General features: G+C 71.6%; 38 protein-coding genes and 1 pseudogene (1 of these 39 running past the window's edge). 15 read left to right on the forward strand and 24 right to left on the reverse strand.

Going from position 1 to position 57,671, the window contains the following annotated elements; all coding sequences use genetic code 11:
- From LZ198_RS32565 to truD, 4 genes and pseudogenes are all read right to left on the reverse strand, one after another.
- Positions 1 to 487: pseudogene (locus tag LZ198_RS32565) on the reverse strand (hypothetical protein); the annotation flags it as partial.
- A 6-nt stretch (positions 488 to 493) separates the two neighbouring features.
- Positions 494 to 997: a hypothetical protein gene (locus LZ198_RS32570; protein ID WP_253976028.1), complete on the reverse strand. Its 504-nt coding sequence runs from the start codon at positions 995 to 997 to the stop codon at positions 494 to 496.
- Positions 994 to 1,563 (reverse strand): RNA polymerase sigma factor, encoded by a 570-nt coding sequence (locus LZ198_RS32575; protein ID WP_234067274.1) that lies wholly within the window; start codon positions 1,561 to 1,563, stop codon positions 994 to 996. The genes LZ198_RS32570 and LZ198_RS32575 overlap by 4 nt, the downstream gene beginning before the upstream one ends.
- A gap of 122 nt (positions 1,564 to 1,685) precedes the next feature.
- Positions 1,686 to 3,170, reverse strand: a complete 1,485-nt coding sequence (truD, locus tag LZ198_RS32580) for a tRNA pseudouridine(13) synthase TruD (protein WP_253976029.1) — start codon at positions 3,168 to 3,170, stop codon at positions 1,686 to 1,688.
- A 222-nt stretch (positions 3,171 to 3,392) separates the two neighbouring features.
- Between truD and LZ198_RS32585 the strand changes: the two genes are divergently transcribed.
- The 3 genes from LZ198_RS32585 to LZ198_RS32595 all read left to right on the forward strand — a co-directional run bounded on the left by LZ198_RS32585 (position 3,393) and on the right by LZ198_RS32595 (position 8,656).
- Positions 3,393 to 5,054 (forward strand): adenylate/guanylate cyclase domain-containing protein, encoded by a 1,662-nt coding sequence (locus LZ198_RS32585; protein WP_253976030.1) that lies wholly within the window; start codon positions 3,393 to 3,395, stop codon positions 5,052 to 5,054.
- Complete coding sequence (locus tag LZ198_RS32590) at positions 5,051 to 7,453, forward strand: serine/threonine-protein kinase (protein ID WP_253976031.1); 2,403 nt, start codon at positions 5,051 to 5,053, stop codon at positions 7,451 to 7,453. The genes LZ198_RS32585 and LZ198_RS32590 overlap by 4 nt, the downstream gene beginning before the upstream one ends.
- 255 nt (positions 7,454 to 7,708) lie before the next feature.
- Positions 7,709 to 8,656 (forward strand): hypothetical protein, encoded by a 948-nt coding sequence (locus LZ198_RS32595; RefSeq protein WP_253976032.1) that lies wholly within the window; start codon positions 7,709 to 7,711, stop codon positions 8,654 to 8,656.
- A 17-nt stretch (positions 8,657 to 8,673) separates the two neighbouring features.
- On the opposite strand, the gene LZ198_RS32600 is transcribed toward LZ198_RS32595, so the two are convergent.
- The 3 genes from LZ198_RS32600 to LZ198_RS32610 all read right to left on the reverse strand — a co-directional run bounded on the left by LZ198_RS32600 (position 8,674) and on the right by LZ198_RS32610 (position 13,548).
- Positions 8,674 to 11,004 carry a hypothetical protein gene (locus LZ198_RS32600; RefSeq protein ID WP_253976033.1) on the reverse strand — a complete coding sequence of 777 codons (2,331 nt, stop codon included), beginning with the start codon at positions 11,002 to 11,004 and terminating at the stop codon, positions 8,674 to 8,676.
- A gap of 125 nt (positions 11,005 to 11,129) precedes the next feature.
- On the reverse strand, positions 11,130 to 12,695 hold the full coding sequence (locus tag LZ198_RS32605; RefSeq protein WP_253976034.1) for a sigma-54-dependent Fis family transcriptional regulator: 1,566 nt from the start codon (positions 12,693 to 12,695) through the stop codon (positions 11,130 to 11,132).
- A 13-nt stretch (positions 12,696 to 12,708) separates the two neighbouring features.
- Positions 12,709 to 13,548, reverse strand: a complete 840-nt coding sequence (locus tag LZ198_RS32610) for an MBL fold metallo-hydrolase (protein WP_253976035.1) — start codon at positions 13,546 to 13,548, stop codon at positions 12,709 to 12,711.
- A 290-nt stretch (positions 13,549 to 13,838) separates the two neighbouring features.
- Here LZ198_RS32610 and LZ198_RS32615 point away from each other — a divergent pair, with 290 nt between their 5' ends.
- Positions 13,839 to 14,603 carry a ParA family protein gene (locus tag LZ198_RS32615; protein WP_323383139.1) on the forward strand — a complete coding sequence of 255 codons (765 nt, stop codon included), beginning with the start codon at positions 13,839 to 13,841 and terminating at the stop codon, positions 14,601 to 14,603.
- Positions 14,604 to 14,661: 58 nt separating this feature from the next.
- Here LZ198_RS32615 and rnk read toward each other — a convergent pair whose 3' ends face one another.
- From rnk to gltB, 4 genes are all read right to left on the reverse strand, one after another.
- On the reverse strand, positions 14,662 to 15,078 hold the full coding sequence (gene rnk, locus LZ198_RS32620; protein WP_253976036.1) for a nucleoside diphosphate kinase regulator: 417 nt from the start codon (positions 15,076 to 15,078) through the stop codon (positions 14,662 to 14,664).
- A 109-nt stretch (positions 15,079 to 15,187) separates the two neighbouring features.
- Positions 15,188 to 17,992: an ELWxxDGT repeat protein gene (locus LZ198_RS32625; RefSeq protein WP_253976037.1), complete on the reverse strand. Its 2,805-nt coding sequence runs from the start codon at positions 17,990 to 17,992 to the stop codon at positions 15,188 to 15,190.
- A 192-nt stretch (positions 17,993 to 18,184) separates the two neighbouring features.
- Positions 18,185 to 19,645, reverse strand: a complete 1,461-nt coding sequence (locus LZ198_RS32630; protein WP_253976038.1) for a glutamate synthase subunit beta — start codon at positions 19,643 to 19,645, stop codon at positions 18,185 to 18,187.
- A 3-nt stretch (positions 19,646 to 19,648) separates the two neighbouring features.
- Complete coding sequence (gltB, locus tag LZ198_RS32635) at positions 19,649 to 24,217, reverse strand: glutamate synthase large subunit (protein WP_253976039.1); 4,569 nt, start codon at positions 24,215 to 24,217, stop codon at positions 19,649 to 19,651.
- 322 nt (positions 24,218 to 24,539) lie between these two features.
- Here gltB and LZ198_RS32640 point away from each other — a divergent pair, with 322 nt between their 5' ends.
- From LZ198_RS32640 to LZ198_RS32650, 3 genes are all read left to right on the forward strand, one after another.
- A complete protein-coding gene (locus LZ198_RS32640) occupies positions 24,540 to 25,028 on the forward strand; it encodes an NUDIX hydrolase (protein ID WP_253976040.1) in 489 nt (162 codons plus the stop codon).
- A gap of 137 nt (positions 25,029 to 25,165) precedes the next feature.
- Complete coding sequence (locus LZ198_RS32645; protein WP_253976041.1) at positions 25,166 to 25,342, forward strand: hypothetical protein; 177 nt, start codon at positions 25,166 to 25,168, stop codon at positions 25,340 to 25,342.
- A gap of 11 nt (positions 25,343 to 25,353) precedes the next feature.
- The gene (locus LZ198_RS32650; RefSeq protein WP_253976042.1) at positions 25,354 to 26,670 is read left to right on the forward strand and encodes a PepSY-associated TM helix domain-containing protein; all 1,317 of its coding nucleotides are present in this window, start codon (positions 25,354 to 25,356) and stop codon (positions 26,668 to 26,670) included.
- Between the two features lie 62 nt (positions 26,671 to 26,732).
- On the opposite strand, the gene LZ198_RS32655 is transcribed toward LZ198_RS32650, so the two are convergent.
- The 8 genes from LZ198_RS32655 to LZ198_RS32690 form a co-directional block, all read right to left on the reverse strand.
- Positions 26,733 to 28,484: a DEAD/DEAH box helicase gene (locus LZ198_RS32655; protein ID WP_253976043.1), complete on the reverse strand. Its 1,752-nt coding sequence runs from the start codon at positions 28,482 to 28,484 to the stop codon at positions 26,733 to 26,735.
- Positions 28,485 to 28,601: 117 nt separating this feature from the next.
- On the reverse strand, positions 28,602 to 29,447 hold the full coding sequence (locus LZ198_RS32660) for a metallophosphoesterase (RefSeq protein ID WP_253976044.1): 846 nt from the start codon (positions 29,445 to 29,447) through the stop codon (positions 28,602 to 28,604).
- 80 nt (positions 29,448 to 29,527) lie between these two features.
- Positions 29,528 to 32,284 carry a phospholipase D-like domain-containing protein gene (locus tag LZ198_RS32665; RefSeq protein ID WP_253976045.1) on the reverse strand — a complete coding sequence of 919 codons (2,757 nt, stop codon included), beginning with the start codon at positions 32,282 to 32,284 and terminating at the stop codon, positions 29,528 to 29,530.
- A gap of 15 nt (positions 32,285 to 32,299) precedes the next feature.
- A complete protein-coding gene (locus tag LZ198_RS32670) occupies positions 32,300 to 33,310 on the reverse strand; it encodes an MlaD family protein (RefSeq protein ID WP_253976046.1) in 1,011 nt (336 codons plus the stop codon).
- Positions 33,303 to 34,052: an ABC transporter ATP-binding protein gene (locus LZ198_RS32675; RefSeq protein ID WP_253976047.1), complete on the reverse strand. Its 750-nt coding sequence runs from the start codon at positions 34,050 to 34,052 to the stop codon at positions 33,303 to 33,305. Before LZ198_RS32675 ends, LZ198_RS32670 begins: the two co-directional genes overlap by 8 nt.
- Positions 34,053 to 34,057: 5 nt before the next feature.
- Positions 34,058 to 34,804: an MlaE family ABC transporter permease gene (locus LZ198_RS32680; protein WP_253976048.1), complete on the reverse strand. Its 747-nt coding sequence runs from the start codon at positions 34,802 to 34,804 to the stop codon at positions 34,058 to 34,060.
- Positions 34,801 to 35,610 carry an MlaE family ABC transporter permease gene (locus LZ198_RS32685; RefSeq protein ID WP_253976049.1) on the reverse strand — a complete coding sequence of 270 codons (810 nt, stop codon included), beginning with the start codon at positions 35,608 to 35,610 and terminating at the stop codon, positions 34,801 to 34,803. The genes LZ198_RS32680 and LZ198_RS32685 overlap by 4 nt, the downstream gene beginning before the upstream one ends.
- Positions 35,607 to 36,305, reverse strand: a complete 699-nt coding sequence (locus LZ198_RS32690) for an ABC transporter ATP-binding protein (protein ID WP_253976050.1) — start codon at positions 36,303 to 36,305, stop codon at positions 35,607 to 35,609. The genes LZ198_RS32685 and LZ198_RS32690 overlap by 4 nt, the downstream gene beginning before the upstream one ends.
- Positions 36,306 to 36,734: 429 nt before the next feature.
- On the opposite strand from LZ198_RS32690, the gene LZ198_RS32695 reads away from it, so the two are divergent.
- The 5 genes from LZ198_RS32695 (at position 36,735) to LZ198_RS32715 (ending at position 44,116) form a co-directional block, all read left to right on the forward strand.
- On the forward strand, positions 36,735 to 38,189 hold the full coding sequence (locus LZ198_RS32695; protein WP_253976051.1) for a TolC family protein: 1,455 nt from the start codon (positions 36,735 to 36,737) through the stop codon (positions 38,187 to 38,189).
- Between the two features lie 5 nt (positions 38,190 to 38,194).
- On the forward strand, positions 38,195 to 39,400 hold the full coding sequence (locus LZ198_RS32700) for an efflux RND transporter periplasmic adaptor subunit (protein ID WP_253976052.1): 1,206 nt from the start codon (positions 38,195 to 38,197) through the stop codon (positions 39,398 to 39,400).
- Positions 39,397 to 42,528 (forward strand): efflux RND transporter permease subunit, encoded by a 3,132-nt coding sequence (locus LZ198_RS32705; RefSeq protein WP_253976053.1) that lies wholly within the window; start codon positions 39,397 to 39,399, stop codon positions 42,526 to 42,528. Before LZ198_RS32700 ends, LZ198_RS32705 begins: the two co-directional genes overlap by 4 nt.
- A gap of 43 nt (positions 42,529 to 42,571) precedes the next feature.
- A complete protein-coding gene (locus LZ198_RS32710; protein ID WP_253976054.1) occupies positions 42,572 to 43,096 on the forward strand; it encodes a DUF2267 domain-containing protein in 525 nt (174 codons plus the stop codon).
- A 498-nt stretch (positions 43,097 to 43,594) separates the two neighbouring features.
- Positions 43,595 to 44,116: a hypothetical protein gene (locus tag LZ198_RS32715; protein ID WP_253976055.1), complete on the forward strand. Its 522-nt coding sequence runs from the start codon at positions 43,595 to 43,597 to the stop codon at positions 44,114 to 44,116.
- A gap of 143 nt (positions 44,117 to 44,259) precedes the next feature.
- Here the strand turns inward: LZ198_RS32715 and LZ198_RS32720 are convergent, their stop codons facing one another.
- A complete protein-coding gene (locus tag LZ198_RS32720; protein WP_253976056.1) occupies positions 44,260 to 45,954 on the reverse strand; it encodes an ABC1 kinase family protein in 1,695 nt (564 codons plus the stop codon).
- Positions 45,955 to 45,975: 21 nt separating this feature from the next.
- Positions 45,976 to 47,325, reverse strand: coding sequence for a Na+/H+ antiporter NhaA (gene nhaA / locus LZ198_RS32725; protein WP_253976057.1), 1,350 nt, complete (start codon positions 47,323 to 47,325; stop codon positions 45,976 to 45,978).
- A gap of 151 nt (positions 47,326 to 47,476) precedes the next feature.
- Here nhaA and mutS point away from each other — a divergent pair, with 151 nt between their 5' ends.
- Positions 47,477 to 50,251 (forward strand): DNA mismatch repair protein MutS, encoded by a 2,775-nt coding sequence (gene mutS / locus LZ198_RS32730; protein WP_253976058.1) that lies wholly within the window; start codon positions 47,477 to 47,479, stop codon positions 50,249 to 50,251.
- 6 nt (positions 50,252 to 50,257) lie between these two features.
- Here mutS and LZ198_RS32735 read toward each other — a convergent pair whose 3' ends face one another.
- A complete protein-coding gene (locus tag LZ198_RS32735; protein WP_253976059.1) occupies positions 50,258 to 51,817 on the reverse strand; it encodes a putative Ig domain-containing protein in 1,560 nt (519 codons plus the stop codon).
- Positions 51,818 to 52,239: 422 nt separating this feature from the next.
- On the opposite strand from LZ198_RS32735, the gene LZ198_RS32740 reads away from it, so the two are divergent.
- Positions 52,240 to 52,659 carry a hypothetical protein gene (locus LZ198_RS32740; protein ID WP_253976060.1) on the forward strand — a complete coding sequence of 140 codons (420 nt, stop codon included), beginning with the start codon at positions 52,240 to 52,242 and terminating at the stop codon, positions 52,657 to 52,659.
- Between the two features lie 32 nt (positions 52,660 to 52,691).
- On the opposite strand, the gene LZ198_RS32745 is transcribed toward LZ198_RS32740, so the two are convergent.
- Both LZ198_RS32745 and LZ198_RS32750 read right to left on the reverse strand, forming a co-directional pair.
- Positions 52,692 to 53,648, reverse strand: a complete 957-nt coding sequence (locus tag LZ198_RS32745) for a DODA-type extradiol aromatic ring-opening family dioxygenase (protein ID WP_253976061.1) — start codon at positions 53,646 to 53,648, stop codon at positions 52,692 to 52,694.
- A gap of 253 nt (positions 53,649 to 53,901) precedes the next feature.
- Complete coding sequence (locus LZ198_RS32750) at positions 53,902 to 56,397, reverse strand: carboxylesterase family protein (protein WP_253976062.1); 2,496 nt, start codon at positions 56,395 to 56,397, stop codon at positions 53,902 to 53,904.
- 148 nt (positions 56,398 to 56,545) lie between these two features.
- Between LZ198_RS32750 and LZ198_RS32755 the strand changes: the two genes are divergently transcribed.
- Positions 56,546 to 57,671: the 5' portion of a M28 family peptidase gene (locus LZ198_RS32755; protein WP_253976063.1), read on the forward strand. 1,013 nt of this gene lie beyond the right edge of the window; the window shows 1,126 of its 2,139 coding nt (coding positions 1-1,126); the start codon lies at positions 56,546 to 56,548; its stop codon lies off the right edge, out of view.

Here is a 57,671-nt window from a genome sequence, read left to right on the forward strand (position 1 = left end):
CCTCCGGTGGCGCGGGCGGCTGCGGCGCCTGGGGCGCGGCCACCGCGGCGGGCGGCGTGGGCGCCGCGACGGGTGCGGGGGTGGGCGCCGGGGCCGCGGGCGTCACCGGCGTGGCGAGCGGCAGCTGCGCCCGGCCCTCGTCGACCGCCTTCTTCTCCTCCGGCGTCATGCGGCGCAGGGTGATGATGGTGCCGTCCTGCTCCAGTCGCAGCGAGTAGGCGCGCGCCACGGTGTTGAGGGCCTGGGTGGCGGTGACGCCGCGCAGGTGGACCTCGGCGGGCACGTCCAGGTCGCCGGTGGCGACGAGGTTGAGGCCGCCCTTCTCCGCGATGGCCTTGAGCACGTCGCGCAGGCTGCCGCGGGCGGACACGTCGATGGTGGCGGGGGCGCTGGCCGCGGCCTGGGGGGCGGTGGCGGCGGGCTCGGCGAACGACAGCGGGGCGCCGAGCAGGAGCGCGGGGACGAGGAGTCGAGGGGAGATCTTCATGGTCGCTCAGGCCTCGGAGGGGGTGGGGGCGCTGCCTGCGAGCCGCTTCAGTCCGGCAAGGGAGGTGACGAGGAGGAAGGCGAGGATGGCCGCCACGGCCAGCCCCTCGGTGGACCACAGCGCGCGGGCGCCACTGAGCACGCCCTCGGCGAACAGCCGTCCCTCCACGACGAAGGACGCGACGCCCGTTCCGAGGCGGCTGAGGGCCTGGTCGTTCAACACCAGGTAGCCGAGGCCGCCCACGAGCGAGGTCATCAGGATGGCGAGCCCGGACCACACCTCGCGTCGCTGCGGTACGGGCTCGGCCGCGACGCGCGCCATGACGCTGGCGACCAGCGTGGGAGGCGGGAGGGGATCCGCCAGCCGGTACAGGTCCTTCTCCAGGAGGCGGTGGTCCTCGAGGACGGCGGCGCAGGCCTCGCACTCCGCCGCGTGGTCCAGCGCGGGCCCTTCGCCCTCTTCCAGCTCGGCGAAGAGGACCTCCAGGTCGGGACACAGGTGCGCGCTCATCGGGGGGCCTCCTCGGTGGTCATCTTCTTGCGCAGCTTCTCCCGGGCCCTGAAGAGCCGGGCCATGATGGTGCCAGGGGCGCACCCGAGGATCTGCGCGATCTCCTTCGTCGTGCGCTTCTGGACGTAGTAGAGCGCAAGGACTTCACGGTCGTCGACGGAGAGCGTGGCCATGGCCTCCTCGAGCGACTGGCGCTCCTCGCGGGCGATGGCGCCTTCCTCCTGCGACGCCTCGCCGCTGGGGAGGACCTCCTTCATGGGCTCCAGCTCCTCCGTGCGCACCTTCGTGCGGCGGCGCAGCAGGTCCAGGCAGAGGTTGCGGGTGATGGCGAGCACCCACAGGTCGAAGGGACGGGAGTCGTCGTAGCGGTGGAGGTTCTGGTAGGCGCGCAGCAGCGCCTCCTGGGAGATCTCCGCGGCCTCGGCCTCGCTCTGCAGCAGGCGCAGCGCCAGGCCGTACACCTGCCGCTGGACACTGCGGACCAGCGACTCGAAGGCGGACGGGTCACCCCGGCGGGCCGCCTGCACGTCGGCCTTCCAGGGGAGCGGGACGGCGTCGTCAGCCATCAGCATCCCGATGGCGTGGGCGAGCGTCCCGGGAGCGTCGTCGAGGGCAAGAGCGTTCACATTCCGTTCTACGGCGTGAGCCCCGGCCCATTGCGTCCAGGTGTTTCATGCCCGTGGCAACTCTATTTCTTCCGTGATTTCGCCCGCTTGGCGGCTGTCTCGGCCCGGGCGACCTCCCGGGCGGCCTTGCGCTGGCGCTGTTTTTCACGGAATCCGAGCGGCGCGGCGGGCTCCTGCTCCTTCTTGGGGACCGCCTGCTGGGCGAGCGCCTTGCCACGCGTGGGCGCGCCGGTGTCGGGCGTCTCCCGGGGGGCGGGACGGCGGCTGGGCGCCCGGGTGGGGGGGCCACGGCGGCTGGAGGGCAGGGCGGTGGCCTGTTCGGCCTCGACGAGCCTGGGCCGCTGCGAGGCGCGGATCTCCTCGGCGGTGTCCTCGGCGTACTCGAAATGGAACAGCCGCTTGACCACCAGGGTGGCGTAGGCGCCGGGGGGGAGGGTGAAGGCGACGTTGACCTTGATGTGGTCCCGGTTCAGCTCGTCGTTCTGGGTGCGGCCCACCACCAGCTTGTGGGGGAACGACAGGATGGGGCGCTCCTCGTGCTTGAAGAACAGCATGCGCCCCGCCTCGGGGATGCGCAGGTCCGCCAGTTGGAGCTTCTCGCGGCCCAGCACCCACCGCACGGCCTCCTCGACCTTCGGGTCGGAGAAGGTGCTGTCCGGGGCGAGCAGGGGGAAGGTGGCGTCGCGCAGGGTGCGCAGCACCTCCGGGCTCGCGTCGCGGTGGAACAGCAGCGTGCCCGCCTGGTACTTCATGGGGAACAGGTGCTCGCGCGGCAGCAGCAACTGGAGGTAGCGCCGGACGCCCTCGTTCCAGAGGTAGCTCTGGTAGGTGAACAGCAGCATCGCGCGGTAGTCCGCGTCGATCTGCAGGAACGCCTTCACGAAGTCCTTGGGCGCGTCGCGCAGCGCCTTGAGGACGCGGTGGTACTTCTTGGTCCCCTCGAAGGGCACGCGCGCGTCCCAGCGGCCCCAGTTGTCGCGCCAGAAGGCCTTCACCTTGGCGTCCTCGGTGCGGTCCAGCTCCGACGGCTTGGCCAGGTAGTTGTGGAGGGCCGCCTCGAAGTCGCCCCGGATGAGGTCCTTGGCGATGAAGCCCTGGCCGTGCTTCAGCGAGCCGAAGCGCTGGCTGTCGAAGTAGTTGACGACGCCCAGGCGGTTGACCTCGGCGGTGGCCACGTTGAGGGGCCCCAGGGACTCCGGCTCCAGGGACCGCACGGTGACGGAGAAGCGGTTGGAGGTGATGTTGGCCGCGGACAGGGCCTTGTTGGTGCGCCCCAGGTACTTCAGGCGCAGGTCGGGCTCCTGCATGTCTACGTCGGCGCCGTCCACCGCGATGAGCTGCTCGGTCCGGCCCTGCTTGTCCTTCAGCCCGCAGTAGCTGATGGAGCCCGGCTTGAGGCCGAACGCGTCGCGCAGGCGCGCCACGGCGTCGAAGGTGGACAGCTTCTGCTTGTCCATCAGGTAGACCCGGAAGCGCCCGCTGGGAACCTCGTCGAACCGGTAGGATTCCTTGACGCTGAAGTCTTCGGGCTTCTGTTTGATTCGCACGGGCCCCCCTTACCAGCGAGTGCCCCGGGATAGAAGCGGGGCGCATGGGGCCCATGCGAGAGGGCCCGGGGGTGGGGCGGGGAGTCCACCCCAGCCGGGGCCGGGGCCGGACCCTGACCGGCCGTGCAGGGCACCCCGGGGCGGGCGGAAAGGGGGGCGGGCGCCAGATGCTCCCCGGGCGCGACCGGCTCTGGTAGTGTCCGGGCCGGTGAGGATTTGCGCGTGAGCCAGGCACCCGCCCCATTCGCTCAAAAGTCCGGCCAGCTTCGCGGACCCCGACTGACGGGACGCTTCGCCGACGGCAGTCTCGGGGAGTTCCCCCTGGGACCGCTGACGTCGCTCGGCCGCCATCCGTCCAACACGCTGCGCCTGGTGGACCGGGAGGTCTCCAAGGAGCACGCCACCATCGAACGGGTGGGCAAGGACTTCGTCCTCAAGGACCTGGGGTCCTCCAACGGCACGTTCGTCAACGGCAAGCGGGTGAAGGAGCTGCGCCTCAAGGACGGGGATGAGATCGCCCTGGGGTCCTCGCGGCTCATCTTCCACAGCGGCGAGCCGGCGGTGAACCACGAGGCGCCCACCGCGCCCGGCGTGACGGTGGTCGCCCAGTCGGTGTCCATGCCCGCCTTCCTGGCGCAGATGGACCAGGTGCCGCAGAACTTCCGTCCGGTGGACCAGCTGACGGACGGGGAGGCGCTGCGCCGCGACTACGAGAAGCTGCGCATCGCCCACGAGTTCCACCGGCAGGTGAGCCTGCAGGGCAGCCAGACGGGGCTGTTCGACCAGATCCTCAAGGTCGCCTTCCAGCTCCTGGCGGCGGACCACGGCGTCATCCTCAAGGTGTCCGGGGACGGCGAGTTCATCCCCGCCGCGGTGCACCACCGCACGGGCAAGCCCGTCAACGTCGTGCTCTCCGACACCGTGCTCAAGCGCGTGGTGGAGACGGGCAAGGCGGTGCTGACGGCGGACGCCATCATCGACGAGCGCTTCTCCGGGGCGCAGAGCATCGTCGCGCAGGGCATCCGGTCCGCCATGGCGGTGCCGCTGATGGTGAAGACGAAGATCCAGGCGGTGCTCTTCCTGGACAGCCGGCAGCAGATCAACGCCTTCTCGGAGAAGGACCTGAACATCCTCTCCGGCATCGCCTCGCAGGCGAGCATCGCGCTGGAGAACGTGGTGCTGGGCGAGCAGATCCGCGCGGAGGCGGTGACGCGCGCGGAGCTCAGCCGCTTCCTGTCCAAGGCGGTGGCGGACGCGGTGATCTCCGGCGAGACGGAGGACCTGCGCCAGAGCCGCCTGGCCGAGGTGAGCTGCCTGTTCGCGGACATCCGCGGCTTCACCACCATCTCCGAGAACGAGTCGCCGCAGGAGGTGGTGGCGATGCTCAACACCTTCTTCTCCTCGATGGCGGACGTGGTGTTCCGCTACGAGGGGAACCTGGACAAGTTCATCGGCGACTGCGTCATGGCCGTGTGGGGCCCGCCGCTGTCGCACCCGGACGACGCGGCGCGGGCGCTGCGGGCGGCGCTGGAGATGCAGGACGCGGTGGAGGCGATCAACCGCCAGCGCGTCACGGTGGGCAAGGCGCCCATCGAGGTCGGCATCGGCATCAACACCGGCCAGGCCGTCGTCGGGTACATGGGCAGCGCGGAGCGGCACGAGTTCACCGCCATCGGCGACACGGTGAACACCGCCTCGCGCCTGTGCGGCATGGCCAAGAGCGGCGAGGTGCTGGCGTCCGAGTCGACGGTCCGCAAGGCGGGCGCCGGGTTCGACGTGGAGGAGCTGCCGGCCCTGCAGGTGAAGGGCAAGGAGAAGGCCGTGCCCACCTACCGGATCCACGGCGTGGAACACACGACCGCTGCCTCCCCGCGCCGCGCATGACGACGACGCAGGCGTGCCCCAACTGCGGGATCCAGCACGACATCCGTGTGTACGTCAGCGGTCAGCGCGTGACGTGCAAGTGTGGGATCCGCTTCGAGGTGCGCCGGCTGGATGTGCAGGGGACCCGCTCGGGCATGTCGGGCATCTCCCCGGCGGCCCGGGACGGCAACACGACCTTCGCGCCGCACCGCGCGCAGGGCGGGGCCGAGCACACGCGGGACACGGTGGTGCCCGGGGGCGGCGGGTCCCAGGTCCGGCGTGTCGAGGTGGACGTCCTCTTGCCAGGCGTCGCGGTGGGTGGTGGGGTGGGGGAAAGTGTCGAGGGGCCGACACTGGGGGACGTCACCGACGTCGTCCAGGAGGTCGGCGGTGGAATGTTCCCGGGCGGGGCCGGGCCGGGGCAGGACCGTGGAGTTTCCGTGGAATCGGGTCGTACGGGTTCGAACGGCGTGGCGCTTCCGGGCGTGCCCCTGTCGGGCGCGGCGCCGGTGGATGGGAGCGTGGGCGCGCCCGGGGCCAGCGGCGTGGCGCTGCCTTCGGCCACGCCGAGCATCGAGGAGGCCGTGGGTCGTACCGTGGTGCGCACCGGCCTGCCGACGGGGCGTGGCGACGAGGCCTCGGACCTGGATGTCCACGCGGCGAGCACCTACGTCGGGCCGAAGGTGACGTTGCCGGGGTTCGAGCTGCTGGAGCTGCTCGGTCGCGGCGGCATGGGCGAGGTGTGGCTGGGGCGGCAGGTGTCGCTGGGGCGCACGGTGGCGGTGAAGCTGCTGCCGCCGAGGCTGGCGAAGGACCCGGAGTTCGTCGCCCGCTTCGAGAAGGAGGCCACGGCGCTGGCCGCCTTGAACCACCCGCACATCGTGCAGATCATCGACCGGGGCGTGGTCGGTGAGCACTACTTCTTCGTGATGGAGTTCGTGGAGGGCCGCTCGCTGCGCGAGGCGATGGGCAACAGCGCGCTCACGCCCCAGCAGGCGCTGAAGTGGATGCTGCAGGCGGCGCGCGCCATCGAGTGCGCGCACGACAAGGACATCATCCACCGCGACCTCAAGCCGGAGAACATCCTCCTGGATGGTCGCGGGCACGTGAAGGTCGCGGACTTCGGGCTCGCGGGCATCCGCCAGGCGGACACGGCGCAGCACCTCACGGCCACGGCGGTGGCCATGGGCACGCTGAACTACATGGCCCCGGAGCAGCGGCGCGACGCGAAGAGCGTGGATGGCCGCGCGGACCTGTTCTCGCTGGGCGTGGTGCTCTACGAGGTCCTCACGGGGGAGCTGCCCCTGGGGCGCTTCAAGCTGCCGTCCCGGAAGGTGCCGGGGCTGGATCCTCGCGTGGACACGGTCGTGGAGCGGCTGCTCGAGACCGACCCGGAGGCGCGCTACGCGAACGCCGGAGAGTTCTGTCAGGCGCTCGAGGCGATGATCTCCAGCTCGTCGGGCCCCGCGTTGATGCCCTCCGGCACGACGGAGCGCCGCCCCGTCACGACGCGAGGCAACAGCCAGTTGACGCGCAAGCTGCGGCTGGGGTGGCGGCGGGTGCGCGGCGGGTTGTCGTTGGTGGGTGGGCTCGCGGTGCTCGGGCTCGCGGTGCGCTGGTTCGTGGGGCCGGTCAGCCTCCATGTCGGCCCGGTCGACAAGGGCGGGCAGGAGGCGGCGCAGGGGCCCGCGAAGCCGTGGCCGCCCAACACGTACCACGAGGTGTTCGCGTCCGCGGAGCTGGTGGCCCCCGAGCAGCCCGGAGGCGTCTCGCGCTTCGAGGTGTCGTTCAACACGAACGGCGCCGAGGAGCTCAACCTCCACAGCGGCGAGTGGAAGCTGGTGGACGGGCAGCTCCAGGCGAAGCAGGGCGGCAAGGAGACCCAGGGGCGCCGGCTGGTGCCGCGCGCGTACGTGGCCCGGCGCTACTTCGCGGCGGACGACTTCGACGCACAGGTGCTGATGGACGTGAAGCACCTGGGCAAGGAGTACGCCGAGGAGCCCGACGCCCAGCACTACGGCGAGCTGTCGTTCCGCATCAAGGACCTCCAGGTGTCGGCCTTCGCCATTCCGGACGTGGGCATGCGCCTGGCGTGGCGCTACTTCTCCGACGACGGGCAGGAAGTGGTGGGGAACAGCGCGCAGGACACGGACAGTCTCGTCGAGGACGAGATGCCGCTGCCGTCCGACGGCCCCTACACGGTGCGGTTGAAGATGAGCCGGGCGAAGGGTGGGGTGTTGGTGGAGGGCTTCCTGGGCCGCCACCGCTTCGCGCGCAAGCTGCTGCCGGGGCTGGAGAACCGGGTCGGCAAGGTGGCGCTCGGGTGCCGCAACCTCGCGTGCTCGTTCGACGACCTGAAGGTGAAGGGGCGCCTGGAAGAGCGGCCCGCGCGGAAGGTCGCCGCAGGTCAGGAGCAGTGACGGCGCGGCAGTGAGGCCCGCGGTCTCCACCGTGTGGCCGTGCGTGTGGCGCGTCTCTCCGCCACACGGTCTGGAACCCTCCTGTTTCCGACACTCGCGCGGCATGCGTCCGTGCGAGGCGCGCGGGGTGGGCTGTTCGCTGACGGACGCCGCATGGCACCGGGCGACCTTGCGCGTGTCCTTCGCGCACCCCAAGTTCCGGGCTCGTGGCCGGGATGCAGGGTTCGGGCGTGGTGGGGCCTGCCGGGGGTAGGGATGGACAACTGGCGCATGGTGCTGGCGCCCCTCTACGCGGCGTTCCTCGCGGCGCTCGTCGTGGTGGCATTCACCTACGGGAGGCGAGGGGCCGCGGTCCGCGTCCCCCGTGTCCCGTTCGTCTGGTTCGGTCTGCTGGCCCTGGGCGCGCTGCTCGTCGTGGCGCGCATCGGCGACGGCCGGGTGTGGGTCTCCTCCGCCATCCTGGAGCGCAGCCTCGGGGCCGCGCTGCTGGTCCTGGCCGCGCTCGCGGCGGTGCGTGGGACGCGGGTCCGCTCCGGCGCGGAGTTGCTGCGGGCCTCGGCGCCGCGCAGGTTGGATGACGCCGTGGCGGCGCTGCGCTCCGGCCAGGGCTCGGGTTGGGGCGTCTACCAGGGAACGTTGGACGCGGAGAACGCGCTCGTCTCGCCCGGAGGCGTCCACTGCGCGTTCTACGAGGCGGAGGTCCGAGAGGTCGCCGCGGATGGCCGCAAGGGCCCGCTGTTGTCGCGTGAGCGCGCGTTCCCTCCGGAGCTCGCCCTGCGGGGGCTGCACAGCCGGGCGACCGTGAGGTTCTCCCCGGTGTCGCTCATGGCCTCCGTGCTGCCCCGACGTTGTCGTGAGCTGCCCACGCTCGCTCGGGTGAGCCTTCGCGAGGAGGCCTCGGTGCTCGGGTCCGCTCGTGCCGGAGGGCCGGCGGAGCGGATGGACGCGGCCGAGCCTCGCGCCCTGTCCTGGGAATGCGTCGGCGCCGCCGGGGACTCGTGCTTCGTGGTGGGCGAGCTGACACGAGGAGCCGCCGCGGGCTCCTTCCTCCTCCGGGGGCGCGGTGGCGGCCCCGCGCTCCTCGTGCTCGGCGCGGAGGCGGAGGCCACGCGCGGCACGTTGGCGCGCCGCGCCTGGCGTCACTTCACGGTGGCCGCCACGCTGTCGATCCTCGCGGCGGCCATGCTGTCACGCTCGATGTGAGTCGCTCCCGCCGGGGGTTACTGCGACTTCGGGCCCCAGGCGGTGGAGAACACGAGCTGCTCCTGGCTGTCCGCGATCCGCACGGTGAAGGTCCGCTCGATGCCGCCGAGCCCGCGCGGCGTGCCCCGCGCGACCTCCGCCAGCAGCGCGCCCGCGGTGCGCAGGTGGAAGCCGGTGTTCCACAGGCTCTCCATGTCGCTGAACACCGTGCGCAGCTCCTCGCCGCTGCGGCTCTCCTCGATGGAGCGGTTGAGCCGCACCATGCCGTCGATGAACCGGCGGCACTTGCCCAGCGTGTTGCGGTTCTTCTCGGTGATGTCCGCGAAGGTGAAGTTGCCGCCGCCGCCCTGCCAGGTCTTCTCCCGGAGCAGCAGGTCGGAGGCGAGCTGCTTCACGGTCGGGTCCTTGGTGATGACCCAGGCGGCGATCTCCGCGGCGCGCGTGGGGGACAGGTCGCCGGACAGGATGCTGCCCTTGTTCAACACCTCCGTGAGGTACAGCTCCCAGATGGGCGCGTAGACGAGCTTGCGGAACTCGGCCGACACGCGCGCCGTCTGCGGACTCCAGGGCATGGCGCGCGCCAGGGCCCGCGAGAACAGCTTCACGTCGAACGTCTGGAGCCAGGGCACGAGGTCGCGGAGCATGTCGTCGGCCACCTTGAGCTCGACCTGGGTGGCGACGTCCGTCTTGCCCACGTGCGCCTCGAGCGTGCTCGTCACGGTGAGCGCGTCGTTGGCGTCGAGCACGCCCCACACGACGGCGTCATCCACCGCCTGCTGCAGCTCCTCCCGGGTGAGCTTCTTCTTCTGTCCCCACAGCAGGAAGTGCAGGCCGTAGCGGAAGTCCGACGCGGCGGGGGCCGCGGAGAAGGACTCCATGTCCGCCTGGAAGTCCACCACCCAGCGGTTGCGGTGCCCCATCCACGCGTCCTCGTACGCGCGCTGCCCGAGGAACGACTGCCGCCGCGCTCCCTCGGTGTTCTCCTGGGAGACCCACGTCTGCTTCAGCGAGTTGCGGGACTTGAGCACCTCGAACGAGCCCAGGCTGAGCGAGAAGCCCACCGTGTTCTGGAGCGTGAAGGACGCCGTGTTGAGGTAGTTCTTCAGCGTGAAGGTGCCCGCGTTGGCCGGATCCCTCAGGTGGGCGACCAGGTCCACCAGGCTGCCGCGCAGCAGCGAGCCGTGGAAGCGCAGCGCGGTGGCCTCGTCCAGCTCCACCTCCAGCAGCGACGAGGACTCGGAGATGCGCAGGTATTCGTGCTGGAAGGACGCGGCGACCTTCGTCTTCACGACCTTCTCCAGCGCGCCCTCCACCTTCTTCTTGAAGTCCTCCCACTCCTGCTTCAGGTGCTCCAGCCGCGTCAGTTGCGGATCCAACCCCAGCCGCTCCAGGACGGCGCGCAGCAGGGCCTCCTCCTCGGGCGACAGCACCTTGCGGATGGCCTTGTCGACCCACTCCTCGACCTTCGCCTCGGCCTGTCCCGTGAGCGCGGTGAGCACCTCGTGCAGCCGCTGCTTCACCGCCTCCGGTTCGGCGAACGCGACCTGGATGCCCAGCCCCGCGCCCGCGGCGGCCTCGTGGGACTTCGCCTTGCGCACCGTGAGCTGGATGCGCCCGGGGCTCGGACGGGAGAACACCAACTGGTAGTCGTCGGTGAGCGAGATGCGCGCGCGCACCAGCGCGGCGACCGACGACTTCAACTGGATGAGCTCGCTGTTGCGGACGTATGCCAGGTCCGCCAGGTTCGTGGTGAACAGGTCGGACCAACCCAGGTCCAGCCCCGTCTCCAGCATGCCGCGGACCTGCCACGCCATGGCGTCGCCGGTGCCCAGCTTGGTCAGGTCGGTGGAGAGCGCCAGGAGGCGCGGCTTCGCCAGGTCCTCTCTCGCCGCCTCGCGCATGTTGCGGCCCAGCGGATGGGCCCGATAGTCGCTGAGCGTGGCGGACAGCTCGCTCTTGCCATTGGCGGACACGAAGGACAGCGAGCCCCCACCCGCCGCCTTGATGCGTGCCGTGGCCTGGTAGCGCATCCAGCCCGTGTCGCCGCCCAGCAGCAGTTGCGGGCGCGGCGTGGTCGAAGCCTGTGGCGCCCCGGCCGGCGCGGGCTCGCCCACGACGCCGTTCTCGTCCACGTCTCCGGGCGAGTTGAAGTTGCGGACCGTGGCCTCCGCGGTGGCCTCGAACGACAGCGTGAAGTCCGCGAGGCTCAGCTTCGGCGGGAGGATGTTCTCCCGCGTGTAGCTCTCCTGGGCGACGGTGACCCGGATGTCCTGCTCCTGGAGCTTCACGTCCGGAATCTTCGAGGCGAGCTCGTCCGGCAACTTCACCAGTGCTTCGATGACCTTCATGTGGGGTCCCCCTGCACCTGCATGGATGGACCCAGCATGCTCCAGGTTGTCCCAGGAGGCACGTCCTGTCGGCTTCGGTCGACTATCCCGGGGTTGCGGGTGAGCCAGGAGCAGGTGGGGCGGGGTCAGACCTCTTCGCCCAGCCCGTACTCCTTGAGCTTGCGCGAAAGGGTGTTGCGCCCGATTTCGAGCGCACGGGCCGCGGCGGTGCGGTTGCCCTTCACCGCGTCCAGGACATGGAGGATGTGGCGCCGCTCGACCTCGGCGAGGGGCAGCAGGGCGGGCTCGCTGGGGGCGAGGCTCTTCGCCGGAGCGGCGGCGGGGCCGGGCCGGTCCAGCGTGGGCAGGGGCAGGTGCTCCTCGAGGATCTCCCCCTCGCAGAGCACCACCGCGCTCTCGATGCAGTTCTCCAACTCGCGCACGTTGCCCGGCCAGCGGTAGTGCTTGAGCCGCTCCAGGGCGGTGGGGCCGAGGCGGGGAGGGGGCAGCCGGTGACGTCGGGCCACGGTGGCGACGAAGTGGCGGGCCAGCCGCTCGATGTCCTCCGCGCCTCGCTCGCGCAGGGGCGGCAGCACCACCTCGACGACCTTGATGCGGTAGTAGAGGTCCTCGCGGAAGCGGCCCTCGGCCACCATGCGCGCCAGGTCCCGGTGCGTGGCGGCGACGATGCGCACGTCCACCTTGAGCGCCTGGGTGCCGCCCACGCGCTCGAACTCGCGGTCCTGCAGCACGCGCAGCAGCTTGCCCTGCACGGGCAGGGGCAGCTCGCCAATCTCGTCGATGAACACCGTGCCGCCGTCGGCCGCCTCGAACTTGCCGGGCACGCGGTGGTCCGCGCCGGTGAAGGCGCCGCGCTCGTGGCCGAACAGCTCGTTCTCGATGAGCGTCGCCGGCAGGGCCGCGCAGTCCACCTTGATGAAGGGCTTGTCGCGGCGCGGGCCGTTGACGTGGACGGCGCGGGCGAACAGCTCCTTGCCGCTGCCGCTCTCGCCGCGCAGCAGCACCGTGGCGTCCGTGGGGGCCGCCTTGCGCACCAGCCGGTAGATGGCCTGCAGTTGCGGGGACTCGCCGATGATGCGGTTGAAGAAGTAGCCGACCGGCGCCTGGGGCTGGTCCTTGGCGCGCTGGAGCTCCTGGTAGAGGCTGGTGCTCTGCAGGGCGGTGCTCACCTGGGAGGCGATGGCCTCCAGCCGCGCGCCGTCGTCCTCGGAGAAGTGCTCACCCCCACGTCGATTGAGCACCTGGAGCACGCCGTAGAGCACGCCGTCCGCGTCCCGCATGGGCACCGCGAGCAGGCTGTTGGTGCGGTAGCCCGTCATGCGGTCGATGTCCGCGTAGAAGCGCTGCTCGCCGCGCGGGTCGGGCATGTTGATGGGGCGGCCCTGCTCGGCCACGGTGCCCGCGACGCCCTGGCCCAGCTTCACGCGGATCTGCGACAGCTCCGGCAGGTGGGCCGCGCGGCTGAACAGCTCCCGCCGCGCGGGGTCCAACAGCCACAGCGTCCCCCGGTCCGCCTGCATCGTCGCCGCGATGCGGTCCATCAACGTCTGGAGGAAGTCGTCCAGGTCCACCTCGCGCCCGACGAGTCCGCCGAAGGGCAACAAGACCTGGGAGACGTCCGGGGAGGGGGGCATGGTGGGCAGCGGCGGGAGGACGAAGGCCGTGCTCCCACCATAGCATTCGAGGGCCATGGGGCCGCCCCTCTCACGCGCCGGCCGCGCGGCCCAGCACCAGGCGCTGGCCCTCGCGCGCGGGCTCGCAGACGGGGAACACGGAGCGGGCCTGCTCGGCCATGTCCTCCAGCACCTCGTCCGTGTGCGCCGGGTCGTGGTGGAACAGGCACAGCCGCCGCGCGCCCACCGTCTTCGCCACCCCCGCCGCGTCCATCATCGTCGAGTGGCCCCAGCCCTTCTTGGAGAGGCCGCGCACGCCCTCGTACTCGTCCGGCGTGTACTGCGCGTCCAGGCACAACACGTCCGCGCCCTCGAACAGGCGCGCGACCTCCGGCGACAGGTCCTTCATGCACACCTCCACGTCCGTGGCGTAGATGAACGAGTGGCCGTCCGCCTCCACCCGGTACGCGAGGCAGCCCTGCGGGTGCGGCACGTCGATGGGCGTCACCTTGAACGGGCCCACCTCCACGGGCCGGCTGTGCAGCGCGGAGCGGAAGTCCATGCGCGAGCGCATGATGGACAGGGGCACCGGGAAGTGCGGCGGCTGCATCTGCGCCGCCAGCTCCGTCTGGAGCGCCTGCGCGCCGTTCGCGCCGGGGCCGTACATCGTCAGCTCCGACGTCGGCAGGTACGCGGGCGTGAAGAAGGGGAAGCCCTGCACGTGATCCCAATGCAGGTGCGAGAAGAACATGGAGACCTTGTGCGGCGGGCCCTCGCGCATCATGACCTCACCCAGCGCCCGGATGCCCGTGCCCGCGTCCAGGATGAGCCGGTGGCCCTGGCTCGTCACCTCCACGCACGCGGTGTTGCCACCGATGCGCGAGCCAGAAACCGCGATGCTCCCTCGAACGCCGTAGAACCGGATATCCATGATGAGTCTCCTTTGAAATGGGAGGCATCCCCGGGACGCCTGATGCCTGCGTGCTTGAGCACGCGGGGTGCCAACCCCAACTCCCTGGAATTATTGAGGGAGGGACTGACGTTCCGCGCGGGTGCGCCAGAATGGAGCGCCCCTGGATGGGGCGCCCTGCCCAGAACGGAGCGTCCGCTCTAGCTCGGAATCCGGGTTCGAGGGCCGGGGGCCCGGGGGCGGGTCGGGCCCCGCGGCGCCCTCATCGTGGCGCGGTCGCCCGCGTGGGAGATCCGGTATAGGACGGGGCCATGGCGCTGATTGCGTTCTGCACCATCAAGGGCGGCGTGGGGAAGACGACGCTGTGCGCGCACGTCGCGGCGGCGCTGGCGGATGCCGGCAAGCGGGTGCTCCTGCTGGACATGGACCCGCAGGCGCACGCGTCGCTGGTGTTGGGGCTGGAGACGCGGGACGGCCCCTGCGTGGCGGATGCGCTGGGGCCCCGGCCCCGGCACCGGCTGGACGAGGTGGTGGTGGCCTCGCCGAAGCGGCCGGGCCTCTTCATCGCGCCGGCGTCCCCGCGCATGGCGGCGATGGAGCGCGAGCTGTTCCAGTGGGGCCACCGGCTCCAGGCCATTCCCCGGGCGTTGAAGACGTTGAGCTGGGCGCCGGACGTCATCATCGTGGACACGCCGCCGAGCATCGGCGCGTACACGGAGGCGGTGCTGGCGTTCTCCGACCTCGTGGTGGCGCCCGTCCCCACGGGGGCCTTCGCGCTCCAGGGGCTGGGGGAGATCGAGGCCGCGTGGCGCGACATCCGCGAGCAGCAGGGCGGTGAGCTGGTGGCGGTGGTGAACCTGTGGGATCGCCGCACCACGGCCACCAACGTGGCCATGGAGGAGGCGCTCAAGGACTCCACGGTGCCGGTGCTGCGGGCGCGAATCCCGCGCTCGGAGTCCATCAACCAGGCGGGGCTGGGCTACGAGGTCGTCTTCGACACGAGCCCCACCGCGCCGGGCGTCGAGGAGCTGCGCGCGCTGGCCCAGGAGCTGGCGAAGCGCGTGGGCCTGCGCTGACGTGTGTCCCGAGCGCCCGTCCGCGCAAGGCGTGACGGGCACCCAGGTGTCATGCACGTCAGAGGTGGTAGTGCCCGGAGGCCTCGGGCTGGTAGGGCACCGCGACGATGCGCAACTGCTTGGTGCGCCCGCCCGGCAGCGGCCAGGAGATGGACTGGCCCACGGACAGGCCGATGAGGGCGCTGCCGATGGGGGCGAGCACGGAGATGCGGCCGTCGTCGCTGCGCGCGTCCTTCGGGTAGACGAGCGTCACCTCGCGCTGCTCGCCCGTCTGCACGTCCTCGAAGCGGACCGTGCTGTTCATCGTCACGACGGTGGGGGGCACTGTCTCCGAGGCGACGACCTCCGCCCGGGACAGCTCCGCGTCCAGCATCTCCGCGAGCTCGGCCATCCGGCCCCCTCCATGGTGGTCGATGACCTGGCGCAGCCGCTCCAAGTCGGTTTCCGTCACGATGAGGGACTGCTCGCTGGTCATGGCAAAGGTCTCCCCTGCAAATGAAAAATGGAACGAGAATAGGCGCAACCCATCTCCAACGGCTGGCGTCGGAGCTTATTCCCGAGCGCCCCGGAACGCCTGTCCGGCCTCAGGGGGCCACGGGAGGGAGGGGCAGGACCCACCACTCCGTGCCCTGGGCGCCGTCGTCCGCGAGGAAGAAGACCTTCGCGCCCGCACGGATGAAGGCATGTGGCAGCGAGCCGAGCTGCCCGGGGGCCAGCTCCTGACGCAGCAGGGTGCCCGCCCCCACGCCCGTGGTCTCCCACAGCTCCGCGCCCGTCTCGCCGTTGTCCGCGTGAAAGAGGATGGTGTCGCCCACCGTCGTCAGCCAGCGAGGCTCGGAGGAGGCCACGCCCGCTCGCAGGTCCTTCACCAGCTCCGCGGCGCCCGTGGAGGTGCTCGCGCGCCAGAGCTCCACGCCGCGCTTCCCGTCGTTCGCGGCGAAGAGGACGCTGCCCCACAGCGGGCAGGGCCAGAGGGGGTAGGAGCCCTCGGGGCCCGGGTTGATGTCGAGGACGAGCCTCGTGCCGGGGGCCGTGCCGTCGGTGATCCACGGCTCGCGGCCCGCGGCGGGGGTCGTCGCGACGAAGACGACCTTGCCGAAGGCCACCGTGTAGCCGTCCGCCGCCGAGCCCTCCGGCCCGGGCCACAGGTCGCGCAGGAGCTGGGTGCCCGCGGCGGTGCCGTCGCTGACCCAGGGCTCCTCTCCGGAGACGCCGTCATTCGCCGTGAAGACGACGCGCGGGCCCAGGGCGGTCATCGCGGCGGGATAGGAACCGGCGATGCCGGGCCGGATGTCCTTGACGAGGAACGTGCCGGACTCGGTGCCGTCGCTGACGCCCAGCTCGTAGCCCGTCGAAGGGAAGCGGGCGATGAAGAACACGCGGTTGCCCACGGCGGTGAGCTGTCGCGGTGAGGCGCCTTCGGGACCGGGCATCAGGTCCTTGACCAGGTAGGTGCCGGCGGTCGTCCCATCGGTGCGCCACAGCTCCTCGCCGCGCGCGCTGTCGCGTCCGTTGAAGTAGGCGATGCCTCCGACGACGACGGGGGCGCCCGCGCCCTTGCCGTCCCCGGCGCCCACGTGGAGGTCCTTGACCAGGACGGTGCCGGCGGGGGTGCCATCGGTGCGCCACAGCTCGCGGCCGCGCAGGCCGTCGTTGGCGAAGAAGAGCACGCGGCCGCCGAGCGTGAAGAAGTCGGAGGGCGCGGACGAGGCGGGGCCGGGGCGGATGTCCAGCAGGAGGCTGGTGCCTTGGGAGGTGCCGTCGCTGCGCCATGGCTCGAGGCCGACGCTGCCGTTGTCGGCGTCGAAGACGAGGCGGTCCTGGAGCACGGCCCACGAGGTGGAGTCGGAGCCCAGCGGACCCGGGCGGATGTCCTGGACGAGCTGGGCGCGCTCGCCGGCGAGGGGATGACGCTCGTCCGGAGGGAAGACCCAGGAGGGGCGTCGGGTGACGAGGCGGAAGGTGTAGCCCTCGTCCCAGGCCCACAGCTCCGCGCCGAGGGCCCGCTCGTTCGCGGTGAAGAAGACGCGCCGGCCGCTGGCGGTGAACTCGCGGGCACAGGAGGAGTCGGGCCCCTCGGCGATGTCCGCGAGGCGGGACGTCCCCCGGCCCGTCCCGTTGCTCGTCCACGGCTCGTGTCCCTTTCCGGGCTCGTGGGCGGAGAAGTAGAGCCGCCCCCGGCTGGCCCGCAGGAAGCTGAGCGCGGAGCCCTCCGGGCCCGGGCGGAGGTCCTTGACGAGCAGGGTGCCTGCCTCGGTGCCGTCGCTGCGCCACAGCTCGTCGCCGTGCTCGGCGGTCCACGCGGAGAAGTAGACGCGCCCGTCCATCGCGGTGAGCTCGCGGGGATTGGCGCTGTCGAGCCCTGGCGCGATGTCGCGCACGAGGAAGGTCCCCGCGACGGTGCCGTCGCTGCGCCACAGCTCGTCGCCCTGCTCGGCGGTGCCGGTGACGAAGAAGAGCAGGGCGCCCGCGGCCGTGGCGCGCAGGGGCCCTCCGAGCACGGGGCGTCCCACGTCCGCGAGCTTCACGGTTCCCGCGGGCGTGCCATCGCTCGTCCAGAGCGCGAAGGGCGCCGGGCCCTCCTCGGTGGCGCCGTCCTGGACGTACTCCATGAAGAAGTGGAGCCGGCCATCCACGGCGGTGAGCGCGCGGGGGGAGAGGTCGACGTGGGGCAGGGTCTCGAACGTCCGGAGCAACCGGGTGCCCTCGGGGGTGCCGTCGCTGTTCCAGAGGTCGTGGTCGACGAAGAAGAAGAGCCGGTCACCGACGACCGTGAGCTCCACGGGTGACGCGGGTTCGGCGCCCGGGACGAGGTCCTTCACGAGCTGGGTGCCTTCAGTCGTGCCGTCCGTCCGCCAGAGCTCCGCGCCCGTGACGCCATCATCGGCGACGAAGTAGACGAACCCGCCCAGGACGACCAGGTCTCGCGGATGGGAGCCCGAGGCCCCCGCGCACAGGTCCCTCAACAGACGCGTCCCGGAGGGCTTCCCATCGCTGACCCACGGCTCCTCGCCATGGACGCCATCGTCCGCGACGAAGACGAGCGAGCGCCCCAGGGGCGTCAGGGAGTGGAGGGCCGAGCCTCGAGGGCCGGGGTGGATGTCCTTGACCAGGAAGGTGCCCGTGTCCGTGCCATCGCTCCGGAAGAGCTCCGTGCCGCGCGTGCGGTCGGTGGCGACGAAGACGAGGAGGCCGTCCAGGTCCGTGAGGTCTCGAGGCCCCGCACCCAGCCTGCCGCCGACGATGTCGTCCACGGGGTAGGGGGCGTCGAGCAGGTCCTCTGCGCCGCGGAGGCTTCCCGCGCGCGCGCGGGAGGGGGCCTCCGTGTCGACCCCACACGAGAGCAGCGCGACGACGAGGGGCAGCAGCCAGTGCGGGCGCGAGGCCATGGGGACGCCGTTCTGCGCGAGAAGGCGCGCGAGTGGGCGCCAAAGGTGTCCTGGCCGTCGGTCCTGCAAACCCTCCCGAACGGATGAGGGAACCAGCGAATGGACGACAGCGTGAGGGCGTCATGGCCCCGGTGCGTGAGCCGTGCCTCGCGACGGCGAGCACGGCTCACGGATCCCCGGCGACGCGGAGGCTCAGAACGGGCTGTCCGCCCCGCGCGTGGCCAGCACCGACACGCCGCCGGAGAGGTACGCGTCGATGGACTTCGCCGCCTCGCGTCCGTCCGACAGCGCCCAGACGATGAGGCTCGCGCCCCGGCTGGCGTCACCCGCGCAGAACACGCCGTCCGCGGACGTCGCGAAGCGGGTGTCCACCTGCACGGTGCCGCGCGGCGACAGCGCCACGCCCAGCTCGTCCACGAGGCCCGTCGTCTCCGGGCCGGTGAAGCCCATGGCCAGGATGAGCAGGTCGACCTCCATCGTCGTCTCCGAGCCCGGGACCTCCACCAGCCTCGGCGCGCTGCCCACGGCGCGCTGCACCTCCACCTTCACGGCGTGCAGCGCCTCGAGTCGACCGTTCGCCCCGCTCAGGTGCTTCGTCATCATCGCGAAGGCGCGCTCGCCGCCTTCCTCCTGGCTGGAGGAGGTCCGGAAGATGAACGGCCACTTCGGCCACGGGTTGTCGCCCGCGCGCAGGGGGGGCGGGGCGGGGAACAGCTCCACCTGGTGAACGCTCTTCGCGCCCTGGCGCAGCGCCGTGCCCAGGCAGTCCGAGCCCGTGTCGCCGCCACCGAGGATGACCACCCGCTTGCCCGCCGCGTCCAGTCGCGCCTGCTGCTCGCCCTGGCCTTCGACCCGCCGGTTCTGGTGCTCCAGGTACTCCATGGCCTGCACCACGCCGGAGAGCTCCCGTCCAGGGACCTCCAGCTCGCGGGCCTTGCGCGCGCCCATGGCCAGGAGGAGGGCGTCATGTCGCCCGCGCAGCTCGCGGAAGCCCAGCGCGCCGCCCACGTCCACGCCGGTGCGGAACACCACGCCCTCGGCCTCCATCAAGGCCAGGCGTCGCTCCACCACCGACTTCTCCAGCTTGAAGTCGGGGATGCCGTAGCGCAGCAGGCCGCCCGCTCGCGCGTCGCGCTCGTACACGGTGACACTGTGCCCGGCCGCGTTGAGCTGTGCCGCGGCCGCCAGGCCCGCGGGACCGGAGCCCACCACGCCCACCGTGCGGCCGGTGCGGCGCGCGGGCGGGCGGGGCTTCACCCAGCCCTCGGCGAAGGCGCGGTCGGAGATCTCCTTCTCCATCTGCTCGATGGTCACCGCGTCGCGGTCGATGGCCAGCACGCACGCGGCCTCGCACGGCGCCGGGCACAGCCGCCCCGTCATCTCCGGGAACGTGTTGGTGCGGCTGAGGACCTCGTACGCCTCGCGCCAGCGTCCTCGGAACACCGCCTCGTTGAAGTCGGGGATGAGGTTCCCCAGGGGACACCCCTGGTGGCAGAAGGGGACGCCACAGTCCATGCAGCGTCCGGCCTGGCGCTTCGCCTCGTCCGGCGCGAGCGGGAGGGCGAACTCGCGGAAGTCCCCGAGCCGCTCCTGCTTCTCGCGCTTGTGCGCGTGGACGCGGCCCCACTCCATGAATCCAGTCGGCTTGCCCATGGCTCAGCCCCTCCCGCCGACGACGTGTTGGAGCTGCGTTCCCACCGGTGCCTCGGGCGGTCGTTTCGCCGCGCGCCGCGCCTGGAGCACCCGCTTGTAGTCGGTGGGCATCACCTTCACGAACCGGGGCACCATCAGCTCCCAGTTGTCGAGCACCCGCCGCGCCAGCGCGCTGTGCGTGTGGCGCAGGTGGCGCTCCACCATTCCGTGCACGAGCCAGATCTCCGACTCGTCCACCAGCGACTCCAGCTCCACCATCTCCAGGTTGCAGCGCTGCCGGAAGGACAGCTCGCGATCCAGCACGTACGCGGTGCCGCCGCTCATGCCCGCCGCGAAGTTGCGACCGGTGGGTCCGAGCACCACCACCACGCCGCCCGTCATGTACTCGCAGCCGTGGTCGCCGACGCCCTCGACCACCGCCTGCGCGCCGCTGTTGCGGACCGCGAAGCGCTCGCCCGCGATGCCCCGCAGGTACACCTCGCCGGCCGTGGCGCCGTAGAGGGCGGTGTTGCCCACCAGCACGTTCTCCTCCGCCACGAAGCGGCTGCCCTGGTGCGGGTAGACGATGATGCGGCCTCCCGACAGGCCCTTGCCCACGTAGTCGTTGGCGTCGCCCTCCAGCTCCAGCGTGACGCCGGAGACCAGGAACGCGCCGAAGCTCTGGCCCGCGGAGCCCTTCATCCGGATGTGCAGCCGCCCATCCGGCAGGCCGCGCGCGCCGTGTCGCCTGGCGATCTCCCCGGAGAGCATGGCGCCCACCGCCCGGTGCGTGTTGCTCACCGGCCGCGTCAGCAGCATGGGCGGGCCGCCATCCAGCACCGGCGCCACGTCGCGCAGCAGCTCGTGGTCCAGGTGGTCCGAGACGTCCTTGGAGCGGGGCACCGTGCAGAAGCGCGGCTCGCTCTCCGGCGCCGCGGGCTTCGTCAGCAGCGCGGACAGGTCCACGCGCCGCGCCTTCCAGTGGTCCACGGCCGTGCGTTGCCGCAGCAGGTCCACGCGGCCGACCAGCTCCTCCAGCGTCCGCGCGCCCAGGGCCGCCATCTTCTGGCGCAGGTCCTCCGCGATGAGCAGGAAGAAGTTCACCACGTCCTCGGGCTTGCCCTGGAACTTCTCGCGCAGGCCCGCGTCCTGCGTGGCGATGCCCGCCGAGCAGGTGTTGAGGTGGCACTTGCGCAGCATCACGCACCCCACCGCCACGAGGCTCGCGGTGGCCATGCCGAACTCCTCGGCGCCCAGCAGCGCGGCCACCAGCACGTCGCGCGCGGTGCGCAGGCCTCCGTCGGCCTGGACGCGGATGCGCGAGCGCAGGCCGTTGTGCACCAGCACCTGCTGCGTCTCCGCCAGCCCCAGCTCCCAGGGCAGGCCCGCGTGGTGGATGCTGGAGATGGGCGAGGCGCCCGTGCCGCCCTCGTAGCCGGAGATGACGACGCAGCTCGCGCCCGCCTTGGCCACGCCCGCGGCGATGGTGCCCACGCCCACCTCGCTCACCAGCTTCACGCTCACCCGCGCCTTCGGGTTGGTGGACTGGAGGTCGTAGATGAGCTGCGCCAGGTCCTCGATGGAGTAGATGTCGTGGTGCGGGGGCGGGGAGATGAGCGTCACGCCCGGGGTGGACCAGCGGACCCGCGCGATGCGCTCGTCGACCTTGTGGCCCGGGAGCTGGCCGCCCTCGCCGGGCTTGGCGCCCTGGGCGACCTTGATCTGGAGCTCGTCCGCGTTGACCAGGTACTCGGTGGTGACGCCGAAGCGGGCGCTGGCCACCTGCTTGATCGCGCTGCGGCGCAGGTCGCCGTTCTCGTCCGGCTGGTAGCGCCGGGACTCCTCGCCGCCCTCGCCGCTGTTGGAGCGGCCGCCCAGGCGGTTCATCGCGATGGCCAGCGTCTCGTGGGCCTCCGCGCTGATGGACCCGAAGGACATGGCGCCCGTCACGAAGCGGCGCGCCAGGGACAGCGCGGACTCGACCTCCTCCAGGGCGACGGGACGACAGCCCTCCGTCGCGACCTCCATCAGCCCGCGCAGGTTACAGTGCTCGCGCGTCTCGTCGTCCGCCAGTCGCGAGTACTCCGCGAACTGCACCGCATCATTGCCGCGCACCGCCGCCTGCAGCTTCGCGATGGTCGCCGGGTTCCACTTGTGCCGCTCACCCTGGCGGCGCCAGCGGTACTGCCCGCCGATGGGCAACTGCCCGACCTCGGCGTCCGCCTGCGCGCCGAAGCCCCGCTCGTGGCGCTCGGAGACCTCGCGCCCCAGCTCCGGGAGGCCCACGCCCTCGACGCGCGACGAGGTGCCCGTGAAGTGCCGCTCGACCAGGCCGCGCTGAAGTCCCACCGCTTCGAACAGTTGCGCGCCCCGGTACGACTGGAGCGTGGAGATGCCCATCTTGGACATCACCTTCAGGAGGCCCTCCTCCACGGCGTGGAGGAAGTGCTCCTGCGCCTTCTCCGCGTCGACGCCCAGCTCGCCCGCGTCCGCCAGGGCGCGCAGCGTGTCCAGCGCCAGGTACGGGTTGACCGCCGCCGCGCCGTAGCTGAACAGGCAGGCGAAGTGATGCACCTCGCGCGCCTCCGCCGTCTCCAGCAGGAGGCCCACGTACATGCGGATGCCGTCGCGCACCAGGCGCTGGTGGACCGCGGACATGGCGAGCAGCGCCGGAATCGCCGCGTGCGCGGCGTCCACGCCGCGGTCACTGAGCAGCAGGATGCTGGCGCCCGCGTCCACGGCCTCCACCGCCGCGGTGCACAGCTTCTCCACGGCCGTCTCCAGCGCGCGCTCGCCGCCTTCCAGCGGATAGACGAGCGACAGGCGGTGCGTCTCGAACAGGCCCTCGCCCTGGATGGCCGCCAGCCGCGCAAGCTGTCCGTTGGTGAGGATGGGGCCGGGCAGGGACAGCCGGTGGCACTGCTCCGGCGTCTCCTCGAAGGTGTTGCTCTCCGGGCCCAGCGCGGTGGCCAGCGTCATCACCAGGGACTCGCGCAGCGGGTCGATGGGCGGGTTCGTCACCTGCGCGAAGAGCTGGTGGAAGTACGAGAAGAGGCTGGGGGCCTGGTCGCTGAGGACGGCCAGGGGCGTGTCCGTGCCCATGGAGCCCACCGGCTCCTTGCCCGTCTCCGCCATGGGCGTCAGGAGGGTGCGTACGTCCTCGGCCGTGTAGCCGAAGGCCCGTTGAAGTCGCCAGAGCTCGTCGCCGCGCAGGCGCTCGGGCGCGGGGACCACGGGCAGGTCGTCGAAAGTGAAGACGTTGCGTTGGAGCCACTTCCGGTAGGGCCAGCGCGTGCTGATGTCGCGCTTCACCTCCTCGTCCTCGAGGATGCGGCCCTCCGTCGTGTCCACCAGCAGCATGCGGCCCGGCGTCAGGCGGCCCTTGCGCCGCACCTGCGAGGGCGGCACGTCGATGACGCCCGTCTCGGACGCCAGGATGATGCGGTCATCCTCGGTGACGAGGTAGCGCGCGGGCCGCAGGCCGTTGCGGTCCAGCGTCGCGCCGATGAGCTGCCCGTCCGTGAAGGCGATGGCCGCGGGGCCGTCCCACGGCTCCAGCAGCGACGACGAGTATTCGTAGAAGGCCCGGCGCTCGTCCGACATCAGCGTGTCGCCCTCCCACGCCTCGGGGATCATCATCATCAGCGCGTGGGGCAGGGTGCGGCCGCCCAGGTAGAGCAGCTCCACCATGTTGTCGAACTGCGCCGAGTCGCTCTTGCCCGGGACGATGAAGGGCCACAACGGCTCCAGGCTCCCGCCCAGCCGCGCCGTCTGGAGCAGCCCGCGCCGCGCGGTCATCCAGTTGCGGTTGCCCCGCAGCGTGTTGATCTCCCCGTTGTGCGCGATGTAGCGGAACGGCTGCGCCAGCTCCCACGTGGGGAAGGTGTTCGTGGAGAAGCGCGAGTGCACCAGCCCCAGCGCGCTGACGAACTCCGTGTGCTGCAGATCCACGTAGAAGCGCGGCAGATCCGCGGGCAGGAGCAGGCCCTTGTAGACGATCGTCTCCGACGAGAGGCTCGCGATGTGGAAGCGGCCCTGCGGGGCGACGCCGCGCGCCTCGACGCGGTTCTCCGCCAGCTTGCGGATGCGGTACAGCTTGCGCTCGAACGCGCTCGGGACGACCCGGCGGCGGGCGACGAACAACTGGCGGATGACCGGCGCCGCCTCGCGCGCCACCGGGCCCAGGTGCTCGGGCGCCACCGGCACGTCGCGCCACCCGAGGACCCGTTGGCCCTCCTCCGCGACGACCTCCTCCAGGATGGACTCGCACGCGGCCCGGGAGGTGACCTCCGGCGGCAGGAAGACCTGCGCCACGCCGTACTGCCTGCGGGGCGGCAGCTCGAAGCCCAGCGTCGGCGCCTCGTGCTCGAAGAAGCGGTGCGGCAACTGCACGAGGATGCCCGCACCGTCACCCGTCCGAGGATCCTTCCCCGCGGCCGCCCGATGACTCAGGCGGTTGAGCAGCTCCAGGGCGTCCTCGACGATGCCTCGAGAGCGCTCACCTCGCAGGTGAGCCACGAAGCCCACACCGCAGGCGTCGTGCTCGGTCTCTGGCTCGTAAAGGCCGTACCGGCCGGGGAGGATCGCGGACATCAACTTCCCCCTTTCCCGCCTGACGCGGGTGGTCATCGCTGTGTCCCCTCAGGCTAACGCGACGCGTTGCGTGCCGTAAAGACGGTCTCTGCCGAGGGAGCGCCAGTCGGGTGGATCAGCAAGGGGCCGTCCCGGCCGTCCGCGGGGGCGAGTTCGGCGTCGCCTTGCCGTCGGAGGGCGGCCTGGGAGGGAGGGGCGGAGGCGTCCCCGGGGGCTCGCTCGGGCCGCTTTGGTCCGCGCCCGTCGCGGCGTGATTCGTTAAGAAGCGGCGCGGGCGAGGTCGCGTGTGTCGCGCGGCGTCAAGCCCTCGAGGACACCCCCCATGCCGCATACCCCCATCATCGGCACCCTCGGCTACGTGATGTCGCCGGACCGGCAGCGCGTGCTGATGATCCACCGCAACGCGCGCCCCGACGACGCGCACCTGGGCAAGTACAACGGCCTGGGCGGGAAGATGGACCGCGGCGAGGACGTGGCGGCCTGCATGCGCCGGGAGCTGCGCGAGGAGGCCGGCATCGAGGTCACCCGCATGGTGCTGCGCGGCACCCTCTCCTGGCCCGGCTTCGGCAAGCAGGGCGAGGACTGGCTCGGCTTCGTCTTCCGCATCGACGCCTTCGAGGGCACGCCGCTCGAGCGCAACCCGGAGGGCTCCCTCTCCTGGGTCCCCCTGTCGGCGCTCCCCTCGCTGCCCATGTGGGACGGGGATCGCCACTTCCTGCCGCTCGTGTTCGATGACGACGAGCGGGTGTTTCACGGAGTCATGCCGTATTCCGGAGGGCGCGCGGTGAGCTGGAGTTACACGCGTTTGTGATGGCGCGCTGTCCGCTCAGGCAATGCTGCGCGTGCGAGCGCAGGCATGTTTCATGGGGAGCGTCTCGACAGCGAATGCTTGCGCGTTGACGACGACGGCTGGGGACGGGTAGTCCTGGCGCCACCACGAGAGTGAGAATGATTATCAATTTCGAGCAACCGTCCCTGGGGGGCGCCATGGCGTCGGCGCAGCCGTCCTGGAGGGGCGCGCCGCGGAACACGCGGAGCCTCCGCTCCATCCCCGCGCTCGACGAGGTCGCCCTCGCGGCGGTCCGGGGCATCGTCGAACTTCCTGTCCAGTCCTCCCTGAAGTGAAGCCGCCCGCCATGTCCCTTCCTCTGCGCAAGCCGTTGTTCTGGATCCACCTGGTCGTCGGAATCGTCGCGGGCCTCGTCGTGGCCATCATGTCCATCACGGGCGTGGCGATCGCGTTCGAGTCCCAGGTGCTGTCGTGGGCGGAGTCCGAGGCGCGCACGGTGGCGGCCCCCCCGGGCGAGGTGAAGCGCCTGCCGGTGGAGGAGCTGCTGGCGAAGGTCCGCGCGGCGAAGCCCGACGCGCAGGTGTCCGGCGTGACGGTGTATCCGGCGCCGACGTCCGCCGTCCTGGTGAGCCTGGGCCGCACCAGCGGCGTCTACGTCAATCCCTACACGGGCGAGGTCCGCGAGGGCGGCGCGCAGGGCTGGCGCGACTTCTTCCACTTCATGGAGGAGTGGCACCGGTGGCTGGCCACCGCGGGCGACAACCGCCCCACCGGAAAGCTCATCACCGGTGTGAGCAACGTGAGCTTCCTGTTCCTGGCGCTCTCCGGGCTCTACCTCTGGTTCCCTCGCAAGTGGTCGCTCAAGCAGCTGCGGCCCATCGTCTGGTTCCGGCGCGGGCTCAAGGGCAAGGCGCGCGACTTCAACTGGCACAACGTCATCGGCTTGTGGTCGGTGCCCGTGCTCGTCGTGGTGACGGCGTCGGCCATGGTCATCTCGTTCAAGTGGGCATCGGACTTCACCTACACCGTGACGGGGAACACGCCGCCGGCGCAGCAGGGCCCCGGGGGCTCCGCGGGCGTCAAGGTGGATGCGCCCTCGTCGGAGACCCGGCGGCTGCCGCTGGAGCCGTTGTTCGCGACGGCGCAGCAGGCGATGCCGGCGTGGGAGAGCATCACGTACCGGCTTCCGAGCCCGCCGCGTGGCGCCGGGCCGAAGCCGGAGGGACAACAGGGCGAGGCGAACGGCCCGCGCGGCCAGCAGGGGGAGCGCGATGGAAAGAAGGACGCCGCACCCCAGGCTGATTCGAGCGCACAGGGGCGCGACGCCGGCAAGGTGGACGCGGTGACCCTCAGCGTCCGCGAGCGGGACGGCTGGCCGTACTTCGCGTCCACGCAGCTGTCGATGAATCCCTTCTCGGGAGAGCTTGCGAAGCGCGAGGGCTACGCGGACTTCAACAGTGGCCGCAAGCTCCGCACCTGGCTGCGCTTCCTCCACACGGGGGAGGCGCTCGGGTGGCCGGGGCAGCTCATCGCCGCCATCGCCTCACTCGGCGGCGTCTTCCTCGTCTGGACCGGCCTCGCGCTCGCCTGGAGGCGCTTCTTCCCACGCCGCCAGGCGCGAACCACAGCCTCGGAGCAGGAGGGGCCGGAGCCCGTGGCCTAGCCGACGACGGCGGCGTGGCCCACGACCTCCCGAGGAGGCCGTGGGCCGAGCCCTGACGGCGCTCAGCCCCGGTCCTTGCGGACCTGCACCTTGCGTCCGCGGATGGTCGCGGACTTCAGCGCGGCGATGACCCGGTTGGCGTCCGCCTCCGGGACCTCCACCAGCGAGAAGCTGTCGGTGATCTGGATGGCGCCGATGCGCGACGACTCCAGGCCGGCCTCGCCGGCGATCGCACCCACCAGGTCCGCGGGACGCATGCCCGCCTGACGACCGGCGCCGATCCACAGCCGGGCGATGTCCCATTCAGGCTCGGCGCCCGTGGGCCGCCGGGGCGGCCGGGCACCCGGAGGGCCCGCGCGTCCGGCCGGGGCGGCGCCCGGGCGACCCGGGCGCTCGAAGCGTCCGGCCGCCCGGTCGGGCTTGCCGCGCTTCTCCTGGGGCGGCGCCACGGTGGGGATCTCCTCCTCCTCCTTGGCGCGTCCCTCGTCCTGGGACTCCTGGTAGAGCTTCACGGCGGCCGCCGCGATGTCGAGCGGCTCGAACTCGCTGGCCAGGTCCTCCACGCTGCTGCGGAACGCGTCGAGTCCACCGGCGACCAGCGTCTCGCGCAGCGTCGCGCGCAACATCTCCTGCTTCTTCGCGCGCAGGTCCGCCACGGTGGGGACGGTGGCCACCTCGATGCGCTGGCCGGTGACGCGCTCGATGTTGCGCAACAGCCGGTGCTCGCGCGGCTCGACCAGGGTGATGGCCACGCCCTCGCGCCCCGCGCGGCCCGTGCGGCCGATGCGGTGCACGTACGCCTCCGGCGCGTTGGGCACGTCGAAGTTCACCACGTGCGACAGCCGGGGGATGTCCAGGCCGCGGGCCGCCACGTCGGTGGCCACGAGCAGGTCCGTGCCGTGGGACTTGAGCTGCTTGATGACGCGGTCGCGCTGCTCCTGCGTCATGCCGCCGTGGAGCGCGTGGGAGCGCCAGCCACGCCCGTTGAGGGACACGGCGAGGTCGTCCACCTCCGTGCGGGTGCGGCAGAAGATGATGGCGGCGGTGGGGGACTCCACGTCGAGCAGGCGGCTGAGCGTGGCGATCTTGAACGCGCGCGGGACGACGTACGCGGTCTGGCGGATGCGGGGCAGCTCACCCGGCTCCACCTTCTCCTTGGCGATGCGCACGCGCACCGGCTCGTGCATGTGCCGCTCGGCGATGCTGGCGATGCGCGGGGGGAGGGTGGCGGAGAACAGGGCCGTCTGCCGGTCCTCGGGCGTCTCGGAGAGGATGGCCTCCAGGTCGTCCGCGAAGCCCATGTCGAGCATCTCGTCCGCCTCGTCGAGGACGACGGTGCGCACGTTCTCGAGCTGGAGCGTGCCCCGGCGCAGGTGGTCCAGCGCCCGGCCGGGGGTGGCCACGACGACGTCCACGCCGCGCTTGAGCACGCGCAACTGCTGCCCGATGACCTGACCGCCGTACAGCGGCAGCACCGTGGCGCCCAGCTTCTGGCCGTAGCGGTGGATGGCCTCGGAGACCTGCATGGCCAGCTCGCGCGTGGGGACCAGCACCAGGGCGCTGGTGGCGTGCGGGCCACTCTCACCGGGCGTCAGGTGGTGGAGCAGGGGGAGGGAGAAGGCCGCCGTCTTCCCGGTGCCGGTGGCGGCGATGCCCAGCAGGTCCTTTCCCGCGAGCAGCGGCGGGAGGGAGGCGTGCTGGATGGGGGTGGGCTCCTCGTAACCGAGGGCACTGAGCGCCTCCACGAGCTGCGGCTTGAGGCCCAGGGACTCGAAGGTGGCGTCGGGGGACGCGGACGGCGGGACGGAAGTCACGGGCGGGCTTGTACCATCGGCTCCCTCCCTCGTGGCTCGAAGAATCGCCGGAGTGTCCCGCACGGAGCGTCTTTCCGGCGGGCCCCTCGCCACGCCTGCTCGCCTGGTCCCCGGTTCTCAGGGGTCGGGAACCCCCATCCAGGTCACCTCCTGGAGGAGCTTTCCGGTGACACGGAAGACGGCGAAGGCCCCGGGGCCCTCCTCGACGCTGGACAGGCAGCACACGCGGGAGCGGACATCCTCCGCGTGCTCCACCCAGCCTCGATAGGGCCGGTGCAGGTGGCCGCAGAGTACGAGCCGGGGTCTGAGCGCGTCCACGAGCAGCCGCGCGTAGGGGTTGCCCACGTCCTCGGGGCTCGGGCTGCGGCGTCGCCCCTGGAAGGCCGCCCCGTCCTTGGCCGCGATGACGCCGGAGGGCCAGTCGTGCAGGAGCAGGACGTCCGCCGAGCCCGCCTCCATCGCCCGCTCGACGTCCTCCTCGGTGAAGAACGTGAAGTCCCTGTTGGAGACGCTGCCCAGTCGGGACAGGGGTGGGCGCCGCCGCGTGAAGGCGGCCTCGTCGTGGATGCCGGACAGCCCCACCACCCGCACCCCGCCCAGGTCCAGGGCCCGCACCCGGCCCAGGTAGTGGCAGTTCGTGGTCAGCTCGAAGCCCTCGGGCGCGGTGTCGAGGTAGCCATAGGGCTCGTGGTTCCCCCCGATGAAGTACACCGGCCAGGGGAAACGGCGACGCTGCTGGTGGTACGCCGCGAAGTCGCCCAACTGCTTGTAGCGCGCGGGCGCGGACATGGTGGCGAGGTCGGCTTCGCTCCGGTGGGGCTCGAAGTCCCCGACCTGGAGGACGAAGGCCAGCTCCCGGCGGGCATGCCGCGTCCAGGCCTGGAGCTCGCGCACCATCCGGTCCATGTGCCCATGCACGTCACCGACGGCGGCGAAGTAGCGCTCTTCGGGCAGGGGGGACATGGTCGGTTCCGATGATGGCGTGGGGCGTGGGGCGCCGCCAGGGACGGTCGGCGCACGGCTCGCTGACGCGTGGAGGCGAGCTAGCCCACCAGGGACGGCCAGTTCTTCCCGACCCAGGCGCGTTGCTCGACCTCCGCCCGCCAGTCCGCGTCGCTCCGGTCGATGCGACGTGACGTGGCGAACAGGGCCTCGAGCGCGGTGAGCATTCGTCGGGCGAAGGGGGCGTCCTCCACGAGCAGCAGCGCCTCGCTCTCCCAGTAGGCCGCCGTGACGTCGAGGTTGGCGCTGCCCAGCGCCACGGTCTGGTCGTCGCTGACGAGGATCTTCGCGTGGACGTGGGGGGACACGCGCTCGAGCTCGGGCTCCCAGCCGGGCCTGGGGGGCAGGGCGAACTCGTAGGCGATGCCGCCCTCGGCGATGACGGCGTCGAGCCGGCTGCGCACGTAGCGGTCCGCCACCTCGCGGATGGTGCCGCCGGGGAAGTAGGTCCGCGCCTGGCCGTGGTGGGGACGCACGCTCCCGAAGAGCACCTCCACGCGCACGCCCCGGTGGAGCGCGTCGACGAGCGCGTTCTGGAGCTCGAGCAGCAGCGGGAAGGTGTTCACGAGCACCAGCCGCGCGCGCGCCTGCCGGATGAGGGCCAGTTGGGTGTCGAGCGTGTGGGTGTCCCGCAGTCCGTCGTGCAGCGACAGCCGCGCGCGGAGTGTTCCTCGCGGCGTCGGCGCCGGGAGGTCGAAGGGCTCACCTCCGGCGCGGGTCCACTCGGCGAGGAACGACTGCTCCAGCGTGGCGACGAGGGGGCCCTCCACGCGGGCGCCACAGTCGAGCCACGGGATGTCCCGGTAGTGGGAGTCGCGACGGAGGCCCACCTCGTCGAAGCTGGTGTAGTAGGGCGCGCCCAGGTTGCGCCCGGTCACGACCGCCTGCGCCGAGTCGATGATGACGAGCTTGCGGTGGTTGCGCTGCTTCAGCTCCGCGAGGCTGGGGCCGCCGATGAGGGGCGCGATGGCGCGCACGTCGACCCCCGGCGCCCTCGCGAGCGAGACGAGCGCGGGGTTCAGGTCTCCGAACGAGTCGTGCCCGCTGTAGAGCGCATCCGCGAGGAAGCGGACGCGCACCCCGCGCGCCGCCGCGCGCTTCATCGCGTCCGTGATTCGCGCGGTGACGGGGTCGTCCTCGACGATGTAGCACTGCCAATGGATGGTGGCGCGGGCCGCGTCGATGGCCGCGACCACCGCCTCCCGGGCGAGCGCGTTGTCGAGCTCGAAGTCGACGCCGTGGCCCTCCAGGCTCGGGGTGCAGCCCGCGAAGCGGAGCACGCGCGCCGCCGGGTCCGGCTCCTCGGGGACCGGGAGCGGCTCCAGCCGGGTGTCTCGTGGGAGGTCGAGCACCTCCCGAGGGGTCAGCGTGCGGATGAAGGGGTGGATGGGCTTCTGCTCGTCCTGGGTGACGACCGCGCAGATGCCGACGCCCGCCGCCGCGAGCCGGGTGGCCACGCGCAGCAGCCGCAGTCCATCCACCTGTCGTGGCACGTCCTCCGCGCGCGCGTCGTCGAGCCAGGCCGAGGCGTCGAGCAGGTGGGGCCAGGACAGGGACGGGAGCCGCTCTCTCAGTCGTTCCCGATGCGACTCGAGGGACTCCGTGTCGCGCATCCGGACGAAGACGGGATGGAACGCCTCGCCGGCCAGGGCGTGCGCCGCTTCGAGCGGCTCCTCCTCCAGGGCGCTGTCGATGAGGACCAGCGGCTTTTCGGGCCGGAGGACATAGCAGGGGGCGAGCGCCCCGGACGCCATGGGGCCGGTGAACGAGACGGCCAATGCCTGCGCCCCGTGGGCATCCGCCAGGCACTCCGAGGGCAGGATGGCGATGCCGCGCGCATGGGGTTGCTCTCCCAGGCTCACGCCTTCCGCGAACATCGTCAGGGTGCCCATGTCCGGGACGGAGACGTGGGACAGGAAGCCCACCTGCTCCACCGCGAAGCGTGGCGCGAGCGAGGGCGCGACGACGGAGTCCGAGACGACGAGCCGCTCCTCGAAGAAGGCCGTGCCGGACTGGGTCCGGGGCAGGAGCAGGATGGGGACGCGCGCCTCCTGGAGCGCCCTCGCTCCGAAGACCCCCATCATCAGCGCGGACACGTCCGCCACCGCGTCCAGCGGCGCGACGAGCAGGTCCGCGCCACAACGGAGCGCGGCGGTGTCGAACGCCTCCGCGCTCCCTCCGAGGGGAGACTCCGCGAGCGACTCGACCTGGAGGACCTGGGGGATGCCCAGCGCCCGCGCGAGCGCCGGGAAGTCGTGGGCATCGTCGGGCGCGGCGCCCGTCGTGAGCGCGACGAGCTCCGAGGGCAGGGCACACTTCGACAGGAACGACGCGACCGAGCCCAGCCCCCGTCCGTCGGGAGCGACCGCGATCGCCATGCGCGACGGCGCGGACGGCGCGCGCTCGAAGGCCCGACCGATGGAGAGCACCGGCAGGCGCTCGCGCAACGCGAGCCCGAGCATCGCGCCCACGCGGGCTCGGGGGGACGAGTCGAGCAGGGGGCCGAGGACCACCAGGTCCGCGCCATGGCGCGAGGCCGCGCGCAGCAGGTCCGCCGTGTCGAGGTGACTCTCCAGGACCTGGCTGACATGGGTGGCCGGGTGCCACGCGTGGACTGCCTCCTGGAACCGGTCCAGCACGGTGAGGCTCGTGGGGGGCGGAGCGTCCAGCTCGCTGCGCTCCGGGACGAGCCCGTAGAGGTGCACGGCCTCCGGCGCGTCACAGAGCCGGCGCGCCGCGAGCACCACCTGCTCGGGCGCCGAGCCGGAGTCGAAGAGGATGAGCAGACGTCGGAACATGGCGCCCGGTGGGCTTCAGTCCTTCCAGAGGATCTTCCACGGGTGCTTGCGCAGGTCCGTGGTGAGCGTTCGCAGCTCTTCATACAGCGTCGGGTCCTGGAGCGCCGCACCCACGGTGCCTTCGCCCGCCTCGATCTTCGCGAGGACCCGGTCCGCCCGCGCCGCGATGGACTCCAACTGCCCGGCCGCCGTGGTGACGTGCGCCAGGGCCGCCTTCACCCGCTGTCCATCCTCGGGGCCGAGCGGTCCCGTCACCGCGGCGAGCGCGTCCAGCGTCGTGCCCGCCGACTTCGTGAGCCGGGGCAGCTCCCCCCGGATGAGCGTCGCGGAGGCCGCCGCGTCGTCCAGGAGTCGAGCCGCCTTGCCCCCGGGCTCGAAGGCCTCGCGCGTGAGCTGGGCCAGTCGCCGCAGGTCCTTCGACGCCGCGGCCAACTCGGACGCCAGCACCTTCACGTCGCCCTTGTTCTCCATCAGCACCTCGTCGAGCGTCTTCGTCAGCCGCGACACGTTCGACACCAGGTTCGTCACCGCGTCCGGGTCCTTCTCGAGCATGCGCGACATCACGTCGACGAAGCGCGAGAGCTGCTCGGCGAGGATGTCCAGCCGCGGGGCGTCCGTGCCACGCACCGGCTCGTTCCTCGGCAGCGGTGTGGGGGCGTCACCCGGGTTGAGTTCCAGATAGGGCTCGCCGAGCAGGCCCACCGTCGCCACCGTCACCCGCGCGTCGCTCCGCAGGGCCTCGAGCGCCTTGCCGGAGACGGCCAGTTCCATCTGGACGGGGAGGGGACGGCCGCTCGCGTCCCGCCGCTCCGGGAGCAGCGAGATGTGCTGGACCCGCCCCACCTGCACGCCGCCCAACTTCACGGGGGCGCCCTCCACGACATTGCCCGTGTGGCTGAAGTCCACCGCGAGGACGGGCGAGGAGCCCAGCGTCAGCTCGCCCATGAGCCACAGGAGGACGAGCACGCCCGCCACGGCCGCCAGCACCAGGGCGCCCACCTTCAGCTCCAGCCGTTGCTCATCCATCCGTCGCGCCCTCCATGAACGGCGCCGTCAACACCTTCAGCGAGGGCTCCGTGGACGTCAGGAACCCCTCCGGCGAACCCAGATACGCGCAGCGCCCCGCGGCCACCACCAGCACCCGGTCCGCCAGCGTCTTCAACTGTCGATAGTCGTGCGTCACCACCAGCCCACCGAGTCCCCGCATCTTCAACGATGCCAGCACGTCCTCCACCTGCGCCGCCGCCCTCCGGTCCAGCCCGGTGGTCGGTTCGTCGAGCAGCAGATAGCGCGGCCCCAACACCAACGCCCGGGCGATAGCCGTGCGCTTCTTGGCCCCCGGTCCGACCTCGGGCGGCAACCGGTCCGCCCACTCCAGCAACCCTACCTGCTCCAGGGCGGACTCCACTGCCTCGTTCGGGGCATGCGGATCCGCCAGCCGCACGTTCTCGCGCAGCGTGCGCCAGTCGAGCAGCGCGGGCCCCTGGACCAGGTACGGCGCCTGTCGGCGCAACCGGACCAGCTCCCGCTCCGGCAGCGTGTCCACCCGCGTACCCCACAGCTCCACGCTCCCTGTGTCCGGCCGCAGCAGGCCCACCGCCATCCGGCACAGCACGCTCTTGCCGGAGCCGCTCGCCCCCGCGACGAACGTCAGCTCCTTCGTGGACAGTCGCGCCGTCAGGCCATCCAACACCCGACGGCCCTCCTCGAACGCGATGCGCACGTCCGTGAAGCCCAGGACGTCGTCGGTGGGCGGGGGCGGGCTCACGGGACTCACAGGCGCAGCAGTTGGAAGGCGAGGGACACGGCGAAGTCGATGAGCAGACACCCGAGGCTGGCGGCGACCACGCCGTCGGTGGTGGCCTCGCCCACGGCCTCCGCGCCGCCCCGCGCCCGGAGGCCGGCGACCGCCGCCGCGAGGGGGATGTAGACGCCGCAGGCCACGGCCTTGATGGCCGCGGCGAGCAGGTCCCAGACGTCGACGTAGCGCGGGTCCATGAAGGCGCGGCCATCCACGCCGAACCCGAGCTGCGCCACCGTGGCCGCGGACAGCGTCGCGGCCACCGTGCCCAGCACGCACAGCAGCGGGACGCCGACCAGCCCCGCGACCACGCGCGGGGCCACGAGGTCCGCGAGGGGATCCCCCGCGGACATCTCCAGCGCCTCGAGCTGCTCGTTCACGCCCATGGTGGACAGCTCCGCCGCGTGGCCCGCGCCCGCGCGCGACGCGGTGAGCACCGCGGACACCACGGGGCCCAGCTCGCGGATGAGCAGCTCGAAGTAGGCGGGACCGAGCACCGCCACGTTCCCCACGAACCTGCGCGCCTGGCTGTTCGCGATGGTGACGAGCACGGCGCCGAAGAAGGCCATGCCCGACAGGACCAGCCACACGCTGCGCCCACCCAGCTCGTGGAGCTGGACGAGGCACTCCCGCCAGCCGAGCCCCTCCCGCGCCGTGGCGCGCGTCGTGCGCGCCAAGAGCACCACCGGGGCGCCGAAGAAGGCCAGCGCGCGCTTCATGACATCCACCCCGCGAGCGCGAGCGTGAGCAGGAGGTCGAGCACGAAGATGGCGGCGCAGCCCCGCACCACCGCGCTCGCCGCGGCCTGCCCCACCGCCCGGGCGCCGCCCCGCGCGGACAACCCCACCGCCGTGGACACCAGCGAGATGGCCAGTCCGAACGTCCCCACCTTCACCACGCCTCCCACCAGGTCCAGGGCTCCCAGCATCTGCGCGAACGTGCCGAAGAAGACGCGCAACGGCAGGTCGAGCATGAAGTACGCGGCGACGGCCTCGAACACGATGGCCACCAGGAACGTGAAGGTGCTGAGCGCGAGCATGCTCAGCTCCATGGCCACCACGCGCGGGGCCACGAGGATGGCGAACGGATCCAACCCGATGCCGCGCAGCCCCTCGATCTGCCCGCCGACCTGGAGGAGGGCGAGCTCCGCCGCGTTCCTCGCCCCGATGCGCGCGGACATGATGAGCCCCAGCAGCAGCGGGCCGAACTCCCACAGCACGCCGTAGCCCGCCGCCCAGCCGAGGAAGGCGCGCGCGCCGAAGCGCTGGATGTAGAGGCCGGACTGCAACACGACGATGACGCCCGCCAGCGCCGCGGTGGCCATCGCCAGCGGCACGGAGTCATAGCCGAACTGCACGAGCGCTCGGACCAGCTCCCTCCGCTCCAGTCGGGGAAGCCCCAACACGGTGCGCGCCGCGACCAGGGCGATGGCGCCCAGGCTCCGCGCCAGCTCCAACGTGAAGGCGCCCACGCCCCGCACGGGGCCCTCCACCAGCGCATGCGGGAGGCGGGAGTCGACGCTCACGGCCGCGCCCCGTCCTTCGCGCGCTCCAGCTCCGGCGCGGGCGGGCCGTCGTGCACCAGCCGCCCGTCGCGCAGGAACAGCCAGCGAGACAGGGGCAGGTCCACGGGGGCCTCGGGCGCCGCGACCAGGAGCGTGCTGCCCCGGGAGACCTCGCTCAACACGCGCGCCACCTGTCGCGCGGTGCCGGGGTCCAGTCCCGCGAAGGGGTCATCCGCCAGCAGCACGGAGGGACGGGCCGCCAGCGCCCTGGCGAGCCCCGCGCGCTTCTTCATCCCCCCGGAGAGCCGCTCCGGGAGCGTGTCCGCCGCGTCCAGCAGTCCCACGGCGCGCAACACCTCGTCCGCGCGCGCCTCGGCCTCGGCGTCCGGGACGTGGCGACGGCGCAGGGGCAGCAACACGTTCTGTCGCACGGAGAGCGAGTCGAACAGCGCATCCGTCTGGAACACCATGCCGAACGCCGCTTGCCGCTCCCGGCGTTCGGTGGCCGACAGCCGCGAGACGTCCTCGCCGTTCCACAGGACCTGTCCGCCCTGGACCGGCACGAGCCCCGCGAGCGCTTTCAGGAGCGTGGTCTTCCCGGCGCCCGACCGCCCGAGCACCAGGGCCTGCGTGCCCGGTGGCAGCGCGCAGTCCACCCGCGCGAGCACCGTCCGCGTGCCGTATCGGACCGTCAGGCTCGTCGCGCGCAGATCCATGGGGCTCGCTCGTGCGATTCAGGGCGTCCAACCCCTTCGTCGTTCATCGGCAACAGCGCCAGACAGCCAGGACGGAAGGTGGCATCGGAGGGGGGAGCGTGCGGTCCTCGCGACGCGGCGGCGCAAGGCCGCTCCTCGCCGACCGCCAGGTCGACGCGCGGGCCCTGGAACGACCGCCTCAGGAATTTTCGCATCATTCGTGCATTGACGGGCGCGCCGGCGCCATGCCCGGTCGGTTGCGAGGCGGAGGAGTCTCTTCACGGGTGGATGTGAAGCCTTCTCAGGATAGATCAGGTGGGCCTCGCAACCCCGGGTGCTGTCGGATGGAGCCGATACGACGTGCCAGACAGTCCCCGCAGTGCTGGCCGCGGTTTTGAAACGAGGGTGCTCCGACACGCCCTCTCTGGCTCGAGCCTCCGCCGTTTGACCATGCCCACCGTTCGATCCGTGCTCGCCGCGCCCCTCGGGGCGTGGATTGCCTTGACCCCGCTGGCCGCCTCCACGGCCCCCGCTGACGCCCCCGTGATGGCGCCGCTCGCCGCTGCGGATTCCGCACCCGCGGCTGCCGATTCCGCACGGAGCGCTGCGGATTCCGCACCCGACCCTTCACGGTCCGGGACCCCCGCGCCGACGGGGTCGGGAGCGGAGGCGCCCCTGACGCTGGAGCAGGCGGTGTCGTTCGCCGCCGAGCGCAACGAGGCCGCCCTGGCGGCCCAGCAGCGCGCCCTGGCCGCGGATGCCCGGGTGTCCAGGGCCCGGGCCTTCTTCTTCCCGGAGCTGACGGCGACCGGCACGTATACGCGCCGCTCCAACCAGTCGACCCGGGAAGTAGGCGGCCAGCAGGTCGTCCTCCAGCGTTACAACGCCTTCGGCGCCAGCATCGTCGGCCGCTGGACGCTCTTCGACGCCCGTGGCTTCCCGCTCTACAAGGCGGCGAAGCGCGAAGGGGAGGCCGCCGGGCTGGAGGCGGTCGAGGCCCGCCGGCAGATCGGCTTCGAGGCCGCCAACGCCTTCCTCATCACCCTGCAGGAGCAGCAGGTCTTCCAGGCCGCCGGGCAGCGCATCGCCTTCGCCCGTCAGTCGCTCGCGGATGCGCGGGCGCGCGCCAAGGCGGGGCTGGCGAGCACCAACGACGTCACGCGCGCGGAGGTCGAGCTGGCCACCGCCGAGGTGGACCTGACGGGCGCGCGCAACGCGGCGCAGACCAGCCGCCTGGAGCTCGGCTACCTGCTGGTGGAGCCGGTCGAGGCCGGGCTCGCCATGCCCCAGTCGCTGCTCGACGACGCGGCCCGTCCGCTCTCCTCGCACGACGCCCTGGCGCAGGGCGCGCTCGAGCGCCGTCCGGACATCCTCGCCTCGCACCTGCGGGTGCAGGCGCTGGAGGCCAACGCGCTGGAGCCGCTCGCGCGGCTGTTGCCCGTGCTGGGCGTCTCCGCCACCTACCGCCTCACCAACGAGGGCGGCCTGACGGGACGCACGGGGGATGGCTTCCTGGCCGCGGACCTGACGTGGAACCTCTTCGACGGCGGCGAACGCTACGCGGAGCGACACGAACGCGTGGCGCTGGCCCGCGCCGCCGCGCTGGAGCAGCAGGCGAGCACGCGGCGCGTGGATGTGGACATCCAGCGCGCGCGGGTGGCATTGGAGAACGCCCAGGCGGCGCTCTCCCAGAGTGAGTTGGCGGCCCGGGCGGCGCGGCAGAACGCCGACGAGCAGGGCATCCTCTACCGGCAGGGCCTCTCCACCGCGCTGACGCTGGCGGACGCGTCGCTGCGGATGTTCGAGGCGGACGTGGCCCTGGCCCGCAGCCGCTACTCGCTGGGAGTCGCCCTGTTGGGGCTCAGGGCTTCGGTCGGACTCGATCCGCTGGGGAAGGAACCGTGAAGGCGATGCGACGCGCAGGAACGCTGACCGTGGCCCTGGCCGTGCTGGCCATGGGTGGAGCTTGCAAGAAGGACGCGGAGGCGTCGAACGCGGGCGGTCCGCCCTCGGCGGCGCCTGGCGGTGGCCGAGGCGGAGGCGGGGGCCGTGGCCCCATCGCCTTCCCCGTGGAGGTCGCGCCGGTGGAGACGCGCGACGTGGAGTTCGTCGTCAACGCCGTGGGCTCCGTGGAGGCCTTCGAGCGCGTGCAGATCACCGCGCGCGTGCCGGGCGCGGTGGAGCGCGTGCTCTTCATGGAGGGGCAGGCGGTGAAGAAGGGCGACGTGCTCGCGGAGATCGAACCGGCGCGCTACGCCATCGCCGTGCGCTCGGCCGAGGCCGCCTTCGCCAAGGCGCGCGCGTCGTTGGCCGAGGCGCAGGCGGGCTCCGAGCGCCGCGTCGCCGTCAACGAGGCGAGCCCGGGACTCCTGCCCGCGGAGCAGCTCGACACCTACCAGGCCCGCGCCCGCACCGCGGAGGCGGACGTGGCCGCGGCCCGGGCCAACCTGGACCAGGCGCAGCTCAACCAGCGCGACGCCTACGTGCGGGCGCCCATGGACGGCGTGCTCCAGACCCGCACGGTGCAGACGGGCCAGTACGTGCAGCCGGGCGTGGTGCTGGCCACGTTGCTGCGCCGCGACCCGCTGCTGCTCCGCTTCAACGTCCCGGAGGCCGACACCGCGCGGCTGAAGCCGGGCATGCCCGCGCGCTTCACGGTGCCCTCGGAGACGGGGACGTTCACCGGCCGCATCACCCACGTGGCGCAGGCCGCGGACGCGACCAGCCGCATGGTGCCCGTGACGGCGGAGGTCGCGGGCGAGGACGCCCACCGGCTGCGCGCTGGGGCCTTCGCCTCCGTGGCCGTCCCGGTCGAGACGCGCGGGGGCAGCCCGGTGGTGCCGCAGACGGCGGTGCGTCCCAGCGAGCGGGGCTTCATCGCGTTCGTGGTGGACGGCGACAAGGCCCGCGAGCGCATCCTGGAGCTGGGCATGCGCACGGCGGACGGCCGCGTCGAGGTGCGGGAGGGCCTGAAGCCCGGTGAGACGCTGGTGGTGCGCGGCGGCGAGGCCCTGCGCGACGGCGTCACGGTGAAGGTGGCCGAGGGCCGCAAGCCCGCGTTCACCGGTGAGCCGCGCGCGGAAGACGCGGGCGGCGCTGGAGGGGCCGGGCGATGAACCTGACCGAGGCGTGCATCAAGAAGCCGGTCCTCGCGTGGATGATCATGGCGGCGACCATCGTCTTCGGACTGGTGGCGGCGCAGCGCATCGGCATCAGCCAGTTCCCGGACGTCGACTTCCCCACCATCAACATCAGCGTGTCGTGGGAGGGCGCCAACCCGGAGGCGGTGGAGAGCGACGTCATCGAGCCCATCGAGGAGGCCGTGACGCAGGTGGAGGGCGTGGTCTCCATCACCTCCACGGCCCGGCAGGGCGGCGCCAACATCACGGTGGAGCTGGACCTGGCGCGCAACGTCGACATGGCGCTCCAGGACGTCCAGACGAAGGTGAGCCAGGCCCAGCGCCAGCTCCCCGAGGACATCGACCCGCCCGTCGTCACCAAGACGAACCCGGAGGACCAGCCCATCATCCAGGTGGGCGTGTCCGGGCCCTTCTCCCAGCAGGTGGTGAGCGACTTCGCGCGCTACCGCGTCAAGGAGAAGCTCCAGACGGTGCCCGGCGTGGGCGAGGTGCAGATCGGCGGCTCGCTGGAGCGCAACGTCCGCATCTGGGTGGACGCGAAGAAGCTGGACGCCCACGCCCTCACCGTGACGGACGTCATCCAGGCGCTCCAGCGCGAACACGTGGAGCTGCCCGCGGGCCGCATCGAGACGGCGGGGCGCGAGGTCAACGTGCGCGTGCTGGGCGAGGCGCTCGACCTGGAGACGCTGCGCAACATCGTCGTGCGCGAGCAGGAGGGCCAGCCCGTCTACCTGCACGACGTGGCGCTGGTGGAGGACGGCTTCGAGGACATCCGGCGCATGGCGCGCGTCAACGGCACGCCCGCGCAGGGCCTGGGCATCAAGAAGCAGCGCGGCGCCAACGCCGTCGCCGTGGCCAAGGGCGTGCGCGCGGAGCTGGTGCGCATCCAGAAGGAGGCCCCGGAGGGCATGGACGTGGCCGTGCGCTTCGACTCGACGCAGTTCATCGAGGAGAGCGTCCACGAGATCGAGTTCGAGCTGCTCCTCGCGTGCATCCTCACCGCGTTCGTGTGCTGGGTGTTCCTGGGCTCGTTGTCGAGCACGATGAACGTGGTGCTGGCCATCCCCATGTCGCTGCTGGGCACGGTGGCCGTCATCTACTTCCTGGGCTTCACGCTCAACACCTTCACGCTGCTGGGCCTGGCCCTGGCGGTGGGCATCGTCGTGGACGACGCCATCATGGTGCTGGAGAACATCTTCCGGCACGCGGAGGAGGGGAAGGAGCGGGTGCGCGCCGCGCGCGAGGGTACGGCGGAGATCACCTTCGCCGCGCTGGCGGCGACCATGGCCGTCATCGCCATCTTCCTGCCCGTGGTGTTCATGAAGGGCATCATCGGCAAGTTCTTCCTCCAGTTCGGCGTCACGCTCTGCGTGGCGGTGCTCCTGTCCTACGTGGAGGCAATCACCCTGGCGCCGGCCCGCTGCGCGCAACTGCTCAAGACGTCGCGCGAGGGTCGCAGCAAGCTGGGCGTGTGGGTGGACCAGGGCTTCACCCGGCTGGAGCACGCCTATGGCCGGGCCCTGGGCTGGGGCCTGAAGCGCCCCTGGTGGGTGCTGTTCACGGCCGTGCTCATCCTCGGCGCCAGCGTCTTCGCCTTCCGCGCGCTGCCCGGTGAGTTCGTCCCGTCGCAGGACCAGAGCCGGCTGATGGTGCGCCTCCAGACGGCGGTGGGCAGCAGCCTGGAGGAGACCAACCGCCTGTTCCAGCGGGCGGAGGCGTTCGCCAGCTCGCGGCCGGAGGTGCAGAGCGTGTTCGCGGTGGTGGGCGGTGGCGGCGGCAACGCCAGCGTCAACGCGGGCATGATGATGCTGACGCTCAAGCCGCCCGAGGAGCGCATGCCCCAGGCCCAGTTCCAGCAGCTCCTGCGCAAGGAGCTGAACAGCTACCCGGGCCTGCGCGCGGTGGTCCAGGACCTGTCGCAGCAGGGCTTCACCGCGCAGCGCGGCTTCCCGGTGGAGTTCAGCGTCCGCGGCTCGGATTGGGACAAGCTGGTCTCCGCCAGCCAGGAGATGCGCGAGAAGCTCCAGGCCAGCGGCAAGGTGGTGGACCTGGACACGGACTACCAGCTGGGCATGCCGGAGTTGCGCATCACCCCGGACCGGGCCCGCGCGGCGGACCTGGGGGTGCCCATGCAGACGGTGGCCTCCACCATCAACGCGCTGATCGGCGGGGTGCGCGTGGGCAAGTACAGCACCGGGGGCCGGCGCATCGACGTGCGGCTGCGCCTGCTGGCGGACCAGCGCTCGCGCCCGGAGGACCTGTCGGTGTTGAAGGTCCGCACCGCGAACGGCGCGCTGGTGCCGCTGTCGTCGCTGGTGCTCCAGGAGGAGCGCCCGGCGCTCCAGGCCATCACCCGGAGGGATCGCGAGCGCGCCATCAGCTTGTTCGCCAACGTGGCGCCCGGCGCCAGCCAGGAGGAGGCGCTGGCCACGGTGGAGCGGTTGGCGAAGGACCTGCCCGGCGGGGTGCGCGTGGTGGCCGGCGGGGCCAGCGTGGCGTTCCGTGACTCGATGAGCAGCCTGTTCTTCGCGCTCTTCCTCGGGATCGGAGTGGCCTACATGGTGCTCGGCGCGCAGTTCAACTCGTTCCTGCACCCGGTGACGGTGCTCACCATCCTCCCGTTGTCCGTGGCGGGCGCGGCGTTCGCCCTGTTGGGGACCGGGAGCACGCTGAACATCTTCAGCATGATCGGCCTGTTGTTGCTGATGGGCATCGTGAAGAAGAACTCCATCATCCTGGTGGACTACGCGCTCCAGGAGCGGGAGCGGGGCGCGGACGCGCTCACCGCCATGCTCCGCGCGGGGCCGGTGCGCCTGCGGCCCATCCTCATGACGTCCACCGCGACGATGATGGCGGCGGTGCCGGCCGCGCTGGCGCTGGGGGCGGGCTCGGAGACGCGCGCGCCCATGTCCATCGCGGTGCTCGGCGGCCTGTCCGTGTCCACGGTGCTCAGCCTGCTGGTCGTCCCCGCCTTCTACGTGGTCGCCGACCGCATGAAGACGCGGCTCGGCAACCTGCGGGGCAAGCGCCCGGACGACGCACCGGGGACGCCGTCCCACCCGGCGCCGCACGACGAGGCGACACGGCCCGCCGCCCACGGGTAGGAGGAGGGGAGCCGTCAGCCCCCCGCTGTGGCGCGCGGGGGGCATGGCCATCGTCTCAGGCATCGTCCGTGGACGGCCCTTCGTCCACCCCGAGCAAGGAGACGACCCCATGGCGCACGAGACGGAGTTCCCTTCCACCGCCACGCCCGTGAAGGAGCGCGACGAGTCCCTGGACCTGCAGGCGTTCCTGGACGAGATCGGCAACAGCCGCGAGGTCAGCGTCAACCGGGTGAGCGGGCGCGACGCGGCGCACGCGGTGCTGTGCACGCTGGCCCGGCGCCTGTCGGACGGCGAGGACGTGAAGCTGATGCGCTCGCTGGGCCGCGACATCGGCGAGATCCTCGGCGAGTGCACCATCCTCCGGGGCCCGTCCCACGCGCGGCGCATGCACCGCGACGAGTTCATCTCCGACGTGGCGGACCACCTCAAGATCCCCGTGGACCAGGCGTTCCGGGTGATGACGGTGGTGTTCACCGCCATCCGCGACCGCATCCCGGACGAGGAGGTCGCGGCGGTGGCGTCGCAGCTCCCCGCGGACCTCGCGGACAGCTTCCGGCGCCCGGTCTGAGGCGCCCTCGTGTGAAGTGCCCCGCCTCCCGGGATCGACGCCCGCAAGGGTGACTCCCGGGAGGCGTCGCAATGCCTCGTCAAACCCTTGCGTCGTGAGCCCGCAGTCCGAGCGTGTGCTCAGTGCGCGAGCCTCCGGAAGGAGGACCCCGCCCTCCGGGGCTGGGGACGCGCCGGTTCCCACCACTGCTTCGTCCCCCGGACGCAGGTGCTCCTCCTTTCGCGAGTTCCGAGACGACGTGTCGACACAATGTCTGTCCATGCGAGGACAGCGGGTTGGGATTGCTGGAAAGACTTGCCTGGCCTGATTGAGGAAGGAAATGGCGCGATTTATAGGTTTCGCGCCGTCGGAGAGTCGTTGCTCACGCTTTCGAGCCCTGGGCGGTCCACCACCACTTCGCCATGGGTGGTGGTGGGTTTCATGTCGACGCGGACAAGGGGCTCTGTCGTGGAAGAACCGTGGTCCTGAGCAAGCCACAGCTCAGATGAGGAGTGCTACATGCGTAGGAATCACACGTATGTCCTGGGACTGGTCTGCCTGCTGTTCCTGGCGGGCAGTGCGAACGCATCCAGCAGCAAGCAGCTCATCCACATGACGGTGTATGCCGAGACGGGGGAGAGCGCCGCGCTCCGTGCCCTGGACGGTCAGGCGCTGCATGCGTCCAACGACGCGCTGAAGCAGGCGTATCGCATCGTCCCCGAGGTCGTCGGGGAGGACGTGGTCCGTTTCAAGGTCTATGACGAGTACGACGTCGCCACGGCCGCGCCCATCGAGGTCATCGAGGCGCGCGCCGACGGGCAGATCCACCAGGGCTTCCGGGCCTTCTTCAAGGTCTCCGTCACCAGCATCGACACCCAGGTCATCGACGTCGGACCGTTCGCCGCGCCCGCGCTCGACAACAGCGCCACGTGCTGTGTCACCTGCGGTGGCTGGCGGTACTGCTGTACGCCGAACCCCGGCTACTGCTGCACCATCACCACGAGCTGCAACCGCGGCTGCCGCGCCTGCACGGCCCGGTGAGGTGGGGCTGGAACGAGCCCCGTCCCGAGACAGGTCCCCGCGCGAAGCAGGTCGTTTCGCGCGGGGACGCCGCGCGTCGAGAGGGCTCCTGCCGGAGTGGGCACTCGCGGCCCGGAATGGACCGGGTACGGCAGGGGGGCCGGCTACCGCTTCTTGGTGGGCTTCTTCAGGAACCGGCTCAGCCGCACCTTGCCCAGGCCACGTCCGCCGAAGAGGTACCAGGTGATGGCGGCGCCGAAGAGGGCCGCCGCTCCCGCGATGCCCACCGCCCCCAGTACCGGAATCCCGCTGTACATCCACGGCTTGGGCGCGAAGGAGATGAACGCGCCCACGATGAAGCCACACGCGCACAGGCCCAGGAAGGCGATCACCGCCGCGCTGCGCAGGTTCTCGTTGAGCTTCTCGAACTGGTCCGCGCGCACCGTCACGGTGAACTTGCCGGACTCCATGTCCAGGAGGATTTGCGACAGTTGCGTGGGCAGGTCCGCCGCCATGGACTGCAGCCGCAGCAGGGTGCGCATCAGCCCGCCCTGGAGCTGCGTGGGGTCGTAGCGCCCGGCGAGCAGCTCCTTGGCGTAGGGGAGCACCACCTCGATGATGTTCATCTCCGGGTAGAGGCTGCGCAGCATGCCCTCCGTCGACACGGAGGCGCGGCTGAGCAGGGCGTACTCCTTGGGGATGCGGATGCGGTACTTCACCGCCAGGTCCAGCAGGTCCCGGAGCAGCGTGCGCGTGTCCACCTGGCCCAGCGTCGTGGGCAGGTGGTGTCCCAGGATGCTCTCGATGTCGTTGCGGAACCCCACCAGGTTGGCGCGCGCGTCCGGGACGCCCATCCGGTAGAGGATGCGCGCCACGGAGTCGCTGTCCTTCAGCGCCACCGCGAGGCACAGCATCACCAGCGTCTCTTGCATGGGGCGCGTCAGCCGGCCCACCAGCCCGAAGTCGAGCAGCGCCAGCCGGTTGCCCTCCAGCAGCAGCAGGTTCCCCGGGTGGGGGTCGCCATGGAAGAGCCCGTCGTCGAAGAGCTGCCGGAAGCTCGCCTCCAGGATGTGGTGCGCGATGGTCTTCCGGTCCTCGTCGGAGAGCTGCGCCTGGTTGATCTTCACGCCCCGGATGAACTCCAGCGTGAGCACCGTGCGGCTGGAGAGCGTGGAGTAGACGCGAGGAATCACCAGGTAGGGCCGCTCGCGGTGGTTCTCCAGGAACGCGCGGATGTTGGTGGCCTCGTTGATGAAGTCCAGCTCCTCGTGGATGGCGCGGTCGAACTCGTCGACGATGCCCGTGGGCGTGTAGATGCCCGTCTCCTCCACGACGGCCTCGAGCAGCCGCGCCAGGTTGCGCAGCACCGCCAGGTCGGAGTCGATGCTCGAGGCGATGCCCGGCCGCTGCACCTTCACCACCACCTCGTCGCCCTCGAGCGTGACGGCGCGGTGCACCTGGGCGATGGACGCGGCGGCCAGCGGCGTCTCGTCGATGCTCGCGAACAGCTCCGAGGACTCCTTGCCCAGCGAGTCGCGGATCTGCGCGTGCACCTGCTCCAGCGGGATGGGCTCCACGTGGTCCTGGAGCATCGACAGCTCGTCGATGAACTCCGCCGGCAGCAGGTCCGCGCGCGTGGAGAGCACCTGGCCCAGCTTGATGAACGTGGGGCCCAGGTCGCTCAGCAGCATGCGGAAGCGCCGCGCCGTGGACGCGCGCTGCGCCTCCGGCGACACCTCCACCTTCTCCTTGCGCCCGAGGATGCGCCACAGCCCCGCGCGCTCCAGCACCTCGCCGAACCCATGGCGGGCCGCGATGACGGTGATCTGCCGCACACGGTTGAGGTCCTGGAGGATCACGGGAGTGCCTGTCCCCTCACGTTACGCCGCCGCCACGGGTTTCGCCACGAAGCGCAGCAGCCCGTAGCCCACCACCGCGGAGAGCAGCGACCCCACGAGGATGCCCAGCTTGGCCTCCGTCAGCAGCTCGGGCTGGTCGCCGAACGCCAGCCCCGCGACGAACAGCGCCACCGTGAAGCCGATGCCCGCCACCACCGCCACGCCGTGCAGTTGCCCCAGCCCCGCACCGCCCGGCATCCCGGACACGCCCAGCCGCACCGCCGCGGCGGTGAAGGCGAAGATGCCCACCTGCTTGCCCACGAAGAGGCCGACGATGATGCCCAGCGGCAGCGGGCGCAGCAGGTCGCCCAGGCCCATGCCCGACAGGGAGATGCCCGAGTTGGCCAGCGCGAAGAGGGGCACGATGCCGTAGGACACCCAGCCCTTCCACAGGTGCTCGAAGCGGTTGAGCGGCGGCTCCAGCTCCTCCAGCCGCTCCTCGATGTAGAGCAACTGCGCGCCGCGCATCGACTCCTCCGCGTCGCCGCGGATGCACCCCTCGATATAGGTCGACAGCTCCTCCAGCACCTCGCGGCCCGGACGGGTCGGCCTGGAGGGGATGCACAGCCCCACGATGACGCCCGCCAGCGTGGCGTGGATGCCGGCGTGGTGCATGGCGTACCAGAGCGCGGCGCTCGCCACGAACCACACGACGCCGTTGCGCACGTAGAAGCGGTTGAGCGCCCAGAGCGCGGCGACCACCGCCGCGCTCGCCACCAGCCAGTCGACGTGCAGCCCGGTGCCGTAGAACAGCGCGATGACCAGGATGCCGCCGATGTCGTCGAAGATGGCCAGCGCGGTGAGGAAGACCACGAGCCCGTGGCCCACGCGCGCCTTCACCAGCGTGAGGCACCCGATGGCGAACGCGATGTCCGTGGCCATGGGGATGGCCCAGCCCGCCGCGGCGGGGGTCCCCCGGTTGATGACCGCGTAGAGCGCGGCGGGCACCAGCATGCCTCCCAGGGCCGCGATGAGCGGCAGCACCGCGCGGGCGGGCGTGCGCAGCTCACCCTCGCTCAGCTCCCGCTTGACCTCCATCCCGACGAGGAAGAAGAAGAGCGTCATCAGCCCGTCGTTGATGAGCTCCTGGAGGGTGAACGCCGCCCGCGCGCCCGCCAGCCCCAGCTCCAGCCGAGCGCCGAACAGCCGCGCATAGGTGTCCGCCCACGGGGAGTTGGCCCAGGCCATGGCCACCACGGCGCACAGCGCCAGGAGGATGCCGCTGCTCGCCTCGAGGCGGAAGAAGGCTTGGAGCGGCGCGATGGCGACCCGGAAGAGCGCCGGGACCGGGGCGGGCACGCGCGTGTGCGGAGGCGGGGTGGGTGACTGCATGATGGCGGCCAAGATGCCCTGGCTCGCATGGGGTGGCACCCGTTTTCGGCCGGGCGCGCGGCGAAATGTCGGGGGCGGGTGGTAGGGATACGTGACGGGTAGGGTGATGCGTCCGTTGATCCAGGGGTGGGGGCATGAGAGAAGGGCGACGATGGCCGTGACGCACCAGGTGAAGGCAGCGAAGGCAGCAGCGATGGCACCCTCCAGCGACCCGACGCCGGACGTCGTCCTGGACGGGGAGAAGGCGGGCGAGGGCTCGGGCTCCGGGGCGCGCGAGATCGCGTCGCTCACGCCGATGATGCGCCAGTACCTGGAGGTGAAGGCGCTGCACCCGGACACGGTGCTCTTCTTCCGCCTGGGGGACTTCTACGAGATGTTCTTCGAGGACGCGGTGCGCGCCTCGGAGATCCTCCAGATCACCCTCACCGCCAGGGCCAAGGGCGCCGACAAGGTGCCCATGTGCGGGATTCCGTACCACTCCTCGCGCCGCTACATCGCGCGGCTCATCGCGGAGGGCCTGAGCGTGGCCATCTGCGAGCAGGTGGAGGAGGCGGGCAGCGGGCCGGGCATCGTCCGGCGCGAGGTCACCCGCGTCATCACCCCGGGCATGGTGCTGGACGAGGAGGTCCTCGAGCCGCGCGACAGCAACTTCCTGGCCGCCGTGTGCTGGTCCGACAAAGGCTGGGGCGGCGCGCTGCTGGAGGCGTCCACGGGCGAGTTCCTCGCAGTGGAGGCCGCCACGGCGGCGGAGCTGGCGGAGTCGCTCGCGCGGGTGGAGCCCCGCGAGCTGCTCGTCCCCACGGGCCAGCGCAACGCGGCGGAGGTGGCGCAACTGGTCTCCCGCCTGTCGCGCGTCCCGGCCGTCGCGGAGGGCGAGTCCGCCGCGTTCGACCCGGCCCGGGCCGCAAGCTACCTGCGCTCGCACTTCTCGGTGCAGTCGCTGTCCGCGTTCGGCCTGGACGACGCCCCGCTGGCCACGGGCGCGGCGGGCGCGGCGCTGCGCTACCTGAAGGACACGCAGAAGACGCCCGCGGCGCACGTGGACCGGCTGAGCCGACAGGAGCGCTCCGGCAGCCTGATGATGGACGAGTCCTCGCGCGCGAACCTGGAGGTCCTGCGCTCGCAGCGCGACGGGGGGCGCAAGGGCTCGCTCCTGGGCGTGCTGGACCGGACGGTGACGAGCCTGGGCGCGCGCAAGCTGGCGCGCTGGCTGGCGACGCCGCTGGGCTCGCTGCCGGAGATCCACGCGCGCCTGGACTCGGTGGAGGAGCTGTCGTCGCGCAGCGTCTGGCGCGAGGAGCTCGCGGGCATCCTCAAGGAGGTCGCGGACCTGGAGCGGCTCACGGGCCGGCTGTCGCTGGGCGCGGGCAACGCCAGGGACCTGCGCGCGCTGGGCGTGTCGCTCGCGCAGCTCCCCCGGCTGGGCGCGGCGCTGGCGCGGTGCCAGTCCTCGCTGCTGCAGTCGCTCGCGGGGCCGCTGGGCGCGCTGCCGGAGCTGGCGGAGCTGCTGTCGCGCGCGGTGGTGGACGAGCCGCCCGTGGCGCTCAAGGAGGGCGGCCTCATCCGCACCGGCTACCACGCGGAGCTGGATCGCCTGGTGGAGCTGTCCACGTCCGGCAAGGACGTGCTGCTGAAGATCGAGCAGCGGGAGAAGGACCGCACCGGCATCGGCTCGCTGAAGATCCGCTACAACAAGGTCTTCGGGTACTACCTGGAGGTGACGAAGGCGAACCTGCACCTGGTGCCCGCGGACTACATCCGCAAGCAGACCACGGTGGGGGCGGAGCGCTTCGTCACGCCGGAGCTGAAGGAGCACGAGGAGCAGGTGCTCACCGCGGAGGAGCGGCGGTGCGCGCTGGAGCTCCAGTTGTTCGAGGAGCTGCGCGCGAAGGTGACGGCGGCTGCGCCGCGCATCCGCTCGGCGGCGGAGGCGGTGGCCACGGCGGACGCGCTGCTGTCCTTCGCCCGGTGCGCGGCGGAGTACGGCTACACGCGGCCGGAGGTGGACGCGTCGGAGGTGTTGACCATCACCGCCGGGCGGCATCCGGTGGTGGAGCGGATGCTGGGGGCGGGGGAGTCGTTCGTCCCCAACGACGTGCGGATGGACCCCGAGGACGCCCAGTTGCTCGTCATCACCGGCCCGAACATGGCCGGCAAGAGCACGGTGATGCGGCAGGTGGCGCTGACGGCGCTGATGGCGCAGGCGGGCTCGTTCGTCCCGGCGAAGGCGGCGCGCATCGGCCTGTGCGACCGCATCTTCACGCGCGTGGGCGCGGCGGACAACCTGGCGCGCGGGCAGTCCACGTTCATGGTGGAGATGACGGAGACGAGCCACATCCTCCACCACGCCACGCGCAAGAGCCTCATCATCCTGGACGAGATCGGCCGTGGCACGTCCACGTTCGACGGGCTCTCCATCGCGTGGGCGGTGGCGGAGCACCTGCACGACCACGTCTCCGCGCGCACGCTGTTCGCGACCCACTACCACGAACTGGTGGACCTGGCCCGCGAGCGGGCGAAGGTGAAGAACCTCTGCATCGCGGTGAAGGAGCAGGGCGGCAAGGTCATCTTCCTGCGCAAGCTGATTGCCGGCGGGGCGAGCCGCTCCTACGGCATCGAGGTGGCGAAGCTGGCCGGCCTGCCCCCGGAGGTGGTGGGGCGGGCGCGGGAGCTGCTCCAGAACCTGGAGTCGGGCGAGCTGGACGACGCGGGTCGCCCCCGGGTGGCGGTGCGCCAGTCCACCCGGCGCGCCGCTCCGGCGGGGCAGCTCGGCTTGTTCGCGCCCGCGCCGGTCGCCGCCGCGCCGGCCCTGCCCGCGGCGCACCAGAAGGCCCTGGAGACGCTCAAGACCCTCTCGGTGGACCGCATGACGCCGCTCGACGCCCTCAACCTCCTGGCCCGCCTCCAGCGCGAGCTGGAGGAGTGACGGACCTCAGGGCGCGGTGGCGCCCGGGGTCTGCCCTCCCAGGTCGAAGCGGCTGACGACGGGGAAGTGGTCGGAGGTGTTGTACCGGTAGTTGGTGATGGCCGGCTCCAGGACCGTCGTCGAGTCGGGGAGGTAGTCGGCGCCGAGCTCGTTGCTGACGAGCTGGTGGTCGATGAAGTCCCCGTGGCTCGCGGTGCTGCTGACGCCCTGGCGCGCGAGGGCCTCCGTCGTGAACAGGTAGTGGCCCGGGTCCTCGACGAAGTTCCGATAGGGCGACTCCCGGGGCTCGACGCGCTCCGGGTCGAAGACGATCGACGCGTCCACGTCGTCATTCCAGTCGCCCAGCACGATGACCCGCTGCGTGGGGAGGAGGGTGTCCAGATACTCCTTCAGTGCGGCGGAGGCGGCGGACCGGCGCGAGTAGTCCGAGGAGGTGATGTCCGCCTTCATGTGGAGGACGATGGCCGTCACGTCCACGGTGGCGTTGCGCCGCTGGATGCGCAGGTCCAGCTTCAAGGGAGGCCGGCCGGCGAACAGGAAGCCCTGCTCCGTGAGGATCAGCTCCGCCTTCAGCACCCGCACCGCGTTCGACTTGAAGAGGATGCCCACCTTCTGGTCGGTGCTGGAGTAGTAGCTCGCGCCGCCGGGAACCTGGGCGCTGTTCGCGAGGAAGCCGTCGTAGCCCGGCAGCACGGCCTTCAACGTGTTGAACTGCGTGGTGCCGACGATCTCCACCAGTCCCCAGACATCGACGCCGGCCTCGGAGATGACCTTCTGGACGTTGGTGAGTTGGAGTGCTTCGTCGGTGGGGCCATTCCCCATGTCGCCGAACCACTCGATGTTCCAGTTCCCCACCGTGAGCGGGAAGCTGCGCTGGCCGTCCGGGCGCAGGACCTCCAGCTCCACCGGCACGTCGACCCGGGCCCCGCTGCCGTCCTGGACGGCCAGGGTGAACGCGTAGGTGCCGGCCGTCCGGGGCTGGCCGGTGAGGCGGCCGGTCTGGGTGAAGGTGATGCCCGCGGGCAGGGTGCCTGTCTCCAGCTTCCAGGTCAGGGGCGGCTGGCCCCCCGTCGCCGTGAAGGCGTGCTCGTAGGCGCTGCCCGAGCGGGCGCTGGTGACCGCGGTGTCGACCACCTCGAGCCGGGGGTAGACCTTCAGGGGATAGGTCCGGGTGTCCTCGTCGCCCTCCGCGTCCCGGACATGGACGACGAGGTCGTAGTCGCCGGCCTCGGTGGCGGGCCCCACCAGGCGGCCCTCGGCCGTGAAGAAGGAGAAGCCGGGCGGCGGATTCACCGTGTACGCCAGGGGCCGCTTGCCTCCCGCGACCTCGAAGACCGCCTCGTAGCCGACGCCGACGCTGGTGGGCCTCAGCTCGAGGTTCGACAGCCACGGGCCGTCGTCGCTGGCGCGATTGCTGGGGCAGGCGGACAACAGCGCGAGGACGGCGATGGCGCCCACCCATCGCGCGGGGGTGCCACCGGGCGACCGGCGGGCGGCGTGTCGCGAGAGGGACGGGGGCGGGGAGGGGACTTCGTTCTTCGAGAGGGGGCGACTGCTGCGAGCCATCCTGAGGCCTCGACGCGTGGGGGCGTCGTCCCCGAAATGCAATCGGAGGGTCCGATTCACACTCCGCCGGACGACGCGTGGTGGTCGGCGGCAAGGTCCTCCATCCGCCGACGCACGGCCTCACGTGGCGGGCATCGTCCCATCATGATTCCATCACGATTCTGTTGTATCTCAGTGGCGAATTTGGGACTCCCGGATCCATTGGGCGTCGTGTCGGACTCCAGGGGGGGCCTGCGCGTACGGCCCTCCCTCGGGCGGCGGGGCCAACCGTACCCAGCGCGCACCGTCGATGGCCGCGAGCCCCAGGTCCTCCGTCTTCGGGCTCGGTGGATTGAGTCCGCGCTTCTGCCCGGCGCATGATGTCGTGCCCCGTTGAGGGCCGCCCTCCGGCGGCGCGAGGGGCCTCGACCCAGGGAGGCATCATGCGGAACCTCGTGGCACGTGTGGTGGTGATGTCGGCGGTGGCGTTCGCGGGCGCTGCGCCGGCTGCGGGCAAGGCCGGTGCGCCGGGGGTCGCGGTCAAGCCCCTCACGGAGCAGGACCTGACGGACCACGCGGGGGCTGGCTGTTCGCTGGGGAAGGGGAGCTCGGTCTACCTGTTCGATGACTTCCAGCAGGCCGTGGTACGGGTCGATGGGAAGGTCTTCGAGCTCAAGCCGAGCAAGGCGGACGCCAACCTCTCCGGCCTCGACAAGAAGGGCGACAGCATCCAGTACGCCGACGCCACCGGGGCGGTCACCGCCGAGGTCGTGATGATCACGAGCAAGACGCTGAAGCTCACCCTGACGAAGGAGGGCAAGACGGCGTCCGTGGAGAAGCTGAAGGTGTCCTGCGGCGACTGAGCCAGGGGCGGGCGCGGCGCGCCAGGGGGCCCCTACCCGAACTGGAACGCCGAGAGGCGAAGCCCCATGAACGTGCCGTTCCACGCCACGGTGCCACGGTCCTCTCCCGCCGCTCCGGCGACGACCATGAGCGGCAGCAGGTGCTCCTCGCGGGGGTGGGCCGCGCGGGCCTGCGGGGCGCGGGCCCAGGCCGTGAGCCGCTGGTCGCGCTCGGCGGAGGCGAGCACGGCGCTCTCCGTCAGCCAGGCGTCGAAGGCCCGGCTGATTTCACGGCCGGGGGCGCCGAACGCCCGCAGGTTGTGGAAGGTCATGCCGCTGCCGATGATGAGCACGCCTTCGTCGCGCAGCGGGGCCAGCGCGCGTCCCAGGGCGAGGTGCTCCGCCGGGTCCAGGCTCTCGAGGAGGGAGAGCTGCACGGTGGGGACGTCCGCGTCCGGATAGGTGAGCTTCAGCGGGACGAAGGTGCCGTGATCGAACCCGCGCTGGGCATCCGTCCCTGTCTCGAAGCCCGCTCCCTGTAGCAACTCCCGGACGCGCGCCGCGAGGCGCGGCTCACCGGGCGCCGGCCAGGTGATGCGGTACGACTCCGGCGGGAAGCCGTAGTAGTCGTAGAGGATGGGCGGGTTCGCGGAGGTCATCACCGTGGGCACCCGCTCCTCCCAGTGGGCGGAGACGACGAGCAGGGCCCTGGGAGGCGTCTTCGGCAGGGTGCGGACGGACCGGAGATAGGCGGCCAGGTCGTCGAGCTCGGCGCGGTCCCCCATCCCGAGGTCGACGAACGGCCACGGACCTCCGCCGTGGGGGACGAACACGACGGGCATGCGACCTGGGGGCGCCTCGGCGGGCTTCGGGGCTTCGTCTGCCTGGGGGCCCGTCCGGGACACCACCTGCGCCACCGCCACCGTGGACGCCGCGAGGACGCCCGCCCCGATCGCCTGACGGCGGGTGAGGCCCGGTCCCTGCTTCTCGTCGGAGGAATCGCCCGTCATGTCGCCCACCTTCCATCGCCAGAGGCCCGCGATGCGCGTCGCCCCGCATCGAACGTCAGGGCGTCGTCGACGAGGCTAACGAGCGACCCGCGCCGTCACAAGCCAGGTGTCATCGCGAGGCAAGCGCGGCGGACGATGCCGAGGTCCCGGCGAAGAGGGGCGGCGCCGGCCGACGACGTGGATGATGGGCGGCGGGTGGCCGGCGCGGGGAGGGGCCCCCGCCCGGTGTGGGGCGGGGGCCGTGCTTCGTCCGCTACGGGCGCTGCTGGGCGAGCAGCCACTCGTAGAGGTTCGGGTCGTGCCACTGATGGTTCGTGACGTAGGCCCGCGTGTAGGCCTCATGGCCGAGGCCGTCGTAGCGCGTCACCTTGGTGGGCGTCGGCGGAGCGCACGCGGAGAGTCGCGCGAGGAAGTCCGTGACGGTCCAGGCCCAGCCGTCGGTCTGCCCGTAGAACTGCCAGACCTTCACGTCCGCCTGGGCGAGGTAGCAGGCGTTGGTCGTCACGTTGTCCCGGTCCGGCGTCCAGATGAGCCCGCCGTAGTGGGCGCCGTCCGTGGGGGCGATCGCCGCGATGCGGTTGGCGTTCTCCTGGGAGAACTCCACGAAGGCGGTGGTGCCGAAGCCCCCGAGCGACAGGCCGGTCAGGTACACGCGCTTGGGGTTGATGCGGTAGCTGGCCATGGCGACGTCGAGGAGCCGCTCGACGTGGTAGGGGTGCCAGCCGGAGGTGTCCGCGGTGATCTGCGGGATGAGCACCACGAAGGACTCCGTCACCCCGTTCACCGTGAACTCGAGCTGGTTGCCGCTGCCGATGTTGGCGGGGAGCGCCGTCTCCAGGGTCCTGGGCAGCTCGGTCGTCCCGTTGCCGCGCTGTCCGGCTCCGTGGAGGAAGACGAGCAGCGGCCACTGACGGTTGGGGTCGGCGTCATAACCGCGCGGCAGGGACTCGTAGTAGCCCAGGGGCCCGTTCCAGAGCTTGGGGACGTTGGTCATCCTGGGCGTGAGCGTCCTGGGCGTGAGCGGGGTGGTGGGGGGCGTGGTGCTGCGCCGGTTCTGGAGCATCCACCGGTAGATGTTGGAGCCCTCCGGCTGGGTCGGGCTCGCGCCCCAGCCGATGATCCAATGGTCCCCGGTCGCGGGGCGCGTGTAGCGGGGCGCGGGGGCCGGGGCGGGGGAGCAGGCGTTGAGCGCGTTCACCGCGCTGTCCGTCGTGCCCACGGCCACCGTGTGGTCATCCACCGCGTGGAACGTCCACACGGGCACGTTCTTCGTCGCCAGGCGGCAGACCTGGGACGCGCCGTTCGCGCTGTAGATGCGCCCGCCGGAGAAGGGGACGATGGCGGCGATCTGGCTGGCGTTCGCGTCCGAGCGCTGCGGGAAGCTCCAGGTGTGGAACGCGCCCAGCGAGAAGCCCATCAGGTAGACGCGGTCCGCGTCCACGCGGAGGTTCGCCTTGGCGGTGTCGATCATCGCCTGCGTGAAGAAGTCCTGCCAGTCGCTGTAGTTGTCGTGCAACTGCGGTATCAGGACGATGAAGGACTCGGTGACGCCGTTGATGTCGAACTCCAGCGGCGCGTTGTCCCGGATGAGGGTCATGTTGCCCAGCACGTTGGGCAGCGTCTCGGGGATGGCGCCCTTCTCGGCGATGCCGTGGTGGAAGACGAGGACCGGCCACTTGCGGTTCGGGTCGGTGTTGTAACCGCGTGGCAGTGACTCGTAGTAGTAGATGACCTTGTTGTTCGAGGTGACGGACTTCTCGGTGAGGGTGCGCTGGAAGGGGGTTCCGCTGCCGGTGCTCGGCACGACGGACACGCTCACGTCGTCGGAGGCGCTCGCGCCCTGGGCGTCCGTCACGGTGAGGCGGAAGACGTAGGTGCCCTGCACCAGGTTGCTCGCGACGAGCGGGCTCCAGGGGTTCTGGTAGAGCCGCGCGGTGGTGGGGCCGGACACCTGGGTCCACACGAAGGTGGTGGACTGCCCCTCCGGGTCGGAGAAGCTCTGCTGGAGGGCCACCGTGTTGGTCGGCAGCGGCACGGTGCGGTCCGCGCCCGCGTTCGCGACCGGGGGCAGGTTGCTCGGCTCGGGCTCCGGCTCCGGCTCGCTGGTGCCGTCCTGCTGGATGACCTCGAGCACGCCCAGGTAGGCGAAGACGGCGCCGGGCTTCATCGCCACGGTGATGTCCAGCGCGCCGCTGGTGGGCACCAGCCCGGTCATCAGGGCGGAGTCGTTGATGTTGTTGCGCGCCTGCAGCTCCACCGTCTGCGCGCCCACGGTGTATTGCGCCGTGCGGTCCGACGTCTGGTCATCCGTCATGCGCGACGCGTAGAAGCGCAATGAGTAGGTGCCGGTCGCGCTCAGCCCGGCGAGTCGCAGCTTCGCCAGGCTGTCGGTGGTGCCCTCGTTGGTCCCGATGAAGAACGTGTCCTGGGTGGCCGTGGCGGGGTAGAGCGTGCTCGCGGTGGTGCCGGCGCCGTTGTAGGCCCCCACCCAGCCCTGCCAGAACCCGTCCGTGATCTGCAGCGACAACCCGGAGCTCTGCCCTCCGGTGTCCACCAGCCCCGTCAACGAGGAGCCCGTCGAGCCGAAATAGAGATTGTTCCAGCCAGGGGTGGCGGATGTCTCCGCGCCGAAGTCGATGAGGAAGCGCCGCTCGGCGGCGACGGCCTCGGATGCGCCCCACACCTGAAGGAGCATCGAACCCACGGCGAACATGGGAAGTCCGGGCAGGGCCCGGCGGAAGATACGCATGATGAAGAACCCTCCTTGGTTCACGGACATGCTATCCAAATTTGACTGCTAGTTCTTGAATTTCTCGTTGTTTCAGTTTCGTGAGACGTCGATGCAGCTGTATCCAAGGTGCCGGAAAGGTGGTTGCTCCGGGCCGCTCGAGGACCGCATGCGTATCCGCTCGTTCGTGTTGGTCGCGTTGGTCGTGGGGTGGGCGTGGCCCGCCGTCGCCGGGGCCGCGCTTTCACCGTTGGGGCCCGTGTCGCCCACCACCGGCCTGGTGCTCCGGGACGAGGTGGTGCGCGCGCTCATCCAGGAGAGCTCGGGAGACCGCATCCACGACGGCGTGCAGCGACTGTCGCTCCTCGCGAGGGATCACCAGGCGGGCTACGCCGAGGCCGCCGAGTGGGTGCGGGGGGCGGCCGTGGCGGCGGGGCTGCGAGACGTCCGGCTGGAGCCCATGGACGTGAAGCCTCAGTGGCGGGCGTCGCGAGGGGAGCTGTGGGTGGCCGGTCCCCAGCGCTACCGGGTGACGTCGCACGCGGAGCTCCCCATGTCGTTGGCGCTGGGCAGCGGCAGCTTCGAGGGCGCCGCCCTGGAGCTGGTCGACGTGGGGATGGGGGCCGTGGAGGCCGACTACGCCGGGCTGGACGTGAAGGGGAAGGTGGTCCTCACGCGCGGCCACCCCTCACCCGTCCTGCTCCTGGCGGTGGCGAAGCGGGGGGCGGTGGGCGTCGTCTCGTCGTACTCGACGCCGCCGTGGAACCAACCCCACCGCATGGATGGGGACTTCCCGGACCAGGTGGGGTGGGCCGTGGTCCCGTCGAAGCTGACGCCCCCGGGCGCCCGGGCGCCGTTCCTGTTCATGGTGTCGGACCGACAGGGCCGCGAGCTCCGTGCCCAGGTCCGCGCGGGGCCGGTGAAGGTGGACGTGAGCGTCGCCACGGAGACCCGGGAGGGGTCCTTCGGCATCGTCAGCGGAGTCATCCCCGGGACGCGCGCGGGCGAGGAGGTCGTGCTGACGGCCCACCTGGACCACTACAAGCCGGGGGCCGACGACAATGCCTCGGGCTCCGCGACGATGCTGGAGATGGCGCGGACCTATGCGGAGCTCATCCGTCGGGGCGCGCTGCCGCCGCCGGTGCGCACCCTGCGCTTCCTGTGGCTGCCGGAGTTCGAGGGCACGCGCGAGTGGTTCGCCGTCCACCGCGACGACCCCGTGCGACGGGTGGCGCAGTTCAACTTCGACATGCTCGGGGCGAGCCTGTCGGGGGCCCACTCGCGCTTCCTGGTGT

This window comes from Myxococcus dinghuensis (assembly GCF_024198235.1).
Classification (GTDB): Bacteria; Myxococcota; Myxococcia; order Myxococcales; family Myxococcaceae; genus Myxococcus; species Myxococcus dinghuensis.

Excerpts from the sequence above, each read along its gene's own strand:
- LZ198_RS32570 (WP_253976028.1), bottom strand. The coding sequence starts at position 997 with ATGAGCGCGCACCTGTGTCCCGACCTGGAGGTCCTCTTCGCCGAGCTG.
- LZ198_RS32575 (WP_234067274.1), bottom strand. The coding sequence starts at position 1,563 with ATGGCTGACGACGCCGTCCCGCTCCCCTGGAAGGCCGACGTGCAGGCG.
- LZ198_RS32590 (WP_253976031.1), top strand. The coding sequence starts at position 5,051 with ATGACGACGACGCAGGCGTGCCCCAACTGCGGGATCCAGCACGACATC.
- LZ198_RS32595 (WP_253976032.1), top strand. The coding sequence starts at position 7,709 with ATGGACAACTGGCGCATGGTGCTGGCGCCCCTCTACGCGGCGTTCCTC.
- LZ198_RS32600 (WP_253976033.1), bottom strand. The coding sequence starts at position 11,004 with ATGAAGGTCATCGAAGCACTGGTGAAGTTGCCGGACGAGCTCGCCTCG.
- LZ198_RS32605 (WP_253976034.1), bottom strand. The coding sequence starts at position 12,695 with ATGGCCCTCGAATGCTATGGTGGGAGCACGGCCTTCGTCCTCCCGCCG.
- LZ198_RS32610 (WP_253976035.1), bottom strand. The coding sequence starts at position 13,548 with ATGGATATCCGGTTCTACGGCGTTCGAGGGAGCATCGCGGTTTCTGGC.
- LZ198_RS32615 (WP_323383139.1), top strand. The coding sequence starts at position 13,839 with ATGGCGCTGATTGCGTTCTGCACCATCAAGGGCGGCGTGGGGAAGACG.
- rnk (WP_253976036.1), bottom strand. The coding sequence starts at position 15,078 with ATGACCAGCGAGCAGTCCCTCATCGTGACGGAAACCGACTTGGAGCGG.
- LZ198_RS32625 (WP_253976037.1), bottom strand. The coding sequence starts at position 17,992 with ATGGCCTCGCGCCCGCACTGGCTGCTGCCCCTCGTCGTCGCGCTGCTC.
- LZ198_RS32630 (WP_253976038.1), bottom strand. The coding sequence starts at position 19,645 with ATGGGCAAGCCGACTGGATTCATGGAGTGGGGCCGCGTCCACGCGCAC.
- gltB (WP_253976039.1), bottom strand. The coding sequence starts at position 24,217 with ATGTCCGCGATCCTCCCCGGCCGGTACGGCCTTTACGAGCCAGAGACC.
- LZ198_RS32640 (WP_253976040.1), top strand. The coding sequence starts at position 24,540 with ATGCCGCATACCCCCATCATCGGCACCCTCGGCTACGTGATGTCGCCG.
- LZ198_RS32645 (WP_253976041.1), top strand. The coding sequence starts at position 25,166 with ATGATTATCAATTTCGAGCAACCGTCCCTGGGGGGCGCCATGGCGTCG.
- LZ198_RS32650 (WP_253976042.1), top strand. The coding sequence starts at position 25,354 with ATGTCCCTTCCTCTGCGCAAGCCGTTGTTCTGGATCCACCTGGTCGTC.
- LZ198_RS32660 (WP_253976044.1), bottom strand. The coding sequence starts at position 29,447 with ATGTCCCCCCTGCCCGAAGAGCGCTACTTCGCCGCCGTCGGTGACGTG.
- LZ198_RS32665 (WP_253976045.1), bottom strand. The coding sequence starts at position 32,284 with ATGTTCCGACGTCTGCTCATCCTCTTCGACTCCGGCTCGGCGCCCGAG.
- LZ198_RS32670 (WP_253976046.1), bottom strand. The coding sequence starts at position 33,310 with ATGGATGAGCAACGGCTGGAGCTGAAGGTGGGCGCCCTGGTGCTGGCG.
- LZ198_RS32680 (WP_253976048.1), bottom strand. The coding sequence starts at position 34,804 with ATGAAGCGCGCGCTGGCCTTCTTCGGCGCCCCGGTGGTGCTCTTGGCG.
- LZ198_RS32690 (WP_253976050.1), bottom strand. The coding sequence starts at position 36,305 with ATGGATCTGCGCGCGACGAGCCTGACGGTCCGATACGGCACGCGGACG.
- LZ198_RS32695 (WP_253976051.1), top strand. The coding sequence starts at position 36,735 with ATGCCCACCGTTCGATCCGTGCTCGCCGCGCCCCTCGGGGCGTGGATT.
- LZ198_RS32700 (WP_253976052.1), top strand. The coding sequence starts at position 38,195 with ATGCGACGCGCAGGAACGCTGACCGTGGCCCTGGCCGTGCTGGCCATG.
- LZ198_RS32705 (WP_253976053.1), top strand. The coding sequence starts at position 39,397 with ATGAACCTGACCGAGGCGTGCATCAAGAAGCCGGTCCTCGCGTGGATG.
- LZ198_RS32710 (WP_253976054.1), top strand. The coding sequence starts at position 42,572 with ATGGCCATCGTCTCAGGCATCGTCCGTGGACGGCCCTTCGTCCACCCC.
- LZ198_RS32715 (WP_253976055.1), top strand. The coding sequence starts at position 43,595 with ATGCGTAGGAATCACACGTATGTCCTGGGACTGGTCTGCCTGCTGTTC.
- nhaA (WP_253976057.1), bottom strand. The coding sequence starts at position 47,325 with ATGCAGTCACCCACCCCGCCTCCGCACACGCGCGTGCCCGCCCCGGTC.
- mutS (WP_253976058.1), top strand. The coding sequence starts at position 47,477 with ATGGCCGTGACGCACCAGGTGAAGGCAGCGAAGGCAGCAGCGATGGCA.
- LZ198_RS32735 (WP_253976059.1), bottom strand. The coding sequence starts at position 51,817 with ATGGCTCGCAGCAGTCGCCCCCTCTCGAAGAACGAAGTCCCCTCCCCG.
- LZ198_RS32740 (WP_253976060.1), top strand. The coding sequence starts at position 52,240 with ATGCGGAACCTCGTGGCACGTGTGGTGGTGATGTCGGCGGTGGCGTTC.
- LZ198_RS32745 (WP_253976061.1), bottom strand. The coding sequence starts at position 53,648 with ATGACGGGCGATTCCTCCGACGAGAAGCAGGGACCGGGCCTCACCCGC.
- LZ198_RS32750 (WP_253976062.1), bottom strand. The coding sequence starts at position 56,397 with ATGCGTATCTTCCGCCGGGCCCTGCCCGGACTTCCCATGTTCGCCGTG.